This window comes from Amycolatopsis sp. VS8301801F10, from assembly GCF_046195355.1.
Classification (GTDB): domain Bacteria; phylum Actinomycetota; class Actinomycetes; order Mycobacteriales; family Pseudonocardiaceae; genus Amycolatopsis.
Genome location: NZ_CP176065.1, coordinates 8,184,470 through 8,241,562, shown reverse-complemented (window position 1 = coordinate 8,241,562; position 57,093 = coordinate 8,184,470). Strand labels below are relative to the sequence as shown.

51 protein-coding genes (2 of these 51 only partly in view) are annotated in these 57,093 nt (G+C 70.1%); 33 read left to right on the top strand and 18 right to left on the bottom strand.

Annotation, left to right across the window (positions count from 1 at the left end):
- Window positions 1-2,113 carry the 3' portion of a vitamin B12-dependent ribonucleotide reductase gene (locus tag F9C11_RS37740; RefSeq protein WP_409182130.1) on the top strand. Its footprint begins 704 nt before the window's first position, so the window shows 2,113 of its 2,817 coding nt (coding positions 705-2,817); the start codon falls outside the window, past its left edge; it ends in the stop codon at window positions 2,111-2,113.
- Between the two features lie 429 nt (window positions 2,114-2,542).
- Here the strand turns inward: F9C11_RS37740 and F9C11_RS37735 are convergent, their stop codons facing one another.
- Window positions 2,543-3,160, bottom strand: a complete 618-nt coding sequence (locus F9C11_RS37735; RefSeq protein WP_409182129.1) for a TetR/AcrR family transcriptional regulator — start codon at window positions 3,158-3,160, stop codon at window positions 2,543-2,545.
- Between the two features lie 123 nt (window positions 3,161-3,283).
- Between F9C11_RS37735 and F9C11_RS37730 the strand changes: the two genes are divergently transcribed.
- Window positions 3,284-4,243 (top strand): zinc-binding alcohol dehydrogenase family protein, encoded by a 960-nt coding sequence (locus tag F9C11_RS37730; RefSeq protein WP_409182128.1) that lies wholly within the window; start codon window positions 3,284-3,286, stop codon window positions 4,241-4,243.
- A gap of 39 nt (window positions 4,244-4,282) precedes the next feature.
- Here F9C11_RS37730 and F9C11_RS37725 read toward each other — a convergent pair whose 3' ends face one another.
- Genes F9C11_RS37725 through F9C11_RS37715 form a run of 3 tightly spaced genes read right to left on the bottom strand, consistent with a single transcriptional unit; the run spans window position 4,283 to window position 5,762 of the window.
- Window positions 4,283-4,666, bottom strand: coding sequence for a tautomerase family protein (locus F9C11_RS37725; protein WP_409182127.1), 384 nt, complete (start codon window positions 4,664-4,666; stop codon window positions 4,283-4,285).
- An 11-nt stretch (window positions 4,667-4,677) separates the two neighbouring features.
- Window positions 4,678-5,199 carry a DUF4865 family protein gene (locus F9C11_RS37720; RefSeq protein ID WP_409182126.1) on the bottom strand — a complete coding sequence of 174 codons (522 nt, stop codon included), beginning with the start codon at window positions 5,197-5,199 and terminating at the stop codon, window positions 4,678-4,680.
- 5 nt (window positions 5,200-5,204) lie between these two features.
- Window positions 5,205-5,762 (bottom strand): TetR/AcrR family transcriptional regulator, encoded by a 558-nt coding sequence (locus tag F9C11_RS37715; protein ID WP_409182125.1) that lies wholly within the window; start codon window positions 5,760-5,762, stop codon window positions 5,205-5,207.
- A gap of 41 nt (window positions 5,763-5,803) precedes the next feature.
- Between F9C11_RS37715 and F9C11_RS37710 the strand changes: the two genes are divergently transcribed.
- The 3 genes from F9C11_RS37710 to F9C11_RS37700 are packed head-to-tail and all read left to right on the top strand — an operon-like array spanning window position 5,804 to window position 7,319.
- Window positions 5,804-6,193: a trypsin-like serine protease gene (locus F9C11_RS37710; RefSeq protein WP_409182124.1), complete on the top strand. Its 390-nt coding sequence runs from the start codon at window positions 5,804-5,806 to the stop codon at window positions 6,191-6,193.
- A gap of 5 nt (window positions 6,194-6,198) precedes the next feature.
- On the top strand, window positions 6,199-6,690 hold the full coding sequence (locus F9C11_RS37705; protein WP_409182123.1) for a hypothetical protein: 492 nt from the start codon (window positions 6,199-6,201) through the stop codon (window positions 6,688-6,690).
- Window positions 6,691-6,743: 53 nt separating this feature from the next.
- Window positions 6,744-7,319, top strand: a complete 576-nt coding sequence (locus F9C11_RS37700) for a hypothetical protein (RefSeq protein WP_409182122.1) — start codon at window positions 6,744-6,746, stop codon at window positions 7,317-7,319.
- Here F9C11_RS37700 and F9C11_RS37695 read toward each other — a convergent pair.
- Window positions 7,316-9,391 (bottom strand): prolyl oligopeptidase family serine peptidase, encoded by a 2,076-nt coding sequence (locus F9C11_RS37695; RefSeq protein WP_409187063.1) that lies wholly within the window; start codon window positions 9,389-9,391, stop codon window positions 7,316-7,318. The two genes, F9C11_RS37700 and F9C11_RS37695, sit on opposite strands and share 4 nt — an antisense overlap.
- Before the next feature lie 41 nt (window positions 9,392-9,432).
- On the opposite strand from F9C11_RS37695, the gene F9C11_RS37690 reads away from it, so the two are divergent.
- Window positions 9,433-10,338 carry a neutral zinc metallopeptidase gene (locus tag F9C11_RS37690; protein WP_409182121.1) on the top strand — a complete coding sequence of 302 codons (906 nt, stop codon included), beginning with the start codon at window positions 9,433-9,435 and terminating at the stop codon, window positions 10,336-10,338.
- On the opposite strand, the gene F9C11_RS37685 is transcribed toward F9C11_RS37690, so the two are convergent.
- A complete protein-coding gene (locus F9C11_RS37685) occupies window positions 10,331-10,909 on the bottom strand; it encodes a TIGR03086 family metal-binding protein (protein ID WP_409182120.1) in 579 nt (192 codons plus the stop codon). The genes F9C11_RS37690 and F9C11_RS37685 overlap by 8 nt on opposite strands.
- A gap of 81 nt (window positions 10,910-10,990) precedes the next feature.
- On the opposite strand from F9C11_RS37685, the gene F9C11_RS37680 reads away from it, so the two are divergent.
- Both F9C11_RS37680 and F9C11_RS37675 read left to right on the top strand, forming a co-directional pair.
- On the top strand, window positions 10,991-12,400 hold the full coding sequence (locus F9C11_RS37680; protein WP_409182119.1) for a PLP-dependent aminotransferase family protein: 1,410 nt from the start codon (window positions 10,991-10,993) through the stop codon (window positions 12,398-12,400).
- Window positions 12,401-12,498: 98 nt separating this feature from the next.
- On the top strand, window positions 12,499-12,930 hold the full coding sequence (locus F9C11_RS37675; protein WP_409182118.1) for a CBS domain-containing protein: 432 nt from the start codon (window positions 12,499-12,501) through the stop codon (window positions 12,928-12,930).
- 4 nt (window positions 12,931-12,934) lie between these two features.
- On the opposite strand, the gene F9C11_RS37670 is transcribed toward F9C11_RS37675, so the two are convergent.
- Window positions 12,935-14,455, bottom strand: a complete 1,521-nt coding sequence (locus F9C11_RS37670) for a DUF4139 domain-containing protein (protein ID WP_409182117.1) — start codon at window positions 14,453-14,455, stop codon at window positions 12,935-12,937.
- Between the two features lie 124 nt (window positions 14,456-14,579).
- Here F9C11_RS37670 and F9C11_RS37665 point away from each other — a divergent pair, with 124 nt between their 5' ends.
- Complete coding sequence (locus tag F9C11_RS37665; RefSeq protein ID WP_409182116.1) at window positions 14,580-16,310, top strand: Xaa-Pro dipeptidyl-peptidase; 1,731 nt, start codon at window positions 14,580-14,582, stop codon at window positions 16,308-16,310.
- Here the strand turns inward: F9C11_RS37665 and F9C11_RS37660 are convergent.
- Entirely contained in the window at window positions 16,286-16,927 is a 642-nt protein-coding gene (locus F9C11_RS37660) for a response regulator (protein ID WP_409187062.1), read from the bottom strand. The genes F9C11_RS37665 and F9C11_RS37660 overlap by 25 nt on opposite strands.
- Window positions 16,924-18,060 (bottom strand): histidine kinase, encoded by a 1,137-nt coding sequence (locus F9C11_RS37655; protein ID WP_409182115.1) that lies wholly within the window; start codon window positions 18,058-18,060, stop codon window positions 16,924-16,926. The genes F9C11_RS37660 and F9C11_RS37655 overlap by 4 nt, the downstream gene beginning before the upstream one ends.
- 92 nt (window positions 18,061-18,152) lie before the next feature.
- Between F9C11_RS37655 and F9C11_RS37650 the strand changes: the two genes are divergently transcribed.
- A complete protein-coding gene (locus F9C11_RS37650) occupies window positions 18,153-19,004 on the top strand; it encodes a M23 family metallopeptidase (protein ID WP_409182114.1) in 852 nt (283 codons plus the stop codon).
- Window positions 19,005-19,216: 212 nt separating this feature from the next.
- A complete protein-coding gene (locus tag F9C11_RS37645; RefSeq protein WP_409182112.1) occupies window positions 19,217-20,305 on the top strand; it encodes a DUF4192 domain-containing protein in 1,089 nt (362 codons plus the stop codon).
- A 753-nt stretch (window positions 20,306-21,058) separates the two neighbouring features.
- On the opposite strand, the gene galE is transcribed toward F9C11_RS37645, so the two are convergent.
- The 3 genes from galE to F9C11_RS37630 form a co-directional block, all read right to left on the bottom strand.
- On the bottom strand, window positions 21,059-22,039 hold the full coding sequence (gene galE, locus F9C11_RS37640) for a UDP-glucose 4-epimerase GalE (RefSeq protein ID WP_409182111.1): 981 nt from the start codon (window positions 22,037-22,039) through the stop codon (window positions 21,059-21,061).
- 90 nt (window positions 22,040-22,129) lie between these two features.
- On the bottom strand, window positions 22,130-23,314 hold the full coding sequence (galK, locus tag F9C11_RS37635; RefSeq protein WP_409182110.1) for a galactokinase: 1,185 nt from the start codon (window positions 23,312-23,314) through the stop codon (window positions 22,130-22,132).
- Window positions 23,311-24,033 (bottom strand): metal-dependent transcriptional regulator, encoded by a 723-nt coding sequence (locus F9C11_RS37630; RefSeq protein WP_409182109.1) that lies wholly within the window; start codon window positions 24,031-24,033, stop codon window positions 23,311-23,313. Before F9C11_RS37630 ends, galK begins: the two co-directional genes overlap by 4 nt.
- A gap of 109 nt (window positions 24,034-24,142) precedes the next feature.
- Here F9C11_RS37630 and F9C11_RS37625 point away from each other — a divergent pair, with 109 nt between their 5' ends.
- From F9C11_RS37625 to F9C11_RS37610, 4 genes are all read left to right on the top strand, one after another.
- Window positions 24,143-24,982, top strand: a complete 840-nt coding sequence (locus F9C11_RS37625) for a sulfurtransferase (RefSeq protein WP_409182108.1) — start codon at window positions 24,143-24,145, stop codon at window positions 24,980-24,982.
- Window positions 24,983-25,101: 119 nt separating this feature from the next.
- A complete protein-coding gene (locus F9C11_RS37620; RefSeq protein ID WP_409182107.1) occupies window positions 25,102-25,779 on the top strand; it encodes a DJ-1/PfpI family protein in 678 nt (225 codons plus the stop codon).
- 584 nt (window positions 25,780-26,363) lie between these two features.
- Entirely contained in the window at window positions 26,364-27,536 is a 1,173-nt protein-coding gene (locus F9C11_RS37615) for an acetoin utilization protein AcuC (RefSeq protein ID WP_409182106.1), read from the top strand.
- 500 nt (window positions 27,537-28,036) lie between these two features.
- Window positions 28,037-30,877: a GNAT family N-acetyltransferase gene (locus F9C11_RS37610; RefSeq protein WP_409182105.1), complete on the top strand. Its 2,841-nt coding sequence runs from the start codon at window positions 28,037-28,039 to the stop codon at window positions 30,875-30,877.
- Here F9C11_RS37610 and F9C11_RS37605 read toward each other — a convergent pair.
- Complete coding sequence (locus F9C11_RS37605) at window positions 30,861-31,889, bottom strand: acyl-CoA dehydrogenase family protein (RefSeq protein WP_409182104.1); 1,029 nt, start codon at window positions 31,887-31,889, stop codon at window positions 30,861-30,863. The two genes, F9C11_RS37610 and F9C11_RS37605, sit on opposite strands and share 17 nt — an antisense overlap.
- Before the next feature lie 110 nt (window positions 31,890-31,999).
- Window positions 32,000-33,163 carry an acyl-CoA dehydrogenase family protein gene (locus tag F9C11_RS37600; RefSeq protein WP_409182103.1) on the bottom strand — a complete coding sequence of 388 codons (1,164 nt, stop codon included), beginning with the start codon at window positions 33,161-33,163 and terminating at the stop codon, window positions 32,000-32,002.
- Between the two features lie 103 nt (window positions 33,164-33,266).
- On the opposite strand from F9C11_RS37600, the gene F9C11_RS37595 reads away from it, so the two are divergent.
- The 13 genes from F9C11_RS37595 to F9C11_RS37535 all read left to right on the top strand — a co-directional run bounded on the left by F9C11_RS37595 (window position 33,267) and on the right by F9C11_RS37535 (window position 45,138).
- A complete protein-coding gene (locus F9C11_RS37595) occupies window positions 33,267-33,452 on the top strand; it encodes a ferredoxin (protein WP_409182102.1) in 186 nt (61 codons plus the stop codon).
- 124 nt (window positions 33,453-33,576) lie between these two features.
- Window positions 33,577-34,458, top strand: a complete 882-nt coding sequence (locus F9C11_RS37590; protein ID WP_409182101.1) for a 3-oxoacyl-ACP reductase — start codon at window positions 33,577-33,579, stop codon at window positions 34,456-34,458.
- A 12-nt stretch (window positions 34,459-34,470) separates the two neighbouring features.
- On the top strand, window positions 34,471-35,235 hold the full coding sequence (locus F9C11_RS37585; RefSeq protein ID WP_409182100.1) for a glucose 1-dehydrogenase: 765 nt from the start codon (window positions 34,471-34,473) through the stop codon (window positions 35,233-35,235).
- A gap of 173 nt (window positions 35,236-35,408) precedes the next feature.
- Window positions 35,409-36,200, top strand: coding sequence for an ABC transporter permease (locus F9C11_RS37580; RefSeq protein WP_344267887.1), 792 nt, complete (start codon window positions 35,409-35,411; stop codon window positions 36,198-36,200).
- 1 nt (window position 36,201) lies between these two features.
- Window positions 36,202-37,062, top strand: coding sequence for an MlaE family ABC transporter permease (locus F9C11_RS37575; protein WP_409182098.1), 861 nt, complete (start codon window positions 36,202-36,204; stop codon window positions 37,060-37,062).
- Window positions 37,059-38,414: an MCE family protein gene (locus tag F9C11_RS37570; protein WP_409182097.1), complete on the top strand. Its 1,356-nt coding sequence runs from the start codon at window positions 37,059-37,061 to the stop codon at window positions 38,412-38,414. The genes F9C11_RS37575 and F9C11_RS37570 overlap by 4 nt, the downstream gene beginning before the upstream one ends.
- Entirely contained in the window at window positions 38,411-39,448 is a 1,038-nt protein-coding gene (locus F9C11_RS37565) for an MCE family protein (protein ID WP_409182096.1), read from the top strand. Before F9C11_RS37570 ends, F9C11_RS37565 begins: the two co-directional genes overlap by 4 nt.
- Complete coding sequence (locus tag F9C11_RS37560; RefSeq protein WP_409182095.1) at window positions 39,445-40,476, top strand: MlaD family protein; 1,032 nt, start codon at window positions 39,445-39,447, stop codon at window positions 40,474-40,476. Before F9C11_RS37565 ends, F9C11_RS37560 begins: the two co-directional genes overlap by 4 nt.
- Before the next feature lie 34 nt (window positions 40,477-40,510).
- The gene (locus tag F9C11_RS37555; protein ID WP_409182094.1) at window positions 40,511-41,707 is read left to right on the top strand and encodes an MCE family protein; all 1,197 of its coding nucleotides are present in this window, start codon (window positions 40,511-40,513) and stop codon (window positions 41,705-41,707) included.
- A complete protein-coding gene (locus F9C11_RS37550) occupies window positions 41,704-42,906 on the top strand; it encodes an MCE family protein (protein WP_409182093.1) in 1,203 nt (400 codons plus the stop codon). The genes F9C11_RS37555 and F9C11_RS37550 overlap by 4 nt, the downstream gene beginning before the upstream one ends.
- Window positions 42,906-44,147, top strand: a complete 1,242-nt coding sequence (locus F9C11_RS37545; protein ID WP_409182092.1) for an MCE family protein — start codon at window positions 42,906-42,908, stop codon at window positions 44,145-44,147. Before F9C11_RS37550 ends, F9C11_RS37545 begins: the two co-directional genes overlap by 1 nt.
- Complete coding sequence (locus tag F9C11_RS37540; protein ID WP_409182091.1) at window positions 44,147-44,653, top strand: hypothetical protein; 507 nt, start codon at window positions 44,147-44,149, stop codon at window positions 44,651-44,653. The genes F9C11_RS37545 and F9C11_RS37540 overlap by 1 nt, the downstream gene beginning before the upstream one ends.
- A complete protein-coding gene (locus tag F9C11_RS37535; protein WP_409182090.1) occupies window positions 44,650-45,138 on the top strand; it encodes a hypothetical protein in 489 nt (162 codons plus the stop codon). Before F9C11_RS37540 ends, F9C11_RS37535 begins: the two co-directional genes overlap by 4 nt.
- On the opposite strand, the gene F9C11_RS37530 is transcribed toward F9C11_RS37535, so the two are convergent.
- Window positions 45,116-46,033 (bottom strand): methylenetetrahydrofolate reductase, encoded by a 918-nt coding sequence (locus F9C11_RS37530; RefSeq protein WP_409182089.1) that lies wholly within the window; start codon window positions 46,031-46,033, stop codon window positions 45,116-45,118. The genes F9C11_RS37535 and F9C11_RS37530 overlap by 23 nt on opposite strands.
- Window positions 46,034-46,058: 25 nt before the next feature.
- The gene (locus F9C11_RS37525; RefSeq protein ID WP_409182088.1) at window positions 46,059-46,409 is read right to left on the bottom strand and encodes a MerR family transcriptional regulator; all 351 of its coding nucleotides are present in this window, start codon (window positions 46,407-46,409) and stop codon (window positions 46,059-46,061) included.
- Window positions 46,410-46,505: 96 nt separating this feature from the next.
- On the opposite strand from F9C11_RS37525, the gene F9C11_RS37520 reads away from it, so the two are divergent.
- On the top strand, window positions 46,506-47,384 hold the full coding sequence (locus F9C11_RS37520) for an NmrA family NAD(P)-binding protein (protein ID WP_409182087.1): 879 nt from the start codon (window positions 46,506-46,508) through the stop codon (window positions 47,382-47,384).
- Window positions 47,385-47,422: 38 nt separating this feature from the next.
- On the opposite strand, the gene F9C11_RS37515 is transcribed toward F9C11_RS37520, so the two are convergent.
- A complete protein-coding gene (locus F9C11_RS37515) occupies window positions 47,423-48,568 on the bottom strand; it encodes a GDSL-type esterase/lipase family protein (RefSeq protein ID WP_409182085.1) in 1,146 nt (381 codons plus the stop codon).
- Window positions 48,569-48,612: 44 nt separating this feature from the next.
- Window positions 48,613-49,095 (bottom strand): hypothetical protein, encoded by a 483-nt coding sequence (locus F9C11_RS37510; protein WP_409182084.1) that lies wholly within the window; start codon window positions 49,093-49,095, stop codon window positions 48,613-48,615.
- A gap of 71 nt (window positions 49,096-49,166) precedes the next feature.
- On the opposite strand from F9C11_RS37510, the gene F9C11_RS37505 reads away from it, so the two are divergent.
- From F9C11_RS37505 to F9C11_RS37490, 4 genes are all read left to right on the top strand, one after another.
- A complete protein-coding gene (locus F9C11_RS37505; protein WP_409182083.1) occupies window positions 49,167-50,405 on the top strand; it encodes an aminotransferase class I/II-fold pyridoxal phosphate-dependent enzyme in 1,239 nt (412 codons plus the stop codon).
- A 64-nt stretch (window positions 50,406-50,469) separates the two neighbouring features.
- On the top strand, window positions 50,470-51,564 hold the full coding sequence (locus F9C11_RS37500; protein WP_409182082.1) for an FAD-dependent monooxygenase: 1,095 nt from the start codon (window positions 50,470-50,472) through the stop codon (window positions 51,562-51,564).
- 27 nt (window positions 51,565-51,591) lie between these two features.
- Window positions 51,592-52,071, top strand: a complete 480-nt coding sequence (locus F9C11_RS37495; RefSeq protein ID WP_409182081.1) for a YbjQ family protein — start codon at window positions 51,592-51,594, stop codon at window positions 52,069-52,071.
- Window positions 52,072-53,257: 1,186 nt separating this feature from the next.
- A protein-coding gene (locus F9C11_RS37490) for an RHS repeat-associated core domain-containing protein (RefSeq protein ID WP_409182080.1) crosses the window boundary here: on the top strand, window positions 53,258-57,093 show its 5' portion. The gene runs 223 nt beyond the window's last position; 3,836 of the gene's 4,059 nt are visible here — the first part of the coding sequence; the start codon lies at window positions 53,258-53,260; its stop codon lies off the right edge, out of view.

The window sequence follows — 57,093 nt, the reverse complement described above, 5'->3', positions numbered from 1 at the left end:
GATGGTCGTGCTCGACGTCGACCACCCGGACATCGAGGAGTTCATCCAGACCAAGGCGCGCGAAGAGGAGAAGATCAAGGTCCTCCGCGACGCCGGGTTCGACATGGACCTCTCCGGCTCCGACATCTCCTCGGTGCAGTACCAGAACGCGAACAACTCGGTCCGCGTGTCCGACGAGTTCATGCACGCCGTCGAGAACGGCACGGACTTCGGCCTGCGCGCCCGGCTCACCGGCGAGGTCATCGACCGCACCGACGCGAAGAAGCTGTTCCGCAGCATGGCGCAGGCGGCGTGGGAATGCGCCGACCCGGGCGTCCAGTACGACAGCACGATCAACGACTGGCACACCTGCCCCGAATCGGGCCGGATCACCGCGTCGAACCCGTGCAGCGAGTACATGCACCTCGACAACTCGAGCTGCAACCTGGCGTCGCTCAACCTGCTGAAGTTCGTGTCCGAAGAGGGCACGTTCGACGCGCCGCTGTTCGCGAAGGCCGTCGAATTCGTCATCACCGCGATGGACATCTCGATCTGCTTCGCCGACTTCCCGACCGAGCCGATCGCCGACACCACGCGCAAGTTCCGCCAGCTCGGCATCGGCTACGCCAACCTCGGCGCGCTGCTGATGGCGCTGGGCCACGCGTACGACTCCGAGGGCGGCCGCGCGCTCGCCGCCGCGATCACGTCCCTGATGACCGGCGTGTCCTACCGGCGTTCGGCCGAGCTGGCCGGCGTCGTCGGACCGTACGAGGGCTACGCCCGCAACGCCGAGGCGCACCAGCGCGTCATGCGCAAGCACGCCGCGGCCAACGAGCTCGTCCGCACCTACCACAGCAACGACGCCGCGGTCCGCGCGCTCGCGGCGGAGGAGTGGAAGAAGGGCATCGAACTCGGCGTCCGCAACGGCTGGCGCAACGCGCAGGCCTCGGTGCTCGCGCCCACCGGCACCATCGGCTTCATGATGGACTGCGACACCACCGGCATCGAGCCGGACTTCTCGCTGGTGAAGTTCAAGAAGCTCGTCGGCGGCGGGTCGATGCAGATCGTGAACCAGACCGTGCCGCGCGCCCTGCGTGTGCTGGGCTACCAGGCCGAGCAGGTCGAGGCGATCGTCGAGTACGTCGCGCAGCACGGCCACGTGGTCGACGCGCCGGGCCTGCGCCCCGAGCACTACGAGGTGTTCGACTGCGCGGTCGGCGACCGGTCCATCGCGCCGATGGGCCACGTGCGGATGATGGCCGCGGTCCAGCCGTTCATCTCGGGCGCGATCTCGAAGACGGTCAACATGCCGGAGTCGGCGACCGTCGAGGACGTCGAGGAGATCTACTTCCAGGGCTGGAAACTCGGCCTGAAGGCGCTCGCGATCTACCGCGACAACTGCAAGGTCGGCCAGCCGCTGTCCACGGCGAAGAAGAAGGAAGCCGCGGCGGAGGCCGAGCCGGAGAAGGTCGTCGAATACCGCCCGGTGCGCCGCCGCTTGCCGAAGAAGCGCCCGAGCCAGACGGTGTCGTTCACCGTCGGCGGCGCCGAGGGCTACCTGCACGCGGGTTCGTACCCGGACGACGGCCTCGGCGAGATCTTCGTCAAGCTCGGCAAGCAGGGCTCCACGTTGTCCGGCGTGATGGACGCCTTCTCGATGTCGATCTCGGTCGGCCTGCAGCACGGCATCCCGCTCGAGTTCTACGTCTCGAAGTTCTCCAACCTGCGCTTCGAACCGGCGGGCATGACCGACGACCCGGACATCCGGATCGCCACGAGCGTCATGGACTACCTGTTCCGCCGCCTGGCCCTCGACTACCTGCCGTACGAGAAGCGGGCCCAGCTGGGCATTTTCACCGCGGACGAACGGTCGGCCGAGGTCGAGGCGAACTACGGCGGCCAGAACCTCGACCTCGACGCGTTGCGCGGCAGCGTGGACGCCTCGCCCGCTCCCGCCGAAGAGTCCACAAAGGACACTTCGGTGCGGGACGCGCACAGCACGGCCGAGCTAATGGAACTGCACCTCGGCAAGGCCGCGGACGCACCGCTCTGCATGACCTGCGGCACGAAGATGCGGCCCGCCGGCTCGTGCTACGCCTGCGAGGGCTGCGGGGCGACATCCGGCTGCAGCTGACCGGACCTTGACGGAGGGGGCGTGGCGATGCCGCGCCCCCTCCGTCCGTTTACGGCCTGCCTCGGTGCCCGGGGACCGCGCGCCAGTGAGCGGCGAGGCCGGGTGCCGCGGAGATTCCTGCCCTCTGTGCGGTGGTGGCGGCTTGCCTTGGGGTGGCGAAGTGGCCGAGATGGAGAGCGCATCGCAGCGAGATTCAGCGCGTGGTGTGCGGTGGTGGCGGCTTGCCTTGGGGTGGCGAAGTGGCCGAGGTGGTGGGCGTGGCGCGGTGAGACTCAGCGCGTGCTGAGCTGCGGCTACGGCCCGCCTTGGCAACGAAGTCGCCGAGATGAAGGGCGCGTCGCGGCGAGATTCAGCGTGTGGTGTGCGGGGGTGGCGGCCTTCCTTGGGGTGGCGAAGTCGCCGAGATGAAGGGGCGCGTCGCAGCGAGACTCAGCGCGTGCTGTGCGGCGACAGCCCGAGCAGCGGCAGCCACGCCTTGTCCACGATCTCGACGATCGCCGCGTCCGGCACCGAGCCCATGGTCATCAGCATGTCGTGCCGCATCAGGTCGAAGGGCAGGTTCACGACGCGTTCGGACTGCGGTGCCTCCGTGAGTTCGCCGCGCTTGACGGCGCGGTCGACGAGCGTGGCGAAGGGAGGCGGCTGGTCCGCGATGCGAAGGCGGCTGCGCAGGTCGCCGAAGCTGGTGCCGGTTTCGTGGAAGTAGCTCGCCAGCTGGAGGTGCAGGAGCACGACCAGGCGGGCCCGCTCGGTGTTGACCGTGCGCAGGAGGGCGAGGGCGTCCTCGCGCAGGCTGCCGGTGTCGGGGAGGTCGAGCGGGCGCCAGTGCCGGGCGAGCGTGGCGAGGAGGAGATCCTCGCGTTGCGGCCAGCGCCGGTACAGCACTGGCTTGCTGGTTCCGGCGCGCGCCGCGACGGCCTCGTAGGTGAAGCCGGGGTAGCCCTGCTCGACGAGCACCTCCCAGGCGGCATCGGTGAGCGCGTTTTCCAGGGCCGCACCCCTGCGCCGGGTCGGAGTGCCCTCCGTGCGCCGTTGCTCGCTCACCACTGCCCTCCGGACGGTCGCGTTCAGCCGGTCGGTTAGACCCGCTTGCGTATCTTAACGCCCGGTCGTAAGCTCGGAGCCATAAGATACGGGACCGTTTCTAAACGGGTCAGGAAGGGGAACCGCATGTCCATGATCAACGCCGCGCTCGTCGAGTCCTTCGACCAGCCGCCGCACTACCGCTCCGTCCCCGCCCCCGAGGCCGGCCCCGGCCAGGAGACGGTGGACGTCCTCGCCGTCGGCGTGCACCCCGCCACCCGCGGCATCGCCGCCGGCAAGCACTACACGAGCCCCAAGACCCTGCCCGCGCTGGCGGGTGCGGACGCGGTCGTCCGCCGGGCGGACGGCAGTCTCGGCTATGTCATGACCATGGGAGCCGGAAGCCTGGCCGAACGCATCGTCGTCGATCCGGCCGCGATCATCCCCGTCCCGGACGGAACCGATCCCGCGCTCCTCGCCGCCACCATGAACCCCGCCCTGTCGTCGTGGACCGCGCTGCGCACCCGGGTTCCGTTCCAGGCCGGGCAGTCGGTCCTGGTGCACGGCGCGACCGGCAACGCGGGCTCCACGGCGGTCAAGGTCGCCAAGCACCTCGGCGCGGGACGGGTGATCGCCGCCGGACGCAACCGCGCCCGCCTCGACGAACTCGCGAACGAGGGCGCGGACGCCGTCGTTCAGCTCGTCCCCGACGAGGACGCCACCGCGGCCGCGCTCGCCGAGGCCGCCGCGGAGGTCGACGTGGTCCTGGACTACGTGTGGGGCCCGCCCACCGAACTCGCCATGCGCGCCGTCCTCGGAGCGCGCACCCAGCACACCCGATTGCTCGACTGGGTGCAGATCGGCGGCATGGGCGGCGACGCGATCACCCTGTCCGGGCACGCTCTGCGCTCCTCCGCGTTCCGCATCCTGGGCAGCGGCTTCGGCGCGGTGGACACGGAGGTGATGCTGCGGGAGTTCGCCGAGCTGGTCGCCGCGATCGCCGCCGGAGGCATGGCCGTGCGCCCGCATCCGTTCCGGCTCGACCAGGTCGAGGAGGCGTGGGCGCACCAGGACGCGCCCGGCGAGCGCACCGTCATCCTCTTGTGACGGCAACGGCAAGCGACCAGGCTCGCCGAGATTTCCGCGTCAGGACAGCATTTGCGCGACCCCGTCGCCCAAGGACCAATCCGCCTCGCCGTTCTCCGTCAAGCTGAAGAACACATTCCGCGGTTCGATTCCCGTCGCCTCTTTGATGAGTTCGGTCGCTCGCCGGTACAGCGCGGTTTTCTGCTCGTCGGTGCGGCCGGCGCGCATGGTGATGGCGATGTACACGATCTCGTCGTCGCGGCGGACGCCGAGATAGCTCGGGTCGTACCGCAGGCGATCGGGAGCGTGGCTGTTCAGGATCTGGAACCGGTCGTCGGCGGGGACGTTGATGGTTTCGGTCATCGCCTGGTGCACGGCATCCCCGATGGCGGGGAGGCGGTCGGCGTTGGGTTCGGACAGCACGTCGATGCGGACGAGCGGCATGGGTACCTCTTTCAGTTCAGGCGGTTGATGTTCGGGCGGGACAGATGAAGCACCCGGTACTGGACGTCGGTGTCCTCGACCGGGGTGGTGGTCCAGAGGGTGAAGCGCACGAGTTCCCAGCGACGCGGGTCGATGGCGAGCGCGGTGGTGTGCACGGCTGGATTGTGGGACAGGCGCGCGAGTTCGGCGAGTTCGCGGTCGATGCTTCCGGAGAGCTGCTCAACGCGTTTGGTCGCGAATTCCGGTGCGCTTGCTCGGGCCGGACCGGCCAGGCAGCGGGCGCCCGTCCAGTGTTGCACCGGCGGACGGCCGAAATCCTGGACTATGCCGTCGAATCCGCCGCCGCCCCAGAGGAATCGGCTCATTCCGGCGGTGTCGGCCCAGAGGTAGAACGGTGCGTACTGGTTGGCGCGCACCAGATATGCCTTCAGGCCCAATCCTGGGAACGCGTCGGTGCGGTGGCCTCGGGTGGCGACTCGGTGCCGGATGTCGTAGCCGTCGGGCAGGTCGATTTCGTACTGCATGGCGTACATCGAGGTCACCGCCGTTCGAGGAGGGCGAGTGCGCCGCGGACTGCTGTGTCGAATGGTTCGACCGTCCCGGACGACCGCGCGAGGACGTATCCGCCTTGCAGTACCGCGACCAGCGTTGTCGCTGTCGTGGCTGGGTCGAGGTCGGGCGGCAGTTCGCCGTTCGCGATGCCGTCGCTGAGCACTTCGGCGAGCCGGCCGCGCAGCCAGTCGAAGGTTTCTTCCAGCGGCGCACGCAATTCCGGGCTCGTGACGATCTCCGGATCCAGCGCCAGCCGCCCGACCGGGCAGCCGCGCAGGACCTCCCGCTCGCGCAACAGGTAAGCGGAAACGCGCTCGACCGCTGTGCTGCCTCGGGCGAACGCGGCCTCGGCGGAGGCGCGCAGATCGTCGGCGTTCTGCCGGATCGCGGCGAGCGCCAGGTCGGCCTTGCCGCTGAAGTGGTGGTACATGCTGCCTTGCCCGGCCCCGGCGCGCTGCTGGATCGCTTTCGGGCTGGTGCCGACGTACCCCCGCTCCCACAGCAGGTCCTGGGTGCTCGCGATGAGCTGGTCTCGGGTGGACACGAGCTTACTGTACATACCAGTAGGTACAGAGACAAGCCCGGGTGCGGGCCGCCGGCAGCGAGCGTCAGCATTCCGGCGGAACCATCCGGCGGATCGAGCGCGTGGTCACGCATCCGGGCTACGCGCTGCAGAGCGAAAGCATTCCCTTTAACCGCAACGACATCGCGCTGCTCAAGCTGGACCGTCCGGTCGCCGAGAAGCCGATCCGGCTCGCCTCCCATCCGGGAGCGCCCGGGGCGCCGACGCGGCTGCTGGGCTTTGGCACCACCGTCGACACGTACGATCCGGCGCGGACCCGGCGGAGGGTGGGAGCTGCTCGGCGTCACCTCGGGTCCGGGCTCCGCGCGGGCGGACCGGGGCTGTACAGCAGCGTTCCCGCGTACGCCGACTGGATCCGGTGGACGATCCGCTCGAACCGGGGAGGAAACTAGCGGCCGTGACTCTCGTGTCGGCGGGCTACCGGGCAGTGCAGCGGCTCAGCGAATTCGTGTCGATCAGCGAATGCGTCGCGGAGGTGCGCGACGACGATTGGTTCCGCGACCTCGTCCTCGCCCGGCAGACCGGGTTCGACGTCCTCGAGGTGGGCTTCGCGCCGGAGGAAGCCGAGCCGATCGTCCGCGAGATCCTCGCGGAAGGCTGGGACCGCGAGACCAGTGCCGTGCTGAGCCGGATCGCGGAAGGCCTGCGCCCGTCCGGCGAATTCCTCGGGTTCGAGCTGGTCGGCTACGACGGCGGAACCTGGCACACCTGGCGCTGCCTCGGCGGTCTGGTCGACGACGTCCGCGCGGCCACCGGCATCGTGCCCGGCCGGCACGGGCTGATCGAGAGCGAGGACGCTGCCCGTCAGGCCGCCCGCTGGCTCACCGAATCCGGCCTTGGCGACCCGAAAGTGTTCGACTGGGCCGCCGCCGGGCTGTTTCTCCGGTAGCTCCACCGAATCTCCACCTTCTCCCCGCTGCACCGGCACATCCGCGCGGCAGCATGACCGCCGTGGACTGGAATGCGGTGTTCGAGGCGGAGGCGCGGCGGCGGAAGGTCCGGCCGCAGCCGGCGTGGGGGAGCGGAGTGCGGCTGGACCCGGTGGTGGCGCGCAGTGTCCGGCGGTTCCACCCGCTGCCGGACGAGGACCGGCGGCTGGTCGACCGGCTGCTCGCAACCGCCGGTCCGCCGGGGAAAAGCGACGTGATGAGCCAGCTGATCTCCGACGTGCTCGCGCTCGGCTACTACCGCGCGTTGCGGGACGGCACTCGCGACCCGCTCACCACGGAGGTCGCCGCGCGCGTGCTCGCCGGGCTGGAACGGCGGCTGGGCCAGCACGTGGACCGGTTGCGGCGCTGGAAAATCGCGGCGACCGCACGATGGCGAGCCAGGGCGATCCTCGAAACCGGCGGCGTGATCGTCGGCCACGGACGCGCGCTGCGCCGGCTCGGCGTGCCCTGGCTCGCCTTCGTCACCGACGCCTGGGCGCGGTTCGAACGAGCCCTCGCGGAGGCCCGCAAAGAACCGCCGCTCCGCCCGGGGCCGCGCGTGCGGGCGCGGCCCCGGGGTCTGGTCTAGGACAGCTTCGACCAGAGGAATTCGTACGCGACCGCCGAACGGAACGCGAGTTGTTCGTTGTCCGCCGCCGCTCCGTGGCCGCCCTCGATGTTTTCGAAGTACTCCACGTCGTGGCCCTGTTCCCGCATCCGCGCGACCATCTTGCGCGCGTGCCCGGGATGCACCCGGTCGTCGCGGGTGGAGGTGACGAACAGGATCGGCGGATAGCCGCCGTCCGCCGAAACCTTCTGGTACGGCGAGTACTTCGAGATGTACTCCCACTCTTCCGGAACGTCCGGGTCACCCCATTCGGCCATCCACGACGCCCCGGCCGGCAGCAGGTGGTAACGCTTCATGTCGAGCAACGGCACCTGGCACACGATCGCGCCGAACAGCTCCGGGTAGCTGGTGAGCATGACGCCCATCAGCAGCCCGCCGTTGCTGCCGCCCTGGATGCCGAGCCGTTCCTTCGTCGTGATGCCCCGCGCGACGAGATCGCGCGCCACCGCGGCGAAGTCCTGGTACGCCTTGTACCGGTTCTCCTTCACCGCCTGCATGTGCCATTCCGGGCCGTATTCGCCGCCGCCGCGGATGTTCGCCACCACGTACGTGCCGCCGCGCGACAGCCAGGCCCGGCCGACGACCCCGCCGTACGACGGGGTCAGCGAAACCTCGAAACCGCCGTAGCCGTACAGCAGCGTGGGGCCGTTTCCCGCGCCGGGCGGGCGGACCACGAAGTACGGGATCTTCGTGCCGTCGTCCGAGGTGGCGAAGTACTGGCTGACCTCGATGCCGGTCGCGTCGAAGAACTCCGGCGCCTGCTTCAGCACCTCGACGTCGCCGCCGACGACGCCGCGGGTGAGCGTGGACGGCTGGACGTAGCTGGAGGAATCCACCAGGTACTCGTCGTCGACGTCCGGTTCGGTGTCGACGATTTGCGCGCTGCCGAATTCCGGCGCGCCGCCCAGTTCCGCCTCGGCCCAGCCGTCCGGGCCCGGAGTCAGCACGCGCAGTTCGGACTTGACATCGTGCAGCGTCGCGAGGAGGAGGTGGTTGCGGGTCCAGGTGTAGTAGTCCAGCGACGTGTGCTCGTCCGGCGTGAACAGCGCGGTGAATTCGCGGTCGCCCGCCTTGAACGCGTCGTAGCGGATCGCGAGGAGCGTGCCCGCGGGGTGCTCGGCGCCGCCGACGGTCCACGCGCTGCGCGGGTGCACGAGGAGCCATTCGCGGTGCGTGGAGACCTCGACGTCCTCGGGCAGGTCCAGTTTGGTCAGTCCGGAGGGGGTCCGCTCGAAGTACTCGGTGCGGTAGAAGTCGATCGCCCGGCGGACGAAATCGCGTTCGAAGCCCTCGGTCGGGTCGTGGTAGGCCATCATCGCGACGTCGTCCGGCTTGCCCTCGGCGACGAGAACCGCGTCTTCGAGCGGGGTGCCGCGCCGCCATTCCTTCACCAGCCGCGGATAGCCGGACGTGGTGAGCGAGCCGGGGCCGAAGTCCGTTCCGAGGTACACCCGGTCGGCGTCGATCCACCCGATCCGGTGCTTCGCCTCCGGCAGGGTGAACCCGTTCTCCACGAATTCGTGCGCGTCGAGGTCGAACTCGCGGACGACGGTCGCGTCCGCGCCGCCCCGCGACAGCTGGACCAGGCCGAGCCGGTGCCCCGGACGCAGCACCGCCGCGCCCTTCCAGACCCAGTTCTCGCCTTCGGCCGCGGCGAGCGCGTCGACGTCGAGCAGAATCTCCCAGTCCGGTTCGGCGGTGCGGTACTGCTCCAGCGTGGTGCGCCGCCACAGCCCGCGCGGGTGCTCGGCGTCCTGCCAGAAGTTGTAGTAGTGCGTTCCCCGGCGCACGACGTACGGGATCCGCCCGCCCGCGTCGAGCACCTCGCGGATCGAGTCCCGCAGCTGCCCGAACCTCTCGCTCGCGGTGAGCGCGTCCAGCGTCTCCGCGTTGCGCGAACGGACCCATTCGAGCGCCTCGTCGCCCGTCACGTCTTCCAGCCACAGGTACGGATCTTCGACAGTCATGCCGTCCAGTCTCGCTGTCCGGCGCGGATCCGGCCAGGAGCCCGGCGTTCCCGTTTCGTGATCCAGCCCGGCGGGCGGTCTCCGTATGCTGGCCGGGAGGGGGAGGAATGACGTATTACGCCGGAGGCTCGTGGCCTCCGCCCGCGCCGCAGCCACCGCCGCCGCGCCGGAAGGCGGGCAAAGCGCTGGGCGCGGTCGCCGCGGTGGCGATCGTCGCGGTCACGCTCGCGCTGATGGCCGCGGTGCCGCACGAGGTGTCCGGGCACGCGATAGCGGCCCCGGACGGCGACGCGATGCCGGACCGTCAGGACGCCAAACCCGTGCGCAAGCTCAGCGGCAACCCGCTGCTGGCCGACGGGGTCGCGCTCGGGCGCGTGGCGTGCGACCTGCCCGAAGTGAACCGCGACCCCGAGCAGCTCAAGACGTTCTACACCGCGCTCGTGGGCTGTCTGAAGCAGGCGTGGCAGCCCGCGCTGGACAAGGCGGACGAGCCGAACCTGCCGGTCAAGGTGTCGGTCACGCTGCCGAAGACCAGCGCGTGCGGCAACGCGCCGTCCCGGGACGAAGCGGTCGCGTACTACTGCGGCGGCGACGCGACGATCTACGCGCCCACCGAGTGGATGCTGTCGGACGCCGGGCTGAGCCGGGCGCGGCACCTGGCGACGCTCGCGCACGAGTACGGCCACCACGTCCAGCGCGAGAGCGGCATCCTCGACGCGGCGAGCGCGGAGATGGGGTCGCCGGAGCCGACCAGCGACGCGGACAAGGCGGTCGTGCGCCGGATCGAGCTGCAGGCGAACTGCTTCGGCGCGCTGTTCCTCAACGCCGCGGCGGACCGCGGGTCGATCAGCCGGGCCACCGCGAACGCCGCCGTAGCCGACTACGGCCGCGCCGACGACAGCGGCGACCACGGCACCCGCGCGAACCAGCTGGCCTGGGCGAAAGCCGGCTACACCGGAGCCGGACCGGCCGCGTGCGACACCTGGTCGGCCCCGGCGGACAAGGTCAGCTGACCCGCCAGAGCGGGTCGCGGCCGAGCAGGCCGAGGAACTGGTCCAGCTCGCTTTCGTCGGTGTCGACGGGCACCACCGGCGCGAAGGTTCCGCGCTCGACGCGTTGCTTCGGGTCGGTCGGGATCATGAGCGCGAATTGCAGTGCGGCGTGCACCGCTTCCGGCACCGGGTCGTAGGCGACGTCGAGGGCCTTGGCGATGTCCCAGCCGTGCGCGACGGTGTCGACGAGGTGCATCGCGATCGCGACTGTGCCCGGGAAGGTGCCGAAGGTGTTGATGGCGATCTGGCGTTCCGCGACGTCGGCTTCGCGGTACGCGGCGAGGTAGTCGGTCACTGAAGCTGCGTACGCGGCGTACGGGTCTTCGCCGAGCTGGCCGCTGTCCCAGTCCTTCGCGGAGCCGTTGCGCGCGGCTTCGGCGAAGGCGTGGTTTTCGCTGACTTGGTGGCGAAGCAGGTCGGCGAGTGTCCAGCCGGTGCACGGCGTGGGCCGGTCGAGGTCCGCCGCGGTGATCTTCGAGACGATCGGGTCGAGGACGAGCAGGGACTGCCGGTCGAGGTCGAACGTGGTCATGGGCTCACGCTAACCGGCGGATCGGTCCAGGAAGAGAGCCAAAACGGAGCCAACTGCGGTGGACCAATCTAGGCTGGACACGTGGACCTGCACCTGGACCTGTCCGGCACTCGCGGCCACCGCGACGAGATCTACCGCCAGATCCGCGAAGCGGTGCTCGACGGACGGCTCCGCGACGGCGACGTGCTGCCGCCGACCCGGGAACTGGCGCACCGGCTCGCCGTCTCGCGCACCACGGTCACCGCGGCGTACGAACGCCTCACCGCGGAAGGATTCCTCACCGGCCGGGTCGGCGCGGGAACCTACGTGCGCGCCGGCGCCGCACCCCGGCCCGCCGAACCGGCGGGGCTCGCCGAGGGCGTCCAGCCGCGTCCAGAGTGGACAGACGTGCCCGCGCCGCCGAAAGCGTTCACCCACCCGCCGGAGTTCGATTTCCGCGCCGGAGTACCGGATGTGCGGCTGTTTCCGTTCGATACCTGGCGTCGGCTGACGACCCAGGCGTTGCGCAGTTCCCGGGCGGAATTGATGACTTACGGCGAACCGCAAGGCGACCCCCGCCTGCGCACCGAACTGGCGCGGCACCTCGCGGTGTCCCGAAACGTGCGCGTGCGTCCCGAACATCTTGTGATCACTTCGGGTGCGCAGCAGACGATCGACCTGGTCGCCCGGGTCCTGTTGCGGCCTGGCGACCTGGCAGCGGTCGAAGATCCCGGGTACCCGCCGCCGCGCCTGCTTCTGGGCACGCTCGGAGTACGTGTCGCGCCGGTTCCGGTGGACGACGAAGGCATGGTGGTCGACGCGATCCCGCCGGGCACTCGGCTGGTGCACGTGACGCCGTCGCACCAGTACCCGCTCGGGGTCGCGATGTCGCCGGCTCGCCGGCGGGCGCTCCTGGATTGGGCGGAAGACACCGGGGCGGTCGTGGTCGAGGACGATTACGACACCGAGTTCCGTTACTCCGGGCGCCCGCTGGAACCGTTGCACAGCGTGGATTCTCACGGCCGGGTGGTTTACGTCGGCTCGTTTTCGAAGGTTCTGTCGCCCGCGCTGCGACTGGGTTTCCTCGCCGCGCCGCCCGCGCTGGCGGAGGCGATCGTGAAGGCGAAATACCTCGCCGACTGGCACTCCCCGGGCATCGAGCAAGCGGTGGTCGCGGCGTTCATCGCCGAAGGCGGGTTCGCCCGGCACGTCCGCCGGATGCGCGGCGTCTACCGCGCCCGGCACGACCTTCTCGTGGACCGCCTCCGGGCCGAATTCGGTGACGTGCTGGAGCCGGTGCCCGCGTCGGCGGGGCTGCACCTGAGCGCGTCGGCGGACCGGGACTTGCGCGGCTTCGCGCGGAAGGCGGCCGGGGCGGGCGTCCGGCTGTTCTCCCTCGGCGATTTCTCCGTGGCGGCGCGGCGGCACGGGCTGCTGTTCGGCTACGGCGCGATCGCGGCGGAGGACATCGGACCCGGCCTCGCCCGGTTGCGCCGGGTGTTCGACGGCTGAGCCCGTTACCACGAACGGACGCGTCCCGCTGGACTTTCGCAGTCGGCAGCGGGGCCCTAACCTGTGGTGACCCGACTCACCGAGGAGAGGGCATCGCCATGCGGATTGCGGATGTGCTTCAGCGCAAGGGCGCGACGGTCGCCACTGTGTCGCCGGGGGCGACGGTCACCGAGCTGCTGGCGGCGCTCGCCCGGCACAACGTCGGCGCGATGGTCGTGGTGGACGCCGAGGGCGGGATCGCCGGGATCGTGTCCGAACGCGACGTCGTGCGCAAGCTCGCCGAGCACGGGTCCTCGGTCCTGCAGGGGCCGGTCGCGGACATCATGACCACCATGGTCGCCAGCTGCACCCCGGACGATCCGGTGGACCGGCTCAGCGTGGTGATGACACAGCGGCGGATCCGGCACGTGCCGGTGCTCGACGGCGGGCGCCTCGCCGGCATCGTGAGCATCGGCGACGTGGTGAAGATCCGGATGGAGCAGCTGGAGCAGAGCCAGGAACAGCTGGAGGCCTACATCTCGCAGGGCTGACGGGTCACTCGCGCCAGCCGCTGAGTTCGACGCCCTTCGCGACGTCCACCCGGTAGCCGAGCGAGACCGTCGCGGACGCCCCGGGCGCGATCGTGAGCCGCCAGGTGAACTGGCCCAGTTCGGTGCGCTCGACCGGCTCCGGGCTGAGCCGCAGGTCCCGCACGGTGATCGCGTCGTCCCGGGAGACCGGTGCCTGGTCGAGCACGGCCACCACCGCTTCGCGCGGGCTGTGGTTGGTCACTGTGGTCAGGTAATCGGCTTCGCGGCGGCGTTGTGCGGAGAACGTCGCCTTGCCGGCACTGCGCTTGACCAGTTCGCGTTCGACGCGGATCCGGTCGTCGACGCCTAGCGCGAGTTCGCGTTCCTCGCCGGGAGCCCACAGCTCGAGCTGCGTGCTGCCGACGAATTCGGCTTCGTGGAACACTGCGGCGCGACCGGCGCGAAGCGTGTGCTCGCCGGTGTTGACCACCTTCGCGCGCAGGTACGCCTCTTCGGCCTGCGTCGGCGCGGTCACGTAGTCCAGTTCCGCGGTGAAGTCCAGCTGCGCGAGCGTCGTCCGGTGGCCTTGCGCGCCGGACGGGATCGCGACCGGGCGAGCGGGCCGGAAGGTGACCGCGGTGGTGCCTTGCTCGACTTCGGCGACGTGCGCGGCGAAGCCGTCTCGACCGGCAGGCGCTGCGCCGCCGTACGCCATCGCGGCGGGCGCGGGCGGCACCATCGAGCGCCGTTCCGGTTGCTGTCGGTCCAGGTACCAGGGCTGGAGTTCCGGGATCACGACAGTGTTCGCCGGACGCGCGGTGGACAGCGTCAGCTCGCACTCCGGCCAGTCCTCGCCGGTGTGCTGGCTGACGAGTCCGTACGAGGTGACGGTGACGTCAGTGCCGCGTACGCGGATGTCGTACCCGGACTCCCAGCGTGCGCCGGGGACCACATAGGACAGTTCGATTTCCGCGGCGGCAGGGGATTCCAGCTCCACCACGATGGTCGAACTGTCCTGTTGGGACTGTGCGCTGCGCGTCTCGATCTGACGGTCGAGCGCGGCGAGGTCTTCGCGCAGCCGTTCCAGCTTCGTGGCGAGCGCGCGACGTTCCTTGAGCGCCACGGCTAACTGCGTGCTGAGCGCTTCGCTCACCTCCTGGACACGCCCCGGTTCCGCGTCGCCGCCAGCCAACGCCTTCGCGAAGCTCGCTCCGCTGCGTCGCGAGACGCCGGTCAACAGGTCGACGCGCGCCGCCGCTGCGCTCTCGTCGTCCGCGACCTCGTCGACAGTCGCTTGTGCCGCGCGACGCTGCTCCACGAGCGCGCGCAGCGTTGGGTCCGCAGGCGCGGCGTGCTGCGCGTACGCGACGTCGACGCCAGTGACCAACGCGTCGCCCGCTCCGCTGACGCGCACCGAAGCAGCGTCGAGCGACAGGGGGAGACCCGTGATCTCTACGCGGGACCCGTCAGCCGGAGTGACTTGACAGCGGCGGGTGACGCGCGCGTGCTGCGGATAGACCGTGACCGTGACTATCGGTGCGTCCATGGCTCCGACGTTAGTCGGTTGACGCGACTTGCGGTTGACGGAACTCTCAACTTGCTCGCCTGCTTCGTCCAGCTTGGGGGTTCTGGTGGGAGTTGCCGCTCGAATCGCTGCCGTTTTCGTCGCAGTGGCCACGTTGTCCGTGCCCGCGGTCGCTGAAGCCGCTTCGCCGCCCGCGCCGGTTTTCACCGACGGCCAGGCGCAACCGGTGTTCGATCCGGCTGACGTCATCCGCGAAGACGTCTGGGTCACCGCGCCCGTCGACAGCGACCACGACGGCAAGCCTGATCTCGTACACGCGCAGGTGGTGCGTCCGCGCGCTACGGAGCAGGGCATGAAGGTGCCGGTCGTGTACGAAGCGAGCCCGTACTTCGCGGGCGGCAACGACGTACCGAACCACCCCGTCGACACCGAGCTGTACGTGCCGGGGCCGCACGTCGCGGCACCGATCGGCTGGAGCTACCAGAACTACTTCACCGCGCGCGGATTCGCTGTCGTGTACGGCGAATCCCTCGGCACCGGGCTGTCGACCGGCTGTCCGACGACCGGCGACGTGAACGAGACGATCGGCGCGCGCTCGGTGGTCGACTGGTTGAACGGCCGAGCTTCCGCACACGACCAGGCCGGGGCGCCCGTCACGGCGAGCTGGAGCACCGGGAAGACCGGCATGATGGGCGTGTCGTACAACGGCACGCTGCCCAACGCGGTGGCCAGCACCGGCGTCGAAGGGCTCGAGACGATCGTCCCGATCGCGGCCATTTCGAGCTGGTACGGCTACTACCGCAACGCCGGCGCGGTGGTGGCTCCCGGCGGATACCAGGGCGAGGACACGGACGTGCTCGCCGGCTACGTCTACTCGCGCGCCGACCGGCAGGTCTGCCGTCCGGTGCTCGACGGCCTCACCGCCGCGCAGGACCGCTTGACCGGGGACTACAGCCAGTTCTGGGACGTGCGGAACTACCGCGACGACGTCGGCAAGGTGCGCGCGTCGGTGCTCGCGGTGCACGGGCTGAACGACTGGAACGTGAAGACCGAGCAGGTCGCCAGCTGGTACGAAGCACTGAAGAAGCACGGCGTCGAGCACAAGATCTGGCTGCACCAGTCCGGCCACGCGGACCCGATTTCGCTGCGCCGCGACATCTGGCTCACCACGTTGAACAAGTGGATGTCGCACTACCTCTACGGGGTCGGCAACGGGATCGAACGCGAGCCGAAGGCGACCATTCAGCGCGAGGACAAGTCGTGGGTCGACGAGGCCGAATGGCCCGCGCCCGGCACCTCGGACGTCGAGCTGCACCCGTGGCCGGGCGGACGTTCGACCGGGGCACTCGACCGGCAGCCGGTGCCCGGGCGTCCGACCGTCGAAACGCTGGCCGACGATGCGAGCAAGAAGATCGAACAGCTCGCCGACGCGGCGTCGTCCGGGAACCGCTTGCGCTACCGCACTTCCGCGACCACCGCGCCGGTCCGGTTGTCCGGCACGGCGAAAGCCGAGCTGCGGCTGTCGTTCGACCGCCCGGCCGCGAACGTCACCGCGGTGCTGCTGGACCGCGCGCCGGACGGCACTTCCCACGTGATCAGCCGCGGCTGGACGGATCCGCAGAACCGGATCAGCCCGTCGGTCACCTCGCCGATCACCCCCGGACAGCGCTACCGCATCGAGGTTTCGCTGATGCCGAAGGACTACGTCGTGGCCGCCGGGCATCGCCTGGAGTTCGTGCTGGCGTCCAGCGACCACGACTTCACGCTGCGGCCGGAGCCGGGCACCGGGCTGTCTCTGGACCTGACCGGGACGACGGTGACGCTGCCGGTCGTCGGCGGGAAGCAGGCGTTCTACTCGGCGATCCCGGCGCGGTAGGCGAAGGCGACGGCCTGGGCGCGGTCGCGCAGGCCGGCCTTGGCGAAGAGGTGATTGACGTGCGTCTTCACCGTCGCCTCGCTGACCACGAGGGTGCGTGCGATCTCGGTGTTCGACAGCCCGCCCGCGATCAGCCGCAGCACCTCGACTTCGCGCGCGGTGAGGCCTTCCAGCTCCTTCGTGCGCACCGGTGCGCGGCTGGTCGCGGCGGCTACCAGCCGTTGCTGGAGCTCGCCGTCCACAGTGGACTGACCAGCCGCCGCCGAGCGGAGCGCACGGACGATCGCGTCGGCGTCGGCGTCCTTGGTGAGGAAGCCTCGCGCGCCAGCCTTGAGCGCGGCGAGCAGGGACTCGTCGTCGGCGTACGTGGTGAGGACGACGACCTCGGTCTTCGGATGCTGCGCGCGGACGAGTTCGGTTGTCTCGACGCCGTCGCGGTGGGGCATGCGCAGGTCGACGAGCAGTACGTCCGGCTGGTGTTCCGCGACAAGGTCGAGTGCCTGTACGCCGTCCGCCGCCGCGCCTACCACCTCGATGCCGGGCAGCAGCCCGAGCAGCGTGACGAGCCCTTCGCGCACTACTGCCTGATCGTCGGCGAGCACCACGCGCAACGTCACGCCGGCACTGTCAGCTGAATCCGCCATCCGTCCTCCCCAGGGCCGCATTCGAGCTTCCCGTTCAACAGTGCGACCCGTTCGCCCATGCCTCGCAAACCGTATCCCGGCGACGGCGGCGCCGGCGGACGACGGCCTTGGTGGTCGATGATCGTTAAGTCGACTTCGTCGTTCTTGAAGGCCACCGTGACCTCTACGGCGGGCCCGCCCGCGTGTTTGCGCGAGTTGGCGAGGGCTTCCTGTACGGCGCGTACGAGCGTCGTGCCGACAGCTGCGTCTAGCTCGCGCGGTTCGCCTTCGAGCATCAGGTCGGCGCGAGAGCCGGTGTCGAGCCTGTACGCGGCGAGAAGGTCGGAAACCGAACGCTCCACGGGTACTGCGTCTTCGCGCAGCGCGGCGACGGCCTTGCGTGCTTCGGCGAGACCGTCCGTCGCCAGCTTTTGCGCGCGTTCAATCTGCGCGAGGGACTCTTCGCTCGCACCGTCGCGGACCAGCATCAGACGCGCGCCTTGGAGATTGAGTGCGAGACCGGCGAGGGAGTGCGCGAGGACGTCGTGCAGCTCGCGGGCGATGCGTGCGCGTTCGGCCAGCGCGGCCGCGCGGGCGTGCTCCTCGCTGGCGGTCTGGGCGCGGGCGAGCGCGAGTTCGGTCTGCTCCAGCCGTTCCGCGCGGCTCCGGCGGTTGACGGCGAGCAGCACGATCACGACGAGGATCGCGAAGAGGGCGACAGCGTTCAGCCAGTCGAGGTCGTAGGTGATCGACCAGACGAGGATCGCCGCCGACGCCACCGCGAGGGCGATCCCCGACGCGATCCGGCCGCCCACGCGCAGGGTGTAGAAGACGGCGCCGAACATCGCTGTCGAGGTCCAGCTGCCCGGCTGCAGGATCCAGAGCGCTCCGGCGGCCGCCACCACGGCGATCATGGTCGCGGGCATCAGCCAGCGCGGCTTCGACTCCCGGGTGAGCCAGAGCGCCGGGACGGACAGCACGAGGACCAGCCCGATCAGCGGCCACGTCCACGGGCGCGCGCCCGGGATCGCGAACAGGGTCGGCACGGCGAGCACGCCCCAGCGCACCCAGTCGGCGCCCTCGAACCGCCGCCGCGCCTTGGCGAGCGAGGCCGCCGGTGTGCCCATGGGCCCTCCCGAGTCGTCTTGTACGGAAAATGTACTGGCTCGGGCTTGGCTGGAGGGCGTCGGACATTTCCCCCACCAGGAGGTACGCCCCCATGTCCAGAGTGAGCCGGTTCGCGGCGGTCGCGGCCGCGGTGGCCTTGCCCGCGTGCGGCCTGACGCTCGCCGTCCAGCCGGCGGCGTCCGCGGCCCCCAACTTCCAGGTGCCGTTCAAGTGCGGCGTCACGGTCACCGCGGCCACCTTCAGCGGCCACAACCCGGCCAATTCGGTCGACTTCCAGAAGTCCGGCATCACCGGCATGCCGGTGCTCGCGGCCGCGCCCGGGACGGTCACGCGCGTCGCGAACGAGGGCAGCACCAGCTACGGCCGCTGGATCGAACTGGACCACGGCGGCGGCTGGCGGACCCGGTACGCGCACCTGTCCGAGCAGGAAGTCTCGGTGGGCCAGAGCGTCGGGCAGGGCAAGGAGATCGGCAAAGCGGGCGCGACCGGCGGGGTGACCGGGCCGCATCTGCACTTCGAAGAGAACTTGAACGGCGTGACGCAGAAGGCCGTGCTGAACGGCGTCGCGGTGCCGTACTACGGCAAGAAGGACTTCACGAGCAAGAACGGCTGCGGCGGCAACCCGTACTCGGCGACGCAGGTGTGCGGCTCGGGCTTCTCGGTGATCGACCAGCAGGCGCTGGGGACGGCGGGCACCGCGTACCTGCTGTACAACTCGACCTCCAAAGAGAACTGCGTGACGACTCTGAAGGCCGTTTCCCTCGGGACGGCCAGCCCGGTCTCGGCGTTCCTGGAGGTGCAGGGCTCGACCAGGGCGACGGATTCGGGAAGCTTCACCTACTACGCCGGCCCGGTGAAGAAGAGCGCCGGTTCCACCTGCGTGAAGTGGGGCGGTTCGGTCGGCTCGTCCGCGTACGAGAGCCCGTTCGAACACTGCGGCTGAGGGGTTTCTGGCGGTGCTGCCGGAGCCTGGCCGGGCTCCGGCAGCGTTGTATCCATTGTGTCTATTGTGGATAGTTGTGGTCGATGCACCCGGCACCGACAATTTCCCGGGGTTCTCCTCGCCGGTGCCGTTGTTGTCCACAACCACCCGCTGTCGTCCACAGATTTGCCGCGCCGGCCCCGATCCGCGGATTCGCGGCGCACAGTGGAGGCGTGACCACCTCGACGCCGCCCGGCATCTCCCGGGCCACCCTCCGCAATCCGGCCGACCTCATCGCCTCGCTCCCGTACCTGCTCGGGTTCCGTCCCGCCGATTCCCTGGTGCTGCTGGGCCATCGCGTCCCCGGCACCACGATCGGCCTGATGCTGCGCGCGGACCTTCCGCCGCGAGAACTCCAAGCGCAGCAAGCGGATGCGCTGATCCCGCGCTTCGCCGACCGCGAGCACAACGGCGTCACCGCCGTCCTCGTCGGCGGCTCGCCCGGCGAAAACGGGCCGCCTCACAGACAATTCGTAGCCGAGCTGGAGCGTGTCCTCGCCCGGCACGATCTCCGCCTGTTCCATGCACTGTGGACCCCTTCGGTCGAACCCGGGGCGCCATGGTCGTGCTATCGAGACCCGGACTGCGTTGGCGTGCTGCCCGATCCACAGGAAACCGTGATCGCCGCCGCGACCACCGAGGCGGGCTTCGTGGTCTTCCGCAGCCGCGAAGAGCTGGCCGCTGTGCTGGAACCCCGGTCTCCGGAAGCGATCGCGCGCCGCGCTGCCTTGCTGGCTTCCTCTCCGGAACCGTTGCGCGGCCCGGGAATGTCGGAGAGCGATGTCCTGGACGCCGCCGTAACCGAACTTCGCGACGCGTTCCTCCGCCAACGCCACGGCGCGGGCCCTCTCGACGACGACCAAGCCGTCCGGCTCGCCCACGCCCTGATGCTCACCCCCGTCCGCGACGCCTGCCTCGCCCTCGCGGTCCCGCCGCACACGTCGCTGACCCGCGAGGCGGAGGAGGTGTGGCTGACGCTGGTCCGCGAACTCCCGCCGCCGCACCGAGCCGAGGCCGCACTTCATCTTGGCTACACCGCATTGATGCGCGGGGAAGGCGCGCTAGCCGGGATGGCCCTGGCAAACGCGGTGGAAGCCGATCCGGAGCATTTGGTGGCGCAGTTGCTGCAGGCCGCGTGGAACATCGGCACGGACCCGGCAAAACTGACCGGCCTAGCCGACTACAGCACGGCGGTCGACCTCGGGCTGTCTCCGCCTCCGGAACCGGGGAGCGCGTCGGGCCCGCCGCGGGGGATGCGATGAGGGCCGCGGTCGATCGCCGGTGAGGTCCGCTCCGGTGGGGAAGGGCTGTGTGCGGCTGAATACCGGTCGCTCCGGCTGGTCTTCGTCTCGGGCCGCAGGCCAGTCCGGTGGTCCTTGGCCGGACCTTGTCACCCGCGCCGGGGACGCGCCCTGCTGGTGTTCCCTTGCTGGCGGGGGACTGATGAGTCCACAGTGGACTCTCGATGTCCTGCTTCGGGGCGCGCTCGAAGCAGGACATCGCGGGGCGGGTCCTCTGCAGTCGATCGCCAGTGCCGTTCGCTCCGGCCGGGAGCGGCTGTGTTCGGCGACAGGCCGGGCGCTCCGGCTGGTCTACGTCTGGGGCCGCGGGCAGGGCCGGTGGTCCTTGGCCGGACCGTGTCATCCGCGCTGGGCACGTGCCTCGCCGATGATCCCTTGTTGGCGGGGACCGACGAGTCCACAGTGGACTCGCGGGGTGAGGCCTCTGCAGTCGATCGCCGGTGAGGTTCGCTCCGGTGGGAAACGGCTGCGTTCGAGGCAGACCGGGTGCTCCGGCGGCTCCTCGTCTCGGGCCAGGCCGGTGGTCCTTAACCGGACGTGTCACCCGCGCCCCGGGACGCGCCCCGCTGGCGATCCCCGGCTCGCGGAGGCCAGATCGGTCCACAGCGGACTCCCGAGATCCTGCCTCGGCAAGCCCGAAGGATGCAGGGCACGACAACGCGGGGCAGGACCTCGCCCGAGCCCCCGCCCCGAAACGTCTTGCCCGGATCGCCGTCAGGAACGACGCGACTGGGTGAACCGCCAAGCGTCCGACACGATCCCGTCGAGGTCGGTCAGCTTGGGCGTCCAGCCGAGTTCGCCGTTGGCCTTGTCGCTCGAGGCGACCAGCACCGACGGGTCCCCGGCGCGGCGCGGGGCCACGACGGCGGGGATCGCGTGCCCGGTGACCCGGCGGCAGGCTTCCACGACCTCCAGCACCGAGAACCCGGTGCCGCTGCCGAGGTTGTAGATGCGGTGCTCGCCCTCGGCGGCGTGGCGCAGGGCGAGGAGGTGGGCGTCGGCGAGGTCGACCACGTGGATGTAGTCGCGGACGGCCGTTTTGTCGGGCGTCGGGTAGTCGTCGCCGTAGATGGAGATGTGTTCGCGGTCGCCGGTCGCGACCTGGAGGACGAGAGGGATGAGATGGGTTTCGGTGGTGTGCCGTTCGCCGAACGCGCCGTAGGCGCCGGCCACGTTGAAGTACCGCAGGCTCACCGCGGCGAGGCCGTGGGCGCGGGCGAAGCTGGTGATCGCGTGGTCGATGGCGAGCTTCGACGCGCCGTAGGTGTTGGTCGGCTGCGTCGGAGCCGTTTCCGGGATCGGCGACACGTCCGGCTCGCCGTAGGTCGCCGCGGTGGAGGAGAACACCAGGCGCGGCGTGCCGTGCTTCTTCATCGCCTCCAACAGCCGCAGCGAGGTCACCACGTTGCCTTCCCAGTACTTCGCCGGGTCGGCCATCGACTCGCCCACCAGCGACTTCGCGGCGAAGTGCAGCACGCCGTCGAAACCTTCGCCGAGCAGGTCCGCGGCGACCTCGGCGGCGTCGCCCTCGACGAAGCGCGCCTGCGGGTGCACCGCGTCCGCGTGCCCGGTCGACAGGTCGTCCACGACGGTGACCTGGTGACCCGCTTCGATGAGGCGGGCGGCGCACACGCTGCCCACGTACCCCGCGCCGCCCGTCACGATGAGCTTCAGGGGGCTTTGCTGGTCCGTCACGTCAAGGCCTTTCTGCTGAGGGGTGGCGACTCTGCGGCACAGTCTCCCCTCACCACGACGCGACGGACCCTCCGGGGGTTGCTCCGGAAATCAGGCCTCGTCGCGGCCCGCGCCGCGCGACGGCACCGCCGTGAACATCCGCGGACGGCGGAATCCGGCCTGCTCGCAGGCGGTTTCGACCGCGGTGCGCACTCCGTCCAGATCCTCGTCGCGGACCAGCGCGATCGCCGAACCGCCGAACCCGCCGCCGGTCATCCGCGCGCCCAGCGCTCCGGCCGAGCGGGCCGAATCGACCGCGAGGTCCAGCTCGGGCGTCGAGATGCGGTAGTCGTCGCGCATGCTCACGTGCGAAGCGTCGAGGTACGGCCCGATCTCGGCGAGCTTCTTCTCTCGCAGCAACGCGACCACGTCGAGCACCCGCTGGTTCTCGGTGACCACGTGGCGCACCAGCGGAACCAGGTCCGCGGGCAGCTGCGCGAGGGCTTCGTCGAGCCCGTCGAGCGTGACGTCGCGCAGCGCCTTCACGCCGAGCAGTTCCGCCGCGCGCTCGGTGCCGCGCCGCCGCGCGCCGTAGCCGCCGTCGGTGTGCGAATGCTTGGTGCGGGTGTCCATGATCAGCACCCGGAGCCCGGCCTCGGCGAGCGGGAACGGGACCTGCTCCATCTCGCCCGAGCGGACGTCGAGGAACAACACCCGCGAGTCCTCGCAGCACAGCGACGCGGTCTGGTCGAGCAGCCCGGTGGGCGCGCCGACGAAGTCGTTCTCCGACCGCTGCACCCAGCGCGCGATCTCCGGACGCGAGGGCGTGCCCGCGCCGCCGTCTTCGAGTTCCACCCCGGCCACGCCCAGCAACGCCAGCGAAACCGCGCATTCCAGCGCGTGAGAGGAGGAAAGCCCGGCCCCGGACGGCACGTCGCCGGCGATGACCACGTCGGCTCCGCCCGCGTAGCCCTGGTCGCGCAGCACCCACGCCACCCCGGCGGGATACGCGGCCCATCCCTCGACCGAACCCGGTTCGAGCGCGGCGATGTCGTGCGGGCCGGAGTGCTGCAGCTGCCCGTCGTCGCCGAGGGTGGCGACCCGGAGCTTGCCGTCCTCGCGCGGGGACGCGGCCGCGGCCAGCCGGTGCGGGAGCGCGAAGGGCAGCACGAAACCGTCGTTGTAGTCGGTGTGCTCGCCGATCAGGTTCACCCGGCCCGGCGCGGACCACACGCCTGCCGGGGCCCGCCCGTGGACGTCCTGGAACGCGCGCGCCGCGTCGGTCGCCGGGGTCACTTGGCGAGCGCCAGCACGGCGTGCAGCGCCGCGGTGGACACCTGCGCAGTGGTTTCGGTGCCCTTGACCTCGACGGTCGCGCTGCCGCCGGACGCCTTGCCGACCGTGACGAGCCCGCCGGGCACGATCCCGACCGTGCGCAGCTCGGTGAGCAGCGACTCGTCGAGCTGCACGTGCTCGGCGATGCGCCGGATCTCGACGTCGCCGCCGCCGGTGCGGGCGAACTCGTCGAGGCGCACCAGGCCGTCCTCGGCGCGCGGCGCGGGATCGCCGTCGCCGAGCTTGTCCAGGCCGGGGATCGGGTTGCCGTACGGCGACGTGGTCGGGTGGTCGAGCAGCTTCACCAGCTTGCGCTCGACGGCCTCGCTCATCACGTGCTCCCAGCGGCACGCCTCGTTGTGCACGTGCTCCCACTCGAGGCCGATGACGTCGACGAGGAGGCGCTCGGCGAGCCGGTGCTTGCGCATGACCGCGACGGCGAGGTCGTGGCCGTGGTCGGTGAGCTGCAGATGCCGGTCGTCGGCGACGACGACCAGCCCGTCGCGCTCCATCCTGGCCACGGTCTGGCTCACGGTGGGCCCGCTCTGCTGCAGGCGCTCGGCGATCCGGGCCCGCAGCGGGACGACCCCTTCCTCTTCGAGCTCGTAGATGGTACGCAGGTACATCTCGGTGGTGTCGATGAGATCGTTCACGCTGTCCCCTTCGTCCGCGTAGCTCATCGTAGTCGTTGGCCCCGACAGCGACGGCTCGCCTCGGCGTAACGGCCCGGCCTCGCCGAAAAGTCCTGCCCTGGTGCGCGAACCGCGTCCGGACCTGCAGGATGGGGCCATGCGACCGTTGATCTCGCCCGCTGAGCTCGCCGCGTTCCCCGACCGAGACCGTCCCGTCGTGCTGGACGTCCGCTGGCGGCTCGGCGGACCGCCCGGAGCGGAGTCCTACCAGGAGGGACACCTGCCGGGAGCGGTGTTCGTCGACCTCGACACCGCGCTGGCCGCGCCGCCCGGCGAGGGCGGCCGCCACCCGCTGCCGGATCCGGCCGTGCTGCAGCGTGAGCTGCGGAAAGCCGGAGTGCGGACCGGGCATCCGGTGGTGGTCTACGACGACGCCGACGGTTCGGTCGCCGCGCGCGCCTGGTGGCTGCTGCGCTGGGTCGGCCATCCGGAGGTCGCGGTGCTCGATGGCGGTTACGCAGCGTGGTTGGCTGAGGGGCGGGAAGTGACCGCCGAAGCGTCTTCGCCGGAGCCAGGCGACATCGAGGTCCGGCCGGGCGCCATGCCGGTCCTGTCGGCGGACGACGCGGCGGCGCTCGCGCGCGAAGGCGTGCTGTTCGACGCGCGGGCACACGTCCGCTACACCGGCGAAACCGAGCCGGTCGACCCGCGGGCCGGACACATCCCGGGTGCGGTCAGCGCGCCGTCGTCCGAGCACGCCGGCGCGGACGGGCGCTGGAAGTCGCCGTCCGAGCTGGCCGAGCGGTTCGCGTCGCTGGGCTTGACCGAGGGGGTGCCGGTCGGCGCGTACTGCGGTTCGGGCGTCACGGCGTCGTCGGTGGTGCTCGCGCTGGAGGTCGCCGGGCATCCGGAGCCGGCCGCGCTGTACGCGGGGTCGTGGTCGCATTGGTCGCGCGATCCGGAACGTCCGGCGGCCACCGGTCCCGAGCGAGGCTGACTTCGCCGGAACTTTCCGCGCTGTGCGCCGACTTCTCGTCCGGAGGCTTTTCCAGGCGAGAGGCGGCGTTCATGGAACGAAGAACATTCCTGCGCGGATCGGCGGCAGCCGGAGCGGCGATGGCGGTTGCGTCCGCCGCGGCACCGGCTGCTGCCGCGGCGACTCCCCAGGCGGCCGCGGGGCGGCGACCGTTGCGGGTTCAGGTGGTGTTGTTCGACGGCGTCGAGGAACAGGACTTCGCCGGTCCGTACGAGGTGTTCTCCGCAGCGGGCATGCACACGAAGCGCGGCACGGACGTTTCGTACGTGCGCGTCGACGGACCGGGCGTCGTGCGCGCGGCGTACGGGACGAAGGTGGAGGTCGAACGCGGCTGGTCTCCGCAGGACGCCGACATCATCGTCGTGCCCGGCGGCGGCTACGCGAAGCGGAACGGACCAGGCATCTGGGCGGAGATCGACCGCAAGGTGCTGCCGGACGCACTCGCCGCCGCGCCGCGCAAAGGGCTGACCCTGGCGTCGCTCTGCACAGGCACGCTGCTGCTCGGCGCGGCCGGACTGCTGCGCGGACGCCCGTGCACGACACACCACGGCGCGACCGAGACACTCGTCCAGCAAGGCGGCGTGCTCAAAAAAGCCCGCGTAGTCGACGATGGCAACGTAGTCACCTCGGGCGGCATCACGAGCGGCCTCGACCTGGCCTTGTGGCTGGTAAAACGAGAACTCGGCTCCGACGCGGCGGCCGGGCTGGAAGAGATGCTCGAGTACGAAGCGCGCGGCGTCGTCTGGACGCGCGGCTGAACCGCTTCCGTCACGGAACCCGGCTTGGGCGCGGTGGGGAAGTGTGGCATGCGGCTGCGTGCCTTCCTCGCCGCGGAAGAGGGTTCGGGGCTGGCAGTTGAAGCGGCGTGCGGCTGAGCCGCTTCCCACCGCGGAACGCGGCTCGGGGCGGTGGGGAAGTGACGTGCGGTTGGGTGGCTTCCCCGCTGGGGAACGTGGCTCGGGGCGTCGTGCCCCACTGCGGATTGCGGCCCAGGGGCCCGGCGTGACTTGCGGCTGAGTCGCGTCCTCCCGTCGGAAGCGGGCTCGGGGCGTGGCGGTTGAGGTGGTGTGCGGCTGAGTGGCTTCCGCAATGCGGAATGCGGCTCGGGCGCGGCTTCCTCGTGGCGGAACATGGCTTGGGGTGCGGCGGTTCGAGCGACGTGTGGCTGGGTGGCTTCCCTGCTGGCGGAATGCGGCCCGGAGACGCGGCGGCAAGTGACGTTCGAGTCGCTTCCTCGCTGCGGAACCCGGCTCGGTGGGTGGCGGTGAAGCGGCATGCGGCCGAGTGACTTCCCCGCCGCGGAACCCGGCTCGGGGCGTGGCGGGGAAGTACAGTGCGGTGCATGTCGTCGCCTGCAGTTGTCTGGGATCCGTCGCTGCTGAAGTACGACCTGGGCGGGCAGCATCCGTTCAACCCCGTCCGGCTCGACCTCACCGTGCGGCTGGCCGCTGAGCTGGGCGTGCTCGACGACGTCGAACTGCTCGTGCCCACCGCCGCGGGTGACGAGGAGCTGCTGCGCGTGCACGCTCCCGAGTACCTGGCCGCGGTGCGGGAAGCTCCGGATGTCGGGTGGGACGTCGGGCACGGGCTCGGGACCGACGACAACCCCGTGTTCCCCGGGATGCACGACGCGACCGCGCTGGTCGTCGGCTCGACGTTGCTCGCCGCGCGCAAGATCGCCGGCGGCGAGGTGCGGCGGGCAGTCAACATCGCGGGCGGGCTGCACCACGCGATGCGGGATCACGCCTCCGGTTTCTGCATTTACAACGACTGCGCGATCGCCATCTCATGGCTGCTCGACCACGGCTTCGACCGCATCGCGTACGTCGACACCGACGTGCACCACGGCGACGGCGTCCAAGCCGCGTTTTACGACGACCCTCGCGTGCTAACCGTTTCCATGCACCAGCACCCGTTCACGCTCTGGCCCGGGACCGGCTACTCCGCCGAGGTCGGCAAGGGCAAGGCAGCCGGCACGGCGGTGAACATCCCGCTGCCGCCGCACACGCGGGACCCCGGATGGCTGCGGGCGTTCGACGCGGTGGTTCCGGCTGTGCTGCGGGAGTTCGAGCCGCAGCTGCTGGTCACGCAGTGCGGGGTCGACTCGCACGAGGAAGACCCGATGGCGGACATGTCGCTGTCGGTCGACGGACACCGCACCATCTACTCCACGCTGCGCGACCTGGCCGAACGCTACGCGAACGGCCGCTGGCTGGCCGTCGGCGGCGGGGGATACCAGCTGATCCGCGTGGTGCCGCGCTCGTGGACGCACCTGATGGCGACCGTGCTGGACCGCGACGTCCCGCCGGAAACGCCGCTGCCGCCCGGCTGGGTCTCGACGGTCCAGCGCGCCGCCCCGGCCGCCGACCTCCCCGCCGCGATGACCGACGGCGAGGACACCGCCTTCAAACCGTGGGGCGACGACGCGGACGACCCGGTGGACATCGCGATCCGCGACACCCGCCGAGCGATCTTCCCGCTGCACGGCCTCGACCCGGACGATCCGAGGGACTGACCATGCCCGACCACCCGAGCCACCCCGCGACCGGCGACCCCGGTGCGGGAGACCCCGCTCCCGACGCCCGCACCACGGGCGCATCCGGCGGAACCGATGCTTCTAACCCCGGCCGCGACGCCCGTTACCGCGCGGGAGGGTCTGGCGCGGTTGGAACGCCGGAGCCGGGTGATGCTTCCGCCGGAGCACGGGGTTCCGGTGCTGAGGGCAGGTACGGAACCGCTGCTCCGGATTCTGGTGGTGTTTCTGGGCGGGAGTCCGGTTATCCGAAGGGTGGGCTTGGCGCGGTCGGAATGTCGGGGCCGAGTGCTTCCGCCGGAGCACGGGGTTCGGGTGCCGATGGCAGGCACGGAGGAACCGGCTCGTCAGGCAGATCCGCGTCGGGCGGCGAGCCGAGTGCGTCCGGCGGGGTTTCAGCGGCGAACCCGGCGGCGAGGGGGCGCGCGGCTTCAGAACGGCATGCTTCGGCAAGGGAATTTCCCGTCGCGGGAGGCGATGCGATGTCCAGCGAGTTCGGAACCGGTGACCCAGACGCGGCGGGGCGCAGTGCGGCTTCCGGCAAGTCTTCGGCGGATCCGGCAGCGGGCGGAAGCGGGGAGGGGCACCGGCCCGCCGCGAGTGGCGAAGCGGAGAAAGGCGCCACCCCAGAACACCCCGCCGCTGACGGGAAGCGCGATCCCTACGACTACCCCCGCGATTGGGAAGCCGACGTAGTCCTCTCCGACGGCGGCACTGTCCACTTGCGACCCGTCGTTCCCAGTGACGCCGACGGGCTTGTCGCCTTGCACAGCAGGCTGTCGGACCGCACGCGTTACTTCCGCTACTTCGGCGCTTACCCGCGCATTCCGCCGCGGGATCTTGAGCGGTTTTCCACTGTGGACCACCACGATCGGGTTGCGTTTGTCGCCTTGTTGGGGGACGACGTGGTTGCGGTGGGGCGTTACGAGCGGCTCGACCAAGGGCCTTCGGCGGAGGTCGCGTTCGTTGTCGACGACAAGCATCAGGGGCGTGGGCTTGGGTCGATTCTGCTGGAGCATCTCGCTGCGGCGGCATCAGAGTGTGGGTTGCGGCGGTTTGTCGCCGAGGTGTTGAGCGAGAACGCGGCGATGGTGCGCGTGTTCCGTGACGCGGGCTATCAGGTCAGCCGCGCGATCGAGGAAGGCGTGTTGCATCTCGAGTTCGACATCGACCCTACCGAGGAATCGCTCGCGGTTGCCCGGTCCCGGGAGCAGGCGGCCGAGGCGCGGAGTGTGCACAATTTGCTCCATCCGGAGACCGTGGCGGTGATCGGGGCGTCCGCGGATCCCACCAAGGTCGGGCACGTGGCGTTCGCGAACCTGCTCGCGGCGGATTTCGCGGGGGCCGTCTATCCGGTCAATCCGGAGCATCGGTCGGTTCGCGGGGTGCGGGCGTATCCGTCCGTCCTGGACATTCCGGATCCGGTTGATCTGGCGTTGGTGGCAGTGCCCGCCGAGGCCGTTGAGTCGGTGCTGGACGCGTGTTTGGCCAAGGGCGTCAAGACGCTGGTGATCGTGTCCGGCGGGTTCGCCGAATCGGGGCCGCTTGGGTTGCACGCGGAGTTGCGGCTGGTCGGCGAGGCGCGGGCGCACGGGATGCGGGTGGTCGGGCCGAATGCGTTGGGGGTGCTGAACACCGCCAAGGACGTTCGGCTCAACGCGACGCTCGCGCCGCGGTTGCCGAAGCGGGGGCGGACCGGGTTCTTTTGTCAGTCCGGTGCGCTGGGGACGGCGATTCTCGCCGACGCGGGGTCGCGCGGGCTCGGGTTGTCGACGTTCGTGTCGGCGGGCAACCGGGCGGACGTGTCCGGCAACGATCTGCTGCAGTATTGGAAGACCGATCCGGACACCGATCTGGTGTTGCTGTATCTGGAGTCGTTCGGCAACCCGCGCAAGTTCGCGCGGCTGGCGCGCCGGTTGGCGCGGTCGAAGCCGATCGTCGCGGTGAAGTCGGGGCGGCATGCGGTGCGGCCGCAGCTCGCGGCGACGTCGGCGGAGGTCGACGAGGCCAGTGTGCAGGCGTTGTTCGAGCAGGCTGGCGTTGTGCGGGTCGAGTCGCTGGCGCAGTTGTTCGACACGGCGCTCGTGTTCGCGCACCAGCCGTTGCCCGCCGGACCGCGGATCGGGATCGTCGGGAACTCCAGTGCGATCGGGTTGCTGGCCGCGGACACCGCTCGCGCGGAGGGGTTGCGGCTGGCGTTCGATCCGGTCGATATCGGGCCGCAGGCTGGGCCGGACGAGTTCGCGCGAGCGGTGCGCGAGGCGTTGGATTCTCCGGATACCGACGCGTTGATAGCGGTGTTTGCGCCGCCGGTGGCGATTCCTGGGGCTGCGTACGCGCGAGCGTTGCGCGAAGCGGTGTCGGAGATGAAGCAGTCGAAGCCGATCGTCTCGACGTTCCTTGCTGCGGAAGGCGTGCCGGACGAGTTGGCGGTGCTGTCCGACGACGGTGTGCCGACGCGTGGGTCGATTCCGTCGTATTCGAGCCCGGAGCGTGCGGTGAACGCGTTGGCGCGCGTCGTCCGGTACGCGGCGTGGCGGCAGCGGCCGCAGGGGACGTTAGTGCGGCCTGGCGGTCTGCATGTGGAGCAGGCGCAGGAGATCGTGCGCGAGTTGTTGCCGGAGGACGGCAGTTCGACGCTGCTGTCGGACGACGACGTGGTGCGGTTGCTCAGCTGTTACGGCGTGGATGTGGTGCCGTTCCGGGTGGCGTCCAGCGAAGACCAGGCTGTGGCTGCGGCGGCGGAGCTTGGCTATCCGGTCACATTGAAGGCGGTCGACGAGCGGTTGCGCGGGCGGCCGGACTTCGCGGGCGTACGGCTTGACCTGATGTCCGACGAGTCCGTACGGGTCGCGTACCGGGACTTGTGCGCGGTGTCTGGCGACGAAGACGTGTACGTGCAACAGATGGCACCGAAGGGGCTGTCGTGCGCAATCGGGCTGCAGGACGATCCGTCGTTCGGCACGCTGGTGTCGTTCGGGCTGTCCGGGTTGGTGAGCACGCTGCTCGGCGATCGCGCGTACCGGGCGGTGCCGTTGACGGACGTTGACGCGGCGACTCTGATCCGTGAACCCCGTACGTCGCCGTTGCTGACCGGGTATCGCGGTGACGAGCCCGCGGACCTCGCGGCGTTGCAGGACATGGTGTTGCGCGTCGCGGCGCTCGCGGAGGACAACCCCGAGGTGCGGTCGCTGGCGTTGGATCCGATCCTCGCGTCGCCGGACGGCGCGTTCGTCGCCAACGCGCGGCTGGTGGTGGGCGCACCGCCGACGCGGCCGGATACCGGACCGCGTCGGCTGCGGCACATCACGCCGTTGGACTGACCACCAGTTCGCCGAGGTCCAGCAGTTGCTCCGTCGCGCCGCCGCTGGTGAACTCCAGGCGCTTCGCGGCGGCGAAGTAGCGGTGCACGGGGTGTTCGACGTCGATGCCGACGCCGCCGTGCAGGTGCACCGCGGTGTGTGCGACGCGGTGCCCGGCTTCGGCGGCCCAGAACTTCGCGGTGGCGACGTCTTCGGCGGCGGGAAGGCCTTCGGAGAGCTTCCAGGCTGCCTGCCACAGCGTCAGGCGTACGGCTTCGACGTCGATGTACGCGTCGGCGAGCCGGTGTCGGACGGCTTGGAAGCTGCCCAGCACCTTGTCGAACTGCTTGCGTTCACGCGTGTACGCGGCCGTCAGTTCAAGCGCGCGCTCCAGCACGCCCAACTGTTGTGCGCAAGCGCCGAGAGTGCCGCGAAGGCGCAGCTGTTCGCCGACATCGCCGAGGGCGACGCCGGGAGTGTCGGACAGCGTCACCAATCCAGCGTCTGCATGGTCAATGGTGGACTGCGCTTCGATAGAGACCCCGTCCGCGTCTTTCTCGACGATGTACACGCCGTCGTTGGCTTCGACGAGCAAGGCGTCTGCGAAGGCGGCGAAGGGGACCGCGGTCTGCGTACCGGTGAGGCGTCCGGCCGAAGCGACGAAGGAGCCGCCCAAAGCGACCGCGAGGACGGCTTTACCGCGCGAAACCGGCAGCAGCCAGCGCTCGGCCAACAGAGGATCGGTGAGCACCGAGCCAGCTTGGACGACGGACGACAGATACGGCACCGGAGCGACCGCGCGGCCGATCTCGATCAGGACTGAACACTGTTCCAGCAAGCCGAAACCGCCGCCGCCGACCGTCGCGGGCAGGGCCGCGTCGAGGATGCCGGAGCGGGCCAGGGTAGTCCACAGTGGAGCGTCAAAGCCGCCGGATCCGTGCGGGCCAAGGGATTCCGCGGTGACCTGGTCGGCGAGAATGCGCCGGGTCAGCGCGGAGAGGTCGGTTTGTGCTTCGGTGAGAGAGAAGTCCACCGGGAGAACTCCTTAACAGTGCCGATTAGGAACAACCCGGCCACGGCCGAATGGCTTTCGTGGCTACGGTTACGTGCCGCATAGGGGTCGGCCGCCTTTTGGCCGGGTTGTCAACGCGTCACGGGCTGGCCGAGGGCGGTGGCGGCGACGATGTCGCGCTGCACCTCGTTGGTGCCGCCGCCGAAAGTGAGGATCAACGCCGAACGGTGCAGCCGTTCCAGCCGTCCCGCGAGCACCGCGCCGGGGGACCCGTCGCGCACCACGGCGGCCGCGCCGACCACCTCCATCAGCAGCCGGTACGCCTCGATCGCCATCTCGGTGCCGTACACCTTGGTCGCCGACGCCTCGGCCGGGCCCAGTTCGCTGGCCGCGGCGGCCCAGGCGATCTTCCAGTTCCGCAGCTTCAGGTACTCGGCATAAGCGTGCACGCGCGCGAGGTGCGTGCGGACCCATTCGCGGTCGGTCAGCGACTCCGCGCGGGCCCATTCCACGACGTCGGCCAGCGCTTTCCGCACCGGCGCGGCCGAGGTGAGCGCGACGCGTTCGTGGTTGAGCTGGTTGGTGATCAGCGGCCAGCCCGCGTTCTCCTCGGCGACCCGCGACGTGACCGGCACGCGAATGTCGTCGTAGTAGGTCGCGCTGGTGCCGGGCCCGGCCACGGTGTGCACCTTCGTCCAGGAGAACCCCGGCGCGGAGGTCGGCACGATCAGGATGGACAGGCCCTTGTGCTTGCGCGCCTCCGGATCGGTGCGCGCGGCGAGCCACACGTAGTCGGCGTACTCGATCAGGCTGGTCCACATTTTCTGGCCGTTGACCACGTACTCGTCGCCGTCGCGGACCGCCCGCGTGCGCAGCGAGGCGAGGTCGGTGCCCGCGCCCGGTTCGGAGTAGCCGATCGAGAAATGCAGCTCGCCCGCGGCGATCTTCGGCAGGTAGAACGCCTTCTGGTCCGGGGTGCCGAAGCGCATGATCGTCGGGCCGATCGTGTTCACCGTCAGGAACGGCACCGGCACCCCGGCGACCGCCGCCTCGTCGGTGAAAATCAGCTGGTCGAGCATGCTCCGGTCCTGGCCGCCGTACTCGCGCGGCCAGCCGAGCGCGAGCCAGCCGTCCTTGCCGAGCTGCCGCACGATTTCCTTGTACGCCAAGCCGTCGCCGTACTCGCCGCCCGGCGCGGCGAGGCTTTCGCGCCGCGCCGGCGTCATCAGTTCGGCGAAGTACTCCCGCAGCTCGGCAGCCAGTGCCCGCTGCCGCGGCGTGTAGTCGATCCGCACCCGTCACCTCCACCCCGCCGGTCTCGTTGTGGTGTCGTACCGGGCCCCGGCGGTAAGCTAGAACCTGTTCTAGTTGTACCAGGAGTGGCGGACGGGAGGAAGCATGGAGGTCAGTGTCGACCGGTCGCTGTGCGAGGCGAACGCGGTCTGCGTGGGGTTCGCGCCGGAGGTCTTCGATCTCGACGACGACGAGAACCTGGTGATCGGACCGGTGCCGGACGAAGAAGTAGAACGTGTTTCGCAAGCGGTCACCAACTGCCCGAAAAACGCCCTGTTCACAACCGATTGATCGGGGCTTGCTCAATACGAGAACAGATTCTAGTCTGGGCAGCGACAGGCAGGCTTCGACGAGGAGGCTCGCGGGTGGAACCGACCGCAGGGAACACGTACGGCGACGGGGTTGGAGCGGTTCGATGACGCTCGAGGGCAAGGTCGCTGTCGTCACCGGGGCCGGAGCGGGGCTCGGCCGGGCCGAGGCGCTCGCGCTGGCCCGCGAAGGCGCGTCCGTCGTGGTCAACGACATCGGCGAGGCGAAGGACGTCGTGGCCGAGATCGAACGGCACGGCGGTAAAGCGCTCGCGGTGGCCGGGGACGTCTCGGCCTCCGAGACCGCGAAGGAGCTGCTGTCGGCCGCGGTGGACCACTTCGGCAGCCTCGACATCGTCGTGAACAACGCGGGCGTGCTCCGCGACCGGATGCTGTTCTCGATGTCCGACGAGGACTGGGACAAGGTCATCGCGGTGCACCTGCGCGGGCATTTCCTGCTGTCCCGCAACGCCGCCGCGTACTGGCGCGATCGCTCCAAAATGGAGGGAAAGCCGGTGTACGGCAGGCTGGTGAACACCGCGTCCGAGGCGTTCCTGGTCGGTTCTCCCGGACAGCCCAACTACTCGGCGGCCAAGGCCGGGATCGCGGCGCTCACCGTGTCCGCGGCGCGCGGGCTGGCGAAGTACGGCGTGCGCGCCAACACGATCTGCCCGCGCGCCCGCACCGCGATGACCGCGGATGTCTTCGGCGAAGCACCCAAGGACGGACTGGATCCGTTGTCCGTCGAGCACGTTGCTCCGTTTGTCGCATTCCTCGCTTCCCCGGAGGCGGACGCGATCAACGGCCAGGTTTTCGTGGTGCACGGCGGCATGGTCGCGTTGCTGAAACCGCCGTCGGTCGAGGAGCGGTTCGACACCGCGAACGGAGCCTGGACCACGGGTGAACTCGCCGCGACCGTCGGCGCGCACTTCGCCGATCGCGACCCGGAGCGGATGTTCGCCGCGACCGACCTGCTTTCGCTGCCTTGAACCGGAGGACGCATGACTGAGCACCGGCTGTCCGGCAAGGTCGCCCTCATCACCGGCGCGGCCCGCGGACAGGGCGCGGCCGCCGCGCGAGCGTTCGTCGCGCAAGGCGCGAAGGTGGTGATCGCCGACGTCCTCGACGACGAAGGCAAGGCGCTCGCCGCGGAACTCGGCGACGCGGCGGTGTTCTGCCATCTCGACGTGAGCGACGAGGACGGGTGGACCGCGGCGGTCGAGACCACGATCGCCGAGTTCGGGCCGCCGACGGTGCTGGTCAATAACGCCGGGGTGCTGTACTTTTCGGAACTCGCGAAGACGCCGCTCGCCGAGTACGAACGCGTCGTGCGGATCAACCAGATCGGGGCGTTCCTCGGCATGCGCTCGGTCGTTGAACCCATGGCCGGGGCCGGCGGCGGCTCCATCGTCAACGTGTCCTCTGTGGAGGGTCTGGCCGGGATGCCGTTCCTCGTCGCCTACACCGCGACCAAGTTCGCGATCCGCGGGATGACCAAGGTCGCCGCGCTGGAGCTGGGCCCGCGCGGGATCCGGGTCAACTCGGTGCATCCGGGGATGATCGACACGAAAATGGTGTCCGACGCGGCGGGCGCGGACGTGGACGTGTCCTGGGTCGGCAAGAAGGTCGCGCTCGGCCGGGTGGGCCGCGCCGACGAGATCGCGCCGCTGCTGGTGTTCCTCGGCAGCGAGGAGAGTTCGTACTGCACCGGTGCCGAGTTCGTCGCCGACGGCGGGGCCACCGCGACGCACGCGCTGAAATTGTGATTGCGGAGCGAAGCTCCTCCGCTGAGGGCGGCGGCGGGGGCATGGACGGATGTGAACGGTGCTCGTGCGCCTAGGGTGACGGCTGGGGGCCGGAGGGACGGGAGTGAACACCGCTAACCGAAATCGGCGGGCGGGGATGGGCAAGACTCGGGGGTGACTTACTGGGAGGTGCGGTGGGCGGAAGCGGCTCGGTCACTCTCCCGGGCACCGCGGCGCTGACCCAGGTCGGCCGGCTCGCCACGCTGTCCTGGGAGGTCCTGCGGGCGATCTTCAAGCGTCCGTTCCAGTTCCGCGAATGGATCCAGCAGTGCTGGTTCTTCGCGAGCGTGACCATTCTGCCGACGGCGCTGGTCGCGATCCCGTTCGGCGCGGTCATCGCGCTGCAGCTCGGATCGCTGACCACGCAGATCGGCGCGCAGTCCTTCACCGGCGCGGCCAGCGCGCTCGCCATCGTGCAGCAGGCGAGCCCGCTGATCACCGCGCTGCTGGTCGCCGGGGCCGGGGGAAGCGCGGTCTGTGCCGATATCGGCGCGCGGAAGATCCGCGAGGAAATCGACGCGATGGAAGTGCTCGGGGTGAACCCGATCCAGCGCATCGTGGTGCCGAGGGTGCTCGCCGCGATCGTGGTGTCGGTGCTGCTCAACGGCCTGGTCAGCGTCGTCGGCGTGCTCGGCGGCTACTTCTTCAACGTGGTCCTGCAAGGCGGCACGCCCGGCGCGTACCTGGCCAGCTTCAACGCGCTCGCGCAGGTGCCGGACCTCTGGATCAGCGAAATCAAGGCGTTCCTGTACGGCTTCGTCGCGGGCGTGGTCGCCGCGTTCCGCGGGCTGAACCCGGCGGGCGGGCCGAAGGGCGTCGGCGACGCGGTGAACCAGGCGGTGGTGATCACCTTCCTGCTGCTGTTCCTGATCAACGTCGTGCTGACCGCCGTGTACCTCAAAGTCGTGCCCCCGAAGGCGCTGTGACATGACCGCCGAACCGATCGAGCAGCCGCGCACGTCCGACCGGACGCTGGAGATCATCGCGCGCCCCGGCGCGAGTCTCGAAGGACTCGGGAAACAGCTGTCGTTCTACGGCCGGGCCTTGGCCTGGTCGCCGCGCACGATCCGCCGCTACGGCCGCGAAACCACCCGGCTGCTCACCGAGGTCTGCTTCGGCACCGGCGGGCTCGCGGTGATCGGCGGAACGCTCGGCGTGATGATCGGCATGACGCTGTTCACCGGCCTGATCGTGGGCCTGCAGGGGTATTCCGCGCTGAACCAGCTCGGCACCGCCGCGCTCACCGGGTTCATTTCGGCTTACTTCAACACCCGCGAGGTCGCTCCGCTGTCGGCCGGGCTCGCGCTGTCGGCCACCGTCGGCTGCGGGTTCACCGCGCAGCTCGGCGCGATGCGGATCTCCGAGGAGATCGACGCGCTCGAAGTGATGGCCGTGCCGAGCATGCCGTACCTGGTCACCACGCGCGTGCTCGCCGGGGTCACCGCGGTGATCCCGCTGTACGCGGTGGGCCTGCTCTCCTCCTACCTCGCGTCCCGGCAGATCACCATCTGGCTCTACGGCCAGTCCGCGGGCACGTACGACCATTACTTCACGCTGTTCCTCCCGCCGGAGGACGTGCTGTGGTCGTTCGCCAAGGTGATCGTGTTCAGCGTGCTGGTGATCCTTTCCCATTGCTACTACGGCTATACCGCGTCCGGCGGGCCGGCCGGGGTGGGCGTCGCGGTCGGCCGCGCGGTGCGCACGTCGATCGTGCTGATCTCGGTGCTGGACTTCTTCCTGAGCCTCGCGATCTGGGGCGCGAACACGACAGTGCGGATATCCGGATGAGTACCCGTCGAGAGTTGCGCAAACGGCTCCAGTACCAGCTGCTGGGGCTGGTGTTCCTGGTCGTGGCGGCGTTGTTCTTCACCACGACGATCGCCGCGTACCGCAAGGTGTTCACGCCGGTCACGCTGGTGAAGCTGGAGACCGACCACGTCGGCAGCCAGCTGCGCGTCGGCGGCGACGTGAAGGTGCGCGGCATGCTCGTCGGCGAGATCCGCGACGTGCGGCCGGTCGGCGACCACGCGGAGCTGGAACTGGCGTTGCAGCCGGACAAGACCGACGTGATCCCGTCGAACGTTTCGGCGCGGCTGCTGCCGAAAACCCTGTTCGGCGAACGCTATGTCGCGCTTCAGCTGCCCGAGCGGCCGCAGCGGCCGATCAAGGCGGGCGACGTCATCCCGCAGGACCGCAGCAGCACCGCGATCGAGCTGGAGCAGGTGCTCAACCACGTCATGCCGCTGCTGCAGGCCGTGCAGCCGGAAAAGCTGTCCAGCACGCTCAACGCCGTGTCCACCGCGCTCGACGGACGCGGAAAGAAGCTCGGCGAGACGCTGACCCAGCTGTCGGACTACCTCGGCAAGCTCAACCCGTCGCTGCCCGATCTCAAGGCCGACATCACCGGGCTGGCCAACGTTTCCGGCATCTACGACAAGGCCGCTCCGGACGCGCTGCAGGCGCTGGCGGACCTCACCACGACGACGCAGACCGTGGTGGAGAAACAGCGCGGCCTGACCGATCTGTACGCCTCGGTGACCGGCACCGCCACCGACCTGACGCGCTTCCTGGAAGTCAACAAGGACAACATCATCCGCCTCACCACCGCCGTGCAGCCCACGCTCGACGTGCTCGCGAAGTACGCGCCGGAATACCCGTGCCTGTTCAAGCAGCTGGCCGGGACGGTGCCGAACGCGGAGCTGGCGTTCGGCAAGGGCACCGCGCATCCGGAGGTCAGCCGCGTGACGATCGAGTTCTCGGCGAGCCGCGGCAAGTACCTGCCCGGCGTCGACGAGCCGAAGTACGACGACAAGCGCGGCCCGCGCTGCTATCCGCAGGTGCCGAAACCCGGCCGCTGGCCGCAGTATCCGCCGGACGGCGCGGTGAAGGACGGGGCGACCAAGCCCGCGCCGCCGCACGATCCGGACGGCACGCTGCCCAGCGATTTCACCAACGGCCCGCTGCCCGGCGGGTCCGGGTCGACCGGCGGCGCGCCGAGCATCGTCGGGTCGGCCGACGAGCAGAAACTGCTCGACCTGCTGGCCTCGCCGACGCTGAACACGACGCCGGACCAGGTGCCGGGCTGGTCGTCGCTGCTGGTCGGGCCGCTGTACCGCGGGGCGGAGGTGGAGCTGAAATGAGGTCGTTCGTTCCCGCGCTGGTCAAGATCGGCATCTTCGCCGTGGTCACCGTGCTGCTCACCGGGATCCTCGCCACCACGATCGCGAACACGAACTTCGGCAGCACCGCGTCCTACGTCGCGAAGTTCACCGACGCGTCCGGCCTGCAAGCCGGCGACGACGTGCGGATCTCCGGCGTGAAGGTCGGCCAGGTCGAGACGATCGCGGTCGACCAGGGCGAGCAGAACTACGCCGAGGTGCGGTTCCTCGTCGAGTCCGCGTACAAGCTGCCCTCGCTCGCCACCGCGACCATCAAGTACCGCAACCTCGTCGGCCAGCGCTACCTCTCGCTCGGCACCGACGTCAGCGGCGGCGACACGCTGTCTCCCGGCGACACCATCCCGCCGGAGCGGACGAAACCGGCGCTGAACCTGACCGTGCTGTTCAACGGGTTCAAGCCGCTGTTCAAGGCGCTGGACCCGAAGGAGGTCAACCAGCTCTCCGCCGAGATCGTGCAGGTGTTCCAGGGCGAGGGCGGCACGATCACCAGCCTGCTGTCGCACACCGCGTCGATCACGACGTCGATCGCGGGCAAGGACAAGGTGATCGGGCAGGTCATCGACAACCTCAACCAGGTGCTCAGCACGGTCAACGCGCGCGGCCCGCAGCTCGGCGACCTCGTCGACCAGACGCAGCGGCTGGTGAGCGGGCTGGCGCAGCAGCGCAAGCCGATCGGCGACGCGGTGGGCGCGCTCGGCGACCTCACCAACGCGACCGCGGGCCTGCTCGCCGACGCGCGGCCGGTCGTGCAGCAAGACGTGACCCAGCTCGGGAAGCTGGCGAACAACCTCAACGATTCGCAGCCGCTCATCGAGCACCTGCTGCGGGTGCTGCCGGGCAACCTGGAGAAGTTCACCCGGACCCTGAGCTACGGCAGCTGGTTCAACTACTACCTGTGCGGGATCGAAGGCACCATCGGCATTTCCTCGCTGGACGTGACGCTGCCGATCGTCCCGGTCCCCGGCACCGAACGCGCGCCGAGGTGTGGCCCGTGAAACGACTCAAAGACCGCAACCAGGCCGGCGTCGGCGCGGTGACGCTCGTGCTCATCGTGCTGGTGACCGCGGTGACGTACTTTTCCGACAGCATCCCGATGTTCGGCAACGGCACCACCTACACCGCGGCGTTCGCCGAGTCCGCCGGGCTCGCGCCGGACAACGAGGTGCAGGTGGCCGGCGTCAAGGTCGGGCAGGTGACCTCGGTGGAACTGGGGCACAAGCAGGTGCTCGTGAAGTTCCGGGTGAAGGGCGTGCGGGTCGGCGACGCGTCTACGGCGTCGATCGAGATCAAAACGCTGCTGGGGGAGAAGTACCTCGCGCTGGACCCGAAGGGCGGCGGCACGCAGGCGCCCGGCGACACGATCCCGGTGCAGCGCACGCGGACGCCGTTCCAGCTGCAGGACGCGTTCAACCAGCTGTCCACCACGGTCGGCGACATCGACACGAAGCAGCTCGCGCAGAGCTTCACCGTGCTGTCGGATTCCCTCAAGGACAGTCCGAAGTACTTGAAGGACACGCTGTCCGGGCTGTCGGCGTTGTCGAAGACGGTGTCCTCGCGCGACGCCGATCTGCATACATTGCTGGCCAACACGAGCAAGATCTCGAAGACGCTGTCCGACCGGAACGCGCAGCTGCAGCAGGTGATCAGCGACGGGAATCTGCTGCTGACCGAACTGCAGCAGCGCCGGGAACAGATCAGCACGCTGCTCAAGGGCACGCAGGAGATCTCGAAGCAGCTGTCCGGGCTCGTCGCGGACAACCGCACGCAGCTGGGGCCGACGCTCGCCGCGCTCGGGAAGGTGACCGATGTGTTGCAGCGCAACCAGGGCAACCTCGACCGGAGCCTGCAGCTGATGGCTCCGTTCGCCCGGGTCGGCGCGAACGCGACCGGCAACGGGCGCTGGTTCGAGGGGTACCTGTGCGGTCTGCTGCCGCCGACGATCACGGTGGGCGGGCTGTCGATCAACCCGGAGGGCTGCACGCCGCCGATCTCCGCGCCTGATCAGGGGGTGGGTGGACGATGACTACCGCCGACGTACTTTTTCCCGCGGAGGCGTCATGACTGTCGAAACCAAAGCGGGACGGAGCCTGCTCACCTGGCTCTCCTTCGCTTGCGTGGCCGCGCTTTTGCTCACCGCGGGGATCTACCTGGTCCTGCGCGACACTGGCGGCATAAAACTTTCGGCGTATTTCGGGAAAACCGTCGGCCTGTACGCCGGATCGTCGGTGCGGGTGCTCGGCGTGGCGGTCGGCGAGGTCACCGCGGTGACGCCGGAAGGCCAAGCGGTGCGCGTGGACATGAAGGTGAACGACGACGTGCCGATCCCGAAGGACGTCGGCGCGGTCGTCGTCTCGCCGAGTTTGGTGAGCGACCGCTACGTCCAGCTGACTCCGGCGTACGACAGCGGCCCGACGCTCGCGAGCGGAACCGTGCTGGCGCGCGACAAGACCGCGACGCCGGTCGAACTGGACGACCTCTACGCGAGCCTCGACAAGCTGTCCACCGCGCTCGGACCCAACGGGGCCAACAAGAACGGCGCGTTCTCCGATCTGCTGGACACCGCCGCGGCCAACCTGAAGGGCAACGGCAAGGACCTGAACTCGACCGTCACCCGGCTCGCCGAACTGGCCGGCACGCTCGACGATTCGAAGGACGACCTGTTCTCCACGGTGAAGAACCTGAACTCCTTCACCTCCGCACTGTCCCAAAGCGACAGTCAGCTGAACGAGTTCTACCAGCGGCTCGCGGACGTCAGCGGCTTCCTCGCCGACGATTCGCACGACGTCGGGGCCGCGCTCGAATCGCTGTCCACGTCACTGCAGGACGTGAAACAGTTCGTGGCGGACAACAAGAACGGGCTTTCGTCCAATGTGGCCAAACTGGCGTCGCTGACCAAGGTGCTGGTGGACCAGCGGGCCGCGCTCGCCGAGGTGCTCGACATCGCGCCGACCGGGGCGACGAACTTCATCAACACCTACGACGCGGCGTCCGGCACGATCGCGGTGCGCGACAACCTGAACGAGATCACCAACCCGCCGATCCTCACCGTCTGCCGGCTGATCAGCGCGGGCACGCCGAAGCCGCTGCCGGACACGCTCGGAACCATCTGCAAGAAGCTCGCGCCGGTGCTCGACGGCACGCTGAAGCTGCCGTCGATTCCGCAGGCGCTGAACTCGTTGCAGAACGGCCAGCTGCCGCCGTTGCCGCTGCCGCTCGTGGATGTGCTGACGCAGAAACCCGGAGGCGCCAAGTGAACCGCCTCCGCAAACGGCTGGCGGGCGTGCTCGCCGGGGTGCTGGTGCTCGCCGGATGCAGCGACGGCGGGTTCAACGGCCTGTACTCGACGCCGCTGCCCGGCGGCCCGGACGTCGGCGACCATCCCTATCACGTCACCGCGTTGTTCACCGACGTGCTGGACCTGGTGCCGCAGGCGAACGTGAAGGTGAACGACGTCGCGGTCGGCCGGATCGACCGGATCGCGCTCACGCCGGACACCCGGTCCGCGCTCGTGTCGATGACGGTCAACGGCGACGTCCAGCTGCCCGCGAACGCGCGGGCCGAGCTGCGCCAGTCCAGTCTGCTCGGCGAGAAGTTCGTGCAGCTGAGCGCGCCGACCGCGGAGAAGCCCGCGGGCAAGCTCGCCGACGGGGCGCAGATCCCGCTCGGCCGCACGAACCGCAATCCGGAGATCGAAGAGGTGCTGGGCGCGTTGTCGTTGCTGCTCAACGGCGGCGGCGTCGACCAGCTGCAGAACATCAGCCGCGAACTCAACGACGCGCTGTCGGGCAACGAACCGCAGATGCGCGCGCTGCTGTCCCGAGTGGACGAACTCGCCACCCAGCTCGACGGGCACAAGGGCGAGATCCTGCGGGCGATCGACGGGCTGGACAAGCTGTCCACCACGCTCGCCGGGCAGAAGCAGAACCTCGCCACCGCGCTGGACAAACTCGCGCCGGGGCTGAAGATCGTCGCCGACCAGCGCGACCAGCTGGTGGGGATGCTGAACGCGCTGAACAAGCTGTCCGGCGTCGCGGTGGACACGGTGAACCGCAGCCGGGACCAGCTCGTCGCGAACCTCAAGGCGCTGGAGCCGACGCTGCGCCAGCTCAGCGCGGCGGGCAAGGACCTGCCGAACGCGCTGCGGATCCTGCTCACCTACCCGTTCCCGGACTACGCGGGCAACGTGATCAAGGGCGACTACGCGAACGTCGACGCGCGGATCAACCTCGATCTCGACAAGCTGGTGCAGAACTTCACGAACTCGTCGCAGCCGCCGTTCCAGCTGCCGACGCCTTCGGTCCCCGCGTCGCCGGGCGGTGCTCCGCCCGCTGCCGGGCAGGGGATGCCGCAGCTGCCGTTGCCGCTGCCGAACACGCCGTCCACGGGCGGAGCGAAACCGGGGTACGGCGGGGTCTTGGGCGGTCTGCTCGGCGGTCTGGTGGGAGGCGGCTGATGAACACGCGCAAAACCCGGATCCAGCTGCTGGTGTTCTTCGTGATCGCTGTCGTGTCGGTGACGTACGCGGGCGGCCGTTATGCCGGTCTCGACCGGATTTTCGGCAACCGCGGATATCACGTGACGCTCAAATTGCCCGATTCCGGCGGGGTTTTCGTGAACTCCGAGGTCGCCTACCGCGGGGTGACGGTCGGCCGGGTCGGGGCGATGACGCTCACGCCGCACGGCATCGACGTCCGGCTCGACATCGACTCCGGCGGCCCGGACATCCCGTCCGCGCTGCACGCGCAGGTGGCGAACCGGTCGGCGGTCGGGGAGCAGTTCGTGGACCTGCTGCCGGACCGCGAATCCGGACCGTACCTGGAGGACGGCGCGGTGATCGCGCAGGACCGCACGTCGCTGCCCGCGACACCGGATTCCGTGCTGACGCATCTCGACGGCCTCGTCGCGAGCGTTCATCCGGAGTCGTTGAAGACCGTGGTGGACGAGACGTACGACGCGTTCGCCGGATCCGGGCCGCAGCTGCAGAAACTGCTGGACAGCACCAGTTCGCTCACCGCGACGGCCGCCCAGTACGTGCCGGACACGCAGGGGCTGCTGGCGAATTCGCGCACGGTTTTCGCGACGCAGGAGCGGCAGGCGCAGAACATCACGGCGTTCGCGTCCGGATTGAAGACGATCGCCGGGCAGCTGAAGTCGTCGGATCCGGCTCTCCGCAAGGTGATCGACGAGGCTCCGCAGCTGAGCCGCCAGATCAGCGACGTGCTCGCGACTTCCGGGACCGACCTCGGGGTTTTGTTCGCGAACTCGCTCACCACCGCGCAGGTCACCTCGATGCGGAAGGACGCGATCGAGGAACTGCTGGTGGCGTATCCGGTGATCTCGGCGTTCTCGCCGACGACCTCGCCGGACGGGACCGGGCATCTGGGCGTGGTGTTCAACTTCTTCGATCCGCATTCGTGCACGAAGGGGTATGAGGGCACGAAACAGCGTCCGGCCAACGACACGAGCGACGCGCCGGTCAACATGAACGCCTACTGCGCGGAGCCGCCGGGCAGCCCGACGGAGGTGCGGGGTGCGCAAAACGCGCCTTATGCGGGGAAGCCGCCCGCGATTCCGGCCGCGCCCAAGGCTTCCGCGCCTTCGGACCAGGGTTCGCAGCAGCAGTTGCCGGGCCTGCTGGGGCAGCTGACCGCGCCGTTGAAGGGCGGGCTCGGGGCGTTGCTGGGCGGTTCGTGATGGCTGCGGGCATCTTCCGGAACGAGCGGGTGCTGACCGCGCTCGCCGCGGTCGCGGTGCTGGCCGCCGCGTGGTTCGGCTGGTCGTGGTGGAGCGCGGCGCACGACGACAGCCTGGCCCGCGGCCGGGCCCGGGACGCCGTGCTGGCCGCCGCGAGCACTCAGCTGGTCACGCTGAACACGATCGACTACCGCACGAGCGCGGTCGACGTGGACCGCTGGATCGCCGCGACGACCGGCCAGTACGGCAAAGACCTTTCCGGCGACCGGCAGCTGCAGATCGACCGGGCGAAACGGACCAAAACCGTGTCGACGGCTTCGCTGGTGCAAGCCGCGGTCACCGACCTGAACCCTGCGGAGGGAACGGCCCGGTTGATCGCGGTGCTGAACGTCCGCGTGAGCACTGGCGACGGCGTGCCTTCGGCGAAACAAGCGCGGCTCGCCGTGGACTTCGCCCGAGACGGCGACACGTGGAAGATCGGCGGCGTGCAGGCGGTGGGCTCGTGAACCGCCGGACGATCACCGCTGCCGTGGCCGCGGTCGCGCTGGCGTGCGCGGTGTGGTTCGGGGTGCAGGCGTCGCTGCTGCAGCCCGAGGACGACGAGGCGATGGTCGACCCGGCGGCGACGGCGCAGGTCACTGAGCAGGTGAGCGCCGCGGTGAAGGCGGTTTTTTCTTACGACTACGCGAATTTGGACCGCACCGCCCGCGCTGCGGCCGATGTGCTGACCGGTCCGGCGGTGGGGCAGTACCAAAGCCAGTTCGCCGCGGCTCGGCAGCGGGCGGAGAACGAGAAGCTGGTGCGGACGACGACGGTGCGTGCGATCGGGGTTCGCTCGTTGCGGGGCGATGACGCGAGTTTGCTGCTTTTTCTTGACCAGCAGACGATTCTGCCCGGGGGTGGTGCGCCTCGGTCGGGGGTGGGGCAGTTGTCGGTGACTGCGCATCGGACTGATGGGCAGTGGAAGATCACCGCGCTGGATCCGCTGTAGCCGTCCGGCCGAGCAACCCGCTCACCTCGCGCGCGAGAGCCACCGAAGCCTCGATCTCCACGAGAAACCCGAACGGCATACCGAGCTTGCGGCAGAACCCGGCCAGTTCCCGGGCGTTCGCCAGGCACTGCTCGTACGACTCGGCCAGGGTGTCGTCCGCGTGCCGAAGCGAGTTTTCCAGCCAGCGCGGGACGTGGACGCCGAGCCACTTCAGGAATGCCAGCGTTTTCGCCGAACCGCAGACCGAGAGGGTGAAGAGGACCGGTTTGGGGTCGAGTCCCTGCTCGCGGCAGGTGTAGAAGTAGTCCGAGACCATGCTCTTGGCCGCGTCGGCGCTGTAGATCACCTGCGAGATGAAGTACACGCAGCCGGCCCGCTGCTTCGCGATCAGCCGGAGGTGTTCGTCCGGGCGTTCGGTGATGGCGACGCCGCCGAGCAGCAGGTCCGGGCGCACTTCCCGGCGCAGCGCGTGCGCCTCGGACAGCCGGGTGTGCACCTCCTTGCCCTGCGAGGACGCGCCGACGAAGACGGACAGCACGCGGTCGGTGTCGGCGGTCCGCAGCCAGTCCCGCAGTTCGTCGCCGGGGTACTTGCCGACGCAGCGGTAGATGACCGCGGGACGGTCCCACTCGGTGAGATAGTCCGCGTGGTAGACGGCCGGATCGAGGGTCGGCAGGTACGGGAACGGCCGTTCCTCGGGATTGCGGTCGCTCTCGTCGTCGATGTCGTAGAGGGCGAGCCCGTCGACGTCCAGCGAGGCGAGCCTGGCCAGCGTGGCGGCGGTGATCTCCTGGATCCGCTCCGGCGAGGTGCTCAGGCGGGGCGGGGTGATGCCGAACAGGAGGACGCCGCTGTCGGCGCTGGTGAGCAGCTGCTGGAGAGTGTGGTCCGCCATGGGCGGAAGTTAGCAGCCGGGGCCGTCAGGTCGCGGTCCGGCGCTGGATCACTGTGTCCAGCGCCGCGCGGGACGACTGGAGGCGGGCCAGCGCCGCGTCGATGCGGTCGCGCTCGCCGCGCAGCCGTTCGAGCACTCCGTCGCAGGCGGGCGTCAGCGGTTCGTCCCGGACGCACGAGCCGATCTCGGCGATCGTCGCGGTGGGCAGGCCCGCGGCGAGCAGCTCCCGGATCCGGCGCACCGCGCTGACGTCGGCCTCGGCGTACTCCCGGTAGCCGTTCGGGGTGCGGGCCGGGTGCAGGAGGCCCTGTTTTTCGTAGTACCGCAGCAGCTGCTCGTCGACGCCGGTCCGCTTGGACAGTTCCCCGATGCGCATGTGACCTGGCTCCGATGACTTGACCTTGTAATCGGTTTCAAGGATTAGCGTCGCGATCGCCGAAGTCAAGCAGCAGTGATCCAGGAGGAATGACAAGTGACGAAGGTGCTGGTCGCGGGGGCCACGGGAATGCTGGGCAGCGAGATCGCGGCGAGCCTGCTGCGGCGCGGCGCGCAGGTGCGGGCGCTGGTCCGGCCGGAGAGCGCGGGGGCCGAGACGGCGCGGACGCTGAAGGAACGGGGCGCGGAAATCGTCCAGGGCACGCTCGAGCGGCCCGACCGCGCGCTGGACGGCGTGGACGTGGTCGTCTCCGCGGTGCAGGGCGGCCCGGACGTCGTCGTGGACGGGCAGCTCGCCCTGCTGCGCGCCGCGGAGAAGGCGGGAGTGTCCCGGCTGATCCCGTCGGATTTCGCGGTCGACCTGTTCCGGCTCGACGACGGGGACAACGTCTTTCTCGACGACCGGCGGAAGGCGCACGAAGCGTTCGCCGGCGCCGGGGTGCAGGTGACGTCCGTGCTCAACGGCGCGTTTCACGAGGTGATGACCGCGCCGTTCCTCGAAATCGTGGACTGGGAGAAGGGAACGTTCAGCTACTGGGGCGACGGCGACGAGCCGTGCGACTTCACCACCGTCGCGGACACCGCGGCCTACACCGCCGCGGTGGCGCTGGACGCGGACGTCTCCGGACCGGTCCGGGTGGCCGGTGACGTGTTGTCCATGAAGGAGTTCCACGCGGCGTTGGAGCGCGGTTCCGGGCGGAGCCTGGCGCTGCGGCGCCTCGGCGGCACGGAAGAGCTGGCGGCGGAGATCGAGCGGCGCAAGGCAGCCGCGGCCGGGCCGACGGATTACGTTGCGCTGCAGTATATCTGGGCGATGGTCACCGGGAAGGCGAAGCTGCGTCCGCTGGACAACGGCCGTTACCCGGACATCCGCCCGACCGGGATGGCGGAGTTCGCCCGCCGGTTCGCGAGCTGAACGATCGTGGCCTCAGGCTGGGCCTGAGGCCACGAGCCTCACTCCGCGAACGGGCCGCCGTCCCCGAAGACCTGCTTCGCGAACCGCTCGCCGACCAGCCGGTGCGTCGCCGCGTCCGGATGCAGCGCGTCCGGCAGCGGGTGCGCGGCGAAATCCTCTTCCCCGTACAGGGAAAGCCCGTCCACGTAACGCAGTGCCGGATCCTGCCGGTCCCGGACGATCCGGGCCAGCTCCTCCCGGATCACCTTCAAGGTCAGCTTTCCCTCCGCCACCGAGGCCGGATCGCCGGTCGCCTTGAACCGGAGCGTTCCGGTGCTGAAGTCCGGCGCGCCCGGTCCCGGCGTGTCCTCGTGGATCGGGCAGAGCAGCGGCGAAACCACGACCAGCGGGACGTCCGGATGCCCCTCGCGGATCGTGTCCAGGAATCCGTGCACGGCCGGGCCGAACGCGCGCAGCCGCATCAGATCGGCGTTCACCACGTTGATCCCCAGCTTCACGCTGAGCAGGTCGGCGGGAGTGTCGCGAAGGGCCCGCGCGGTGAACGGGTCGAGCAGCGCGCTCCCGCTGAAGCCCAGGTTGACCAGGTCCACCCCGGCGGCCGCGGCGGCCAGCGCGGGCCAGGTCTGCGACGGGCCCGCCGCACCGGTGCCGTGGCTGATCGAACTGCCGTGGTGCAGCCAGACCCGGCGCGCGGGCGGCGGCGGGGAGACCGGGGCGGTGGTGCGCAACGCGACCAGCCGGGTGGTTTCGTTGTGCGGCAACCAGATCTCGACGTCCTTGGCCCCGGCGGGCAGGTCGGAGAACCGGACCGTGCCGGACGGGCCGGGGCGGGTTTCGCCCTCGCCGGTCATCATGTCGAGGATCAGCTCGTCGCCGCCGGACACCGTCGCGGAGCCCGCCGGGCGCCCGTTCAGCACCAGCTCGTAGACGCCGTCCGGCAGCGGCGGCACGCCGGCGTAGCCGACCTTCGTGCGGTGCGTGTCCAGCTCGATCGCCGTCGATTCGGTGCGGAACGCCAAGCGCACGCCGGACGGCTGGGTCTCCGCCATCGCGAGCCTGCTGTCGGTGTTCTGCGCCCGCGCCCGTGCGGTCAGCCGGTGCGGCAGGAGCCCCTGCGGCGTGCGTTCCAGTTCGAGCGCGCCGCGCACGAACTCTTCGCCGATCTCGGTGGTGATCCACTGCATGCCGCCGAGTCTGCCGTCCGCGGCCGCCCGCCGCCAACGGGATATCAGCCGTCCCAGACCCCGGGGCCCTGGCGCAGCACCGCGACCGGGGCGGCTTCGGCGGACGGCCACAGGTCCAGCACGTACCGGAAATGCTCGCCGAACTCGTGGTCGTGCCAGTCCGCGTCCGGCGGCCCGCTTTCCACATAGGACACTCGGACCCGGTACCGCCCGGGCGGGACCGCGATCCGGTGCTCCTGGCGGGCGTAGCCGGCGGGACCGGCCAGCGTCGCCTCGCCGCCGGGGACGTCGAGATCGGCTTCCACCACGTGGGACGCGTCCGGCCGCACCGGCGGCGGCGCCGCGGCGGCCGACACGTCGACCTCGACCCAATCGGAGCGCGCGGTCGCCACGGAGAGCGACGACGGCTCTACCGCGACGCGGTGCTCCGCGACCGCCTCGGCGGTCCACTCGCCGTCGCCGGGACGCCAGGCGTCCTTGTCCCGCAAGGAGAACTGCCGCTGCTCGGCATGCACCAGGTACCGCACGGGCCCCACGCTAGCCCACGAGAGCCGGGGGTCGCCCAAACTGGCTTGTGCGCGCGGTTTAGCGTGGTGGTATGACCACAGCTCCTGTCGATGTCGACACTGCCCGTCGCGACTACGCCGCGCTGGTCGAGCGCGGACTGTCCCTGGACATCACCCGCGGCAAGCCGTCGCCCCGGCAGCTCGACCTGTCCGCGGATCTCCTGACGCTGCCGAACGGCCAGTACCGGGCCGAGGACGGCACCGACACCCGCAACTACGGCGGGCTCAAGGGGCTGCCGGAGCTGCGCCGCATCTTCGCCGAGGCGCTGCAGGTGCCGGTCGACCAGCTGTTCGCCGCGGGCAACTCCAGCCTGGAGCTGATGCACGACACCATCGCGCAGGCGATGCTGAGCACCCTGCCAGGCGCAGAGCGCCGCTGGGCCGACGAGCCCCGGATCGCGATGCTGTGCCCGGTGCCCGGCTACGACCGGCACTTCGCGCTCGCCGAGCGGTTCGGCATCGAGCTGATCCCGGTGCCGATGACCGAGACCGGCCCGGACATGGACGTGGTCGAGCGGCTCGTCGCCGAGGACGCCGCGGTCAAGGGCATCTGGTGCGTGCCGAAGTACTCCAACCCGACCGGCGTCACCTTCAGCGCCGAGGTCGCCGGGCGGCTCGCCGCGATGCCTGCCGCCGCGCCGGACTTCCGGATCGTCTGGGACAACGCCTACGCGGTGCACCACCTCACCGACGACGAGCCGGAGCTGGCCGACATCCTCGCCCTCTGCGCCGAGGCCGGGAACCCGGACCGCGCGTTCGTGTTCGGCTCCACCTCGAAGATCACCTTCGCCGGGGCCGGCGTCGGGTTCTTCGGCGCGTCCGAGGCGAACCTGGCCTGGTGGCAGAGCGTGCTCAGCAAGCGCACCATCGGCCCGGACAAGGTCAACCAGCTGCGCCACGCGCTGTTCCTCAAGGACGCCGACGGCGTCCGCGCGCTGATGCGCAAGCACGCCGAGCTGATCGCGCCCAAGTTCGCCGCCGTCGACCGCATCCTCTCCGAGGAGCTGGGCGACCTGGCGACCTGGACCAAGCCGACCGGCGGCTACTTCATCTCGCTGACCGTGCCCGAGGGCACCGCGAAGGAGGTCGTGCGGCTGGCCAAGGAGGCGGGCGTCGCGCTGACCCCGGCCGGGGCCACCCACCCGCACGGGAACGACCCGGCCGACGCGGTCATCCGCATCGCGCCGACCTTCCCCGAGCTGCCCGAGGTGGAGGAGGCCGTCCGCGCCCTCGCCGTCTGCGTGCGGCTCGCGGTCGCGCAGCGCGCCTGATCCCCGGCCGGTGCCGCCGCCACCCGCTACGGTGGCGGCGGCACAGTCGTATCCAGGGGGCGCGATGCGGGTTTTGATCGCCGGCGGCGGAGTCGCGGGCACGGTCACGGCGATGGCGCTGCGGCTCGCCGGGCACGAGCCGGTCGTGTACGAAGCGCACCCCAGCGGGGGAGCGGACGCGGGCGCGTTCCTCGTCGTGATGCACAACGGCATGAACGCGTTGCGCGCGATCGACGCCGACCGGCCGGTGATCGAAGCGTCCTTCGCCTCGACCGGCATGGAACTCGTCGGCCCGGACGGGACCACCCTCGGCGCGCACGAGTTCGACCGCGAACTCGACGGCCCGCGCACCCTCACTCGTGCCGCGCTTTACCATGCGCTGCAACGAGAAGCGCAACGCCGGGGCATCGAGATCGTCCACGGCAAGCGGTTGGTCTCCGCCGCTGACGGCGGCACCGCGACGTTCCAGGACGGCACCACCGCGTCCGGCGACGTGCTCGTCGGCGCGGACGGCCTGCATTCCGTCGTCCGCACGCTCATCGATCCCCAGGCCGAGCCGCCGCGCTTCACCGGCCTGACGGTGGTCTACGGCTACACGCGCGCCGGAGGACTTCCTGCGGCCCCCGGCATTTACCGGATGTTCCGCGGCAGCCGCGCCGCGTTCGGCTACACCACCGACCCGGACGGCGCGACGTACTGGTTCGCCCGCGTCCCCGACGAGGAGCGCACGCGCGCCGAGATCGCCGCCGTCACCCCGGAAGGCTGGCGCGAGTTCGCCCACGCCGCGTTCGCGGACGATCCGCTGCCGTGCGCCGCGATCGTGGCCGCGACCGGCGACAACGTGCACGGCGGCCATTCCTACGACCTGCCGACCACCCGCGTGTGGTCGACGCCGTCGATGGTGCTGGTCGGCGACGCCGCCCACGCGGCGTCCCCAGCGGCGGGGCAGGGCGCGTCGATGGCGCTGGAAGACGCGGTGGTGCTCGGCCAGTGCCTGCGCGATCTGCCGGACGCGCCCGCGGCGTTCGCGGCCTACGACCGGCTGCGCCGCGCCCGGGTCGAGAAGCTCGTGGCGGCCAGCGCGGGCCGCGACGTCGGGGAAGAGCGAGGGTGGGCATACCGGCATCATCTGGACTGGACCGCGCGAATCACAGCGTGAGCGGCTCGCCGAGGATACGATCCGCGCATGACTCAAGCCGCGCCACCGCAGCAGTTCCCGATTCTGCTGTCGACGATGAACGATCTGCCCGGGTACCGCGTAGTCCGCGTGTTCGGCGAGGTTTTCGGGCTCACCGTCCGCAGCCGCAACATGTTCTCCAACATCGGCTCCGGGTTCAAGGCGATGGGAGGCGGCGAGCTCAAGGGCCTCACGAAGCTGCTGTCCGACTCGCGCCACGAAGCCCTTTTCCGGCTGTGCCAGGAGGCCATGCAGCACGGGGCCAACGCCGTGCTCGCGCTGCGCTTCGACTGCAACGAGATCGCCGGCACGGCCAGCGAGATCGCCGCGTACGGCACCGCGGTGTACGTGGTCCCGGACGGCGCCCAGCAGGCTCCGCAGCAGCAGGCCCCGCAACAGCAGGCCCCGCAACAGCAGCAGGCCGCTCCGCAGCAGCAGTACGCGCAGGCGCCGCAGCAGCAATACCAGGCTCAGCCGCCGCAGGCCTGAGCCGCGGGACAGCTTTGCCCGTGCGTCCAGCCGTTTCCTGGACGCACGGGCGCCTAGCGGGCGAGGCCGGAAGGCGGCGGCGGGCCCGCGGATAGCGTGGTCCGGGTGAGCAACCCGTTGATCGCGGAGACGAAGGACTCGACCAAGGCGTATTCGGGCATCACGCTGCTCGAATCGGACGAGATGGTGAAGTCCGGCATCGAATCCGGCGACTGGGCGTCGATCGCGATGGGGGCGGTCGGGGTCGCGCTGGACGTGCTGTCGACCGCGATGGATCCGTTCGGGTCGATCCTGGCCGCGGGCGTCGGCTGGCTGATCGAGCACGTCGGGCCGCTGAAGGAGGCGCTGGAGGCGCTCACCGGCAAGGCCGACGAGATCAAGGCGCAGGCCGAGACGTGGCAGAACGTCGCCAAAGAGCTGGAGAGCATCGGCAAGGACCTGACCGCCTGCGTCGAGAAGGACCTGCGGAGCTGGACCGGCGAAGCGGCCGACGCCTACCGCGAGCGCGCCAAGGACGTCGCGAATCTGCTCGGCGCGGCGCAGAAGGGCACCGAGGGCGCGGCGTCCGGGGTGAAGACCGCGGGCGAGGTCGTCGCGGCGGTCCGGATGCTGGTGCGCGACATCATCGCGCAGCTCGTCGGGCACCTGATCAGCTGGGCGCTGCAGGTGCTGTTCACCGCCGGGATCGGGATGGCGTGGGTGCTGCCGCAGGTGGTCGGCGCCGTCGCCAAGACCGCCGCGCAGCTGGCCCGGATCACCAAGCAGCTGGTCGCCGCGCTCAAGGCGCTGATGCCGCTGCTGAAGAAGGCGGGCGTCCTGTTCGAGGACGCGGCGAAGGCGTTGAAGGGCGTCAAGGGCGGCAAGGTCAAGCCGCCGGACGCGCCGAAGAACCTCGAACCGAAGCCGAAACCCAAGCCGGAGAACGAAAAGGGCGGCGATTCGACCACCGCCTCCGGCGATCATTCCGGGCCGCCGAAGGACGAGGTCAACCCGCGGGGCGGCCATCCGCCGCCGGCCAAGGACGAGACCAAACCACAGGGCGGCCACTCCGAGCAGCCGCCCCCCGGCGGACCGGAGCGGAAACCAGGGCGGCACCGGCAAGACGCCGCCGAAGGACGACCCGAAGCCGGCCGACACCCGGGGCGGCAAGGACGAGTGCAAGACCGCGGGCGACCCGGTCGACGTCGTGCGCGGCTCGGTCCTGCTCGAGGCGGTCGACCTCGAACTGCCGAGCCCGCTCGTGCTGGAACGGCTGCACGTCTCGGCGTACCGGTCCGGACGCTGGTTCGGCCCGAGCTGGACGTCGACGGTCGACCAGCGGCTCGAAGCCGATGCCGGAGCCGTCCGGTTCTACGCGGCGGACGGCCGGATCCTGGTGTATCCGCGGGCTGGAGCCGGGGAACCGGTGCTGCCGCTGGAAGGCCCGCGCCGACCGCTGACCGCGACTGACGACGGATACCTGCTCGCCGACCCGGTCAACGGCACGGAATTGCGCTTCGGCCCTGGACCCGGCGGCGTTTTCCCACTGCTGGCCGCGATCGACGCCGCGGGCGACCGGATGGAGGTCGAGTACGCCGAAAGCGGCGCACCCCGGCTGATCCGGCATTCCGCGGGATACCGCGTGGCGCTGGACTCCCAGGCGGGCCGCGTCACCGCGATCCGGGTGCTCGGCGACGGCCAGGAACCGGTGCTGGTCCGCAGCTTCGGCTACGACGATCGCGGCCGGCTGGTGCGAGTCTTCAATTCCTCCGGCCTGGCCACGCAGTACGACTACGACGCCGACGGCCGGATCACCGGCTGGCAGGACCGCAACGGCGTCTGGTACCGCTACCTCTACGACGCCGAGGGCCGCTGCGTCCGCACGGTCGGCGACCGGGGCGTGTACGACGGCGAGTTCGCCTACGACCGCGAACAGCGCATCACCCGCTACACCAACGCACTCGGCCACGTCACGGAATTCCACTTCAACGAAGCCTCGCAGCCGACCAAGGACGTCAGCCCGCTCGGCGCGACCACAGTGTCCACTTGGGACCGTTACGACCGGCTGCGGTCGCGCACCGATCCGCTCGGCCGCACTACCGGTTTCGAGTACACCGACGAGGGTTTGCTCACCGCGGTCGTCCGCCCGGACGGCAGCCGCGCGCACGTCAGCTCCGCGCCGGACGGCACGCTGACCGTCACCGTCGAGACCGCCGAACGCACCTGGCGGCGGGTCTATCCGCCGGGCACCGCACCGGATCTGTTCACCGCGCAAGCCGGGATCGCGGCGACCGGATTCGCCCAGGACCGCCAGCTGACCGGGGGAGAACCGGCGCGCGCGGAGCCCGACCCGGTGCGCCGCGACCAGTTCGGCCGCCCGCGCGTGGCGGCCGACGGAACCCGCTTCGGCTGGACGGTCGACGGGAGCCAGGCCAGCCGGGTCGGCCCGTCCGGGCGGCGCGAGGAATGGCGTTACGACGCCGAAGGAAACCTCGTGGAACGCGTCGACGCGCGGTTCGAATACGGCCCCTTCGACCTGCCGGTCGCGAAAATCGACGCCACCGGCGCCCGCACCGCCTACGAGTACGACACCGAGCTTCAGCTCGTCCGGATCACCAACCCGGCCGGCCTGACCTGGCACTACACCTACGACGCCGACGGCAGGCTCGTCGCGGAAACCGACTTCGACGGCCGGGAGCGGCAGTTCGCCTACGACGCGGCGGGCCAGCTCGTGCGGTCGGTCGACGGATTGGGCGTAATCACCGAGTACAGCTATGACGTGCTAGGCAACGTGATCGAGCGTCGCACGAAAAGCGGGACCATCCGCTACGAGTACGACCCCGTCGGTTTCCTCACCCGGGCCACCGAAGGTTCCTGCGTACTGGAGATCGAGCGCGACGAAGCCGGCCGCGTAGTCCGGGAATCGGTTGACGGGCGCGCGGTTTCCTATGTGCACGAGCCTTCCCGCCTCCGCCGCACCACTCCGTCCGGCTCGGTCAGCGAGTGGAGTTTCGACGACGAGGGGAAGGCAGTCGCGCTGTCGACCGCCGGACACGAAGTGCTCTTCCGCCACGACGAAGCGGGCCACGAGGTCGAGCGGGTGCTGGGCGGAAACACCGTGCTGGCACAGGCTTTCGACGCGGAACACCAGCTGGTCGCGCAGACTTTGGCCGCGGGCAGCCAGGTCCGGCAGCGGCGCGAATACCACTACCGCGCCGACGGTCACCTGGTCGGCGTGGACGATTCGCTGTCCGGCCCCACGCGGTATCAGCTCGACGCCGTCGGCCGCGTCACCGCTGTGGCCCGGCGCGACGGCCAGGAGACCTACCGCTACGACGCGTCGGGCAGCATCCGGCACGCGCAGCTCCCGTTTGCCGAACCGGACGCCGGTCCGCGCGACTACACCGGAAACCGGCTCGCCGCGGCGGGCGCGGTGCGCTACGTCCACGACGGCCAGGGCAGGCTCGTCGCCCGCCACGAGAACTCCCGGACCTGGACCTACCGCTGGGACGCGCAAGACCGGCTGCTCGCGGTGGAAACCCCGGACGGCGTCCAGTGGCGCTACCGCTACGACCCGCTCGGCCGCCGCATCGCGAAACAACGCTGGCTGCCCGGCGCGGACGCCCCGGCCGAGGAAACCCTGTTCTGCTGGAGCGGGCAGCTGCTGGTGGAACAGGAACACCGGCTGGCCGATTCCGCGCCGCTCACGCTGACGTGGGACCACCTGCCCGGCACGGTGCGCCCGGTGGCGCAGACCGAACTGCTGGGCACGAGCGCCCGGTTCTTCTCGTTCGTCACCGATCCGGTCGGCACCCCGGTCGGTCTGGTGGACGCCTACGGCACGGTCGCCTGGCGAGCCGCCGGTTCGCTCTGGGGCCGCACCCGCCCGGGCGGCACACCGCTGCGGTTCCCCGGCCAGTACGCGGACGACGAAACCGGCTTGCACTACAACGTTTTCCGCTACTACGACCCGGGCACCGGCCGCTACCTGAGCCAGGACCCGCTCGGCCTCGCCCCGGCCCCGAACCCGGCTTCGTACGTGCCCAACCCGCTCGCCGACGCCGACCCGCTGGGGCTGGGAAACTGCCTGACGCGGCAGAAGTCCGGCCCGGACGACGAAGCGCGTCCGAACGAGACTCCGGGCGGCGGGAACAACGCCGGGCACGTGCAGGACACCAACCCGTCCTCGGCGCCGCCGCGCGAACCCACCCCTCCGCCGCGCGAGCCGACCCCGCCGCCCCGGGAACCCGCGCCGGAGACGACCACGGCTTCGTCGGCCCCGCCACCACCGCCGCCTCCGCCGCCGGGCAAAGTCCCGGGCGCCCCGGTGCCTCCGCCGCCGGGCAAAGCCCCCGGCGGACCTCCGGCAGTTCCTCCTCCTCCGCCGGGCAAGGTCCCGGGCGGCCCACCGCCCGCGAAGAAGCCCGGCCTGTCGCTGGAAGAGCAGATCGCGAAACGGAAGGAAGCTCTGAACAAGACGGAGGTCGTCAAAAAGGAAGAAGCCCCGCCGTACAAGATGAAAGAGGGCGACGAGGCCAAGAAGGACAAGGAACGGGTCGACCACAAAATCGACGACACCGTCGCCAAGTTCAAGGACCGGAAGCCGCCGCTGCAGGACCCGCCCGCGGTGCTGCGCGTTCCGGACGATCCGCGGTTCAAGATGAGCACGAAGGTGTCGGAACTGCCCGACTACCTCAAGCACAATCTGCGCGAAGGCGACAACGACAAGACCCTCGCGGAAATGCTCGGGTACCAGAAGAAGGATTTCGTCGACGAGCACGGCCGCCCGACCCCCGACGACGCGAAAGCAGGCGATTTCGTCCACCGGGAGGGCGGCGCCGGGTACAACCCGCGCGACAACGCGATCGTGATGGATCCGCGCAAGGGCGACAACGAGATCGCGCACGAACTGGGCCATGCTCTCCAAAAGGAGAACGGCGGCCACACCCGGAACAACACCAACGGTTCGCTTCTGGAGTACCACAACGTGCTCAAGAACGAGAACCTGGTCAACGAAGGCCTTCGCGACAACTACATGCTCAA

What these genes read in the sequence shown, in the direction of transcription:
- F9C11_RS37515 (WP_409182085.1), bottom strand. Translation starts at nt 48,568, where the DNA reads ATGCAGTGGATCACCACCGAGATCGGCGAAGAGTTCGTGCGCGGCGCG.
- F9C11_RS37675 (WP_409182118.1), top strand. Translation starts at nt 12,499, where the DNA reads ATGCGGATTGCGGATGTGCTTCAGCGCAAGGGCGCGACGGTCGCCACT.
- F9C11_RS37610 (WP_409182105.1), top strand. Translation starts at nt 28,037, where the DNA reads ATGTCCAGCGAGTTCGGAACCGGTGACCCAGACGCGGCGGGGCGCAGT.
- F9C11_RS37495 (WP_409182081.1), top strand. Translation starts at nt 51,592, where the DNA reads ATGACTCAAGCCGCGCCACCGCAGCAGTTCCCGATTCTGCTGTCGACG.
- F9C11_RS37615 (WP_409182106.1), top strand. Translation starts at nt 26,364, where the DNA reads ATGTCGTCGCCTGCAGTTGTCTGGGATCCGTCGCTGCTGAAGTACGAC.
- F9C11_RS37590 (WP_409182101.1), top strand. Translation starts at nt 33,577, where the DNA reads ATGACGCTCGAGGGCAAGGTCGCTGTCGTCACCGGGGCCGGAGCGGGG.
- F9C11_RS37505 (WP_409182083.1), top strand. Translation starts at nt 49,167, where the DNA reads ATGACCACAGCTCCTGTCGATGTCGACACTGCCCGTCGCGACTACGCC.
- F9C11_RS37525 (WP_409182088.1), bottom strand. Translation starts at nt 46,409, where the DNA reads ATGCGCATCGGGGAACTGTCCAAGCGGACCGGCGTCGACGAGCAGCTG.
- F9C11_RS37700 (WP_409182122.1), top strand. Translation starts at nt 6,744, where the DNA reads ATGACCGCCGTGGACTGGAATGCGGTGTTCGAGGCGGAGGCGCGGCGG.
- F9C11_RS37545 (WP_409182092.1), top strand. Translation starts at nt 42,906, where the DNA reads ATGAACACGCGCAAAACCCGGATCCAGCTGCTGGTGTTCTTCGTGATC.
- F9C11_RS37655 (WP_409182115.1), bottom strand. Translation starts at nt 18,060, where the DNA reads ATGGGCACACCGGCGGCCTCGCTCGCCAAGGCGCGGCGGCGGTTCGAG.
- F9C11_RS37565 (WP_409182096.1), top strand. Translation starts at nt 38,411, where the DNA reads ATGAGGTCGTTCGTTCCCGCGCTGGTCAAGATCGGCATCTTCGCCGTG.
- F9C11_RS37620 (WP_409182107.1), top strand. Translation starts at nt 25,102, where the DNA reads ATGGCGGTTGCGTCCGCCGCGGCACCGGCTGCTGCCGCGGCGACTCCC.
- F9C11_RS37685 (WP_409182120.1), bottom strand. Translation starts at nt 10,909, where the DNA reads ATGACCACGTTCGACCTCGACCGGCAGTCCCTGCTCGTCCTCGACCCG.
- F9C11_RS37650 (WP_409182114.1), top strand. Translation starts at nt 18,153, where the DNA reads ATGTCCAGAGTGAGCCGGTTCGCGGCGGTCGCGGCCGCGGTGGCCTTG.
- F9C11_RS37720 (WP_409182126.1), bottom strand. Translation starts at nt 5,199, where the DNA reads ATGTACGCCATGCAGTACGAAATCGACCTGCCCGACGGCTACGACATC.
- F9C11_RS37575 (WP_409182098.1), top strand. Translation starts at nt 36,202, where the DNA reads ATGACCGCCGAACCGATCGAGCAGCCGCGCACGTCCGACCGGACGCTG.
- F9C11_RS37595 (WP_409182102.1), top strand. Translation starts at nt 33,267, where the DNA reads ATGGAGGTCAGTGTCGACCGGTCGCTGTGCGAGGCGAACGCGGTCTGC.
- F9C11_RS37530 (WP_409182089.1), bottom strand. Translation starts at nt 46,033, where the DNA reads ATGGCGGACCACACTCTCCAGCAGCTGCTCACCAGCGCCGACAGCGGC.
- F9C11_RS37570 (WP_409182097.1), top strand. Translation starts at nt 37,059, where the DNA reads ATGAGTACCCGTCGAGAGTTGCGCAAACGGCTCCAGTACCAGCTGCTG.
- F9C11_RS37555 (WP_409182094.1), top strand. Translation starts at nt 40,511, where the DNA reads ATGACTGTCGAAACCAAAGCGGGACGGAGCCTGCTCACCTGGCTCTCC.
- F9C11_RS37540 (WP_409182091.1), top strand. Translation starts at nt 44,147, where the DNA reads ATGGCTGCGGGCATCTTCCGGAACGAGCGGGTGCTGACCGCGCTCGCC.
- F9C11_RS37630 (WP_409182109.1), bottom strand. Translation starts at nt 24,033, where the DNA reads ATGAGCTACGCGGACGAAGGGGACAGCGTGAACGATCTCATCGACACC.
- F9C11_RS37725 (WP_409182127.1), bottom strand. Translation starts at nt 4,666, where the DNA reads ATGCCGCTCGTCCGCATCGACGTGCTGTCCGAACCCAACGCCGACCGC.
- F9C11_RS37690 (WP_409182121.1), top strand. Translation starts at nt 9,433, where the DNA reads ATGACGTATTACGCCGGAGGCTCGTGGCCTCCGCCCGCGCCGCAGCCA.
- F9C11_RS37625 (WP_409182108.1), top strand. Translation starts at nt 24,143, where the DNA reads ATGCGACCGTTGATCTCGCCCGCTGAGCTCGCCGCGTTCCCCGACCGA.
- F9C11_RS37585 (WP_409182100.1), top strand. Translation starts at nt 34,471, where the DNA reads ATGACTGAGCACCGGCTGTCCGGCAAGGTCGCCCTCATCACCGGCGCG.
- F9C11_RS37670 (WP_409182117.1), bottom strand. Translation starts at nt 14,455, where the DNA reads ATGGACGCACCGATAGTCACGGTCACGGTCTATCCGCAGCACGCGCGC.
- F9C11_RS37730 (WP_409182128.1), top strand. Translation starts at nt 3,284, where the DNA reads ATGTCCATGATCAACGCCGCGCTCGTCGAGTCCTTCGACCAGCCGCCG.
- F9C11_RS37500 (WP_409182082.1), top strand. Translation starts at nt 50,470, where the DNA reads ATGCGGGTTTTGATCGCCGGCGGCGGAGTCGCGGGCACGGTCACGGCG.